General features: G+C 63.1%; 57 protein-coding genes, 2 tRNA genes and 2 pseudogenes (2 of these 61 cut by a window edge). 29 read left to right on the top strand and 32 right to left on the bottom strand.

All coding sequences use genetic code 11. The annotated features are described in order from the left end of the window. From EJ069_RS13905 to EJ069_RS13895, 3 genes are all read left to right on the top strand, one after another. Positions 1–87 carry the 3' portion of a DMT family transporter gene (locus EJ069_RS13905; RefSeq protein WP_245456656.1) on the top strand. 1023 nt of this gene lie to the left of the window's left edge, so only the last 87 of its 1110 coding nucleotides appear in the window; its start codon lies off the left edge, out of view; its stop codon occupies positions 85–87. Next, positions 68–289: a hypothetical protein gene (locus EJ069_RS13900; protein ID WP_245456554.1), complete on the top strand. Its 222-nt coding sequence runs from the start codon at positions 68–70 to the stop codon at positions 287–289. The genes EJ069_RS13905 and EJ069_RS13900 overlap by 20 nt, the downstream gene beginning before the upstream one ends. A gap of 353 nt (positions 290–642) precedes the next feature. After that, the gene (locus EJ069_RS13895; RefSeq protein ID WP_042638138.1) at positions 643–1086 is read left to right on the top strand and encodes a MucR family transcriptional regulator; all 444 of its coding nucleotides are present in this window, start codon (positions 643–645) and stop codon (positions 1084–1086) included. A gap of 185 nt (positions 1087–1271) precedes the next feature. On the opposite strand, the gene EJ069_RS13890 is transcribed toward EJ069_RS13895, so the two are convergent. The 3 genes from EJ069_RS13890 to EJ069_RS13880 all read right to left on the bottom strand — a co-directional run bounded on the left by EJ069_RS13890 (position 1272) and on the right by EJ069_RS13880 (position 2899). Then, on the bottom strand, positions 1272–1466 hold the full coding sequence (locus tag EJ069_RS13890) for a hypothetical protein (protein ID WP_126061772.1): 195 nt from the start codon (positions 1464–1466) through the stop codon (positions 1272–1274). 306 nt (positions 1467–1772) lie between these two features. Beyond that, positions 1773–2477, bottom strand: coding sequence for a lysozyme inhibitor LprI family protein (locus tag EJ069_RS13885; protein ID WP_189476373.1), 705 nt, complete (start codon positions 2475–2477; stop codon positions 1773–1775). A 191-nt stretch (positions 2478–2668) separates the two neighbouring features. Further along, positions 2669–2899 (bottom strand): hypothetical protein, encoded by a 231-nt coding sequence (locus EJ069_RS13880; protein WP_126061770.1) that lies wholly within the window; start codon positions 2897–2899, stop codon positions 2669–2671. A 138-nt stretch (positions 2900–3037) separates the two neighbouring features. Between EJ069_RS13880 and EJ069_RS13875 the strand changes: the two genes are divergently transcribed. The 3 genes and pseudogenes from EJ069_RS13875 (at position 3038) to EJ069_RS13865 (ending at position 7514) form a co-directional block, all read left to right on the top strand. Next, positions 3038–4915: an ABC-F family ATP-binding cassette domain-containing protein gene (locus EJ069_RS13875; protein ID WP_126061769.1), complete on the top strand. Its 1878-nt coding sequence runs from the start codon at positions 3038–3040 to the stop codon at positions 4913–4915. A 122-nt stretch (positions 4916–5037) separates the two neighbouring features. Continuing rightward, complete coding sequence (locus EJ069_RS13870) at positions 5038–5229, top strand: hypothetical protein (RefSeq protein WP_126061768.1); 192 nt, start codon at positions 5038–5040, stop codon at positions 5227–5229. Positions 5230–5409: 180 nt separating this feature from the next. Further along, positions 5410–7514: pseudogene (locus tag EJ069_RS13865) on the top strand (molybdopterin oxidoreductase family protein). A 31-nt stretch (positions 7515–7545) separates the two neighbouring features. Here the strand turns inward: EJ069_RS13865 and EJ069_RS13860 are convergent. Then, on the bottom strand, positions 7546–7761 hold the full coding sequence (locus EJ069_RS13860) for a hypothetical protein (protein ID WP_126061767.1): 216 nt from the start codon (positions 7759–7761) through the stop codon (positions 7546–7548). A gap of 176 nt (positions 7762–7937) precedes the next feature. Between EJ069_RS13860 and EJ069_RS13855 the strand changes: the two genes are divergently transcribed. Continuing rightward, positions 7938–9422: a winged helix-turn-helix domain-containing protein gene (locus tag EJ069_RS13855; protein ID WP_126061766.1), complete on the top strand. Its 1485-nt coding sequence runs from the start codon at positions 7938–7940 to the stop codon at positions 9420–9422. A gap of 23 nt (positions 9423–9445) precedes the next feature. Here the strand turns inward: EJ069_RS13855 and EJ069_RS13850 are convergent, their stop codons facing one another. After that, the gene (locus EJ069_RS13850; protein ID WP_126061765.1) at positions 9446–12229 is read right to left on the bottom strand and encodes a sel1 repeat family protein; all 2784 of its coding nucleotides are present in this window, start codon (positions 12227–12229) and stop codon (positions 9446–9448) included. A gap of 208 nt (positions 12230–12437) precedes the next feature. On the opposite strand from EJ069_RS13850, the gene dapB reads away from it, so the two are divergent. From dapB to EJ069_RS13830, 4 genes are all read left to right on the top strand, one after another. Continuing rightward, on the top strand, positions 12438–13214 hold the full coding sequence (gene dapB / locus EJ069_RS13845) for a 4-hydroxy-tetrahydrodipicolinate reductase (protein ID WP_126061764.1): 777 nt from the start codon (positions 12438–12440) through the stop codon (positions 13212–13214). 220 nt (positions 13215–13434) lie between these two features. Beyond that, positions 13435–14394, top strand: a complete 960-nt coding sequence (locus tag EJ069_RS13840) for an ABC transporter substrate-binding protein (protein WP_189343322.1) — start codon at positions 13435–13437, stop codon at positions 14392–14394. A gap of 154 nt (positions 14395–14548) precedes the next feature. Continuing rightward, positions 14549–15403, top strand: a complete 855-nt coding sequence (locus EJ069_RS13835) for an ABC transporter ATP-binding protein (RefSeq protein ID WP_126061762.1) — start codon at positions 14549–14551, stop codon at positions 15401–15403. A 14-nt stretch (positions 15404–15417) separates the two neighbouring features. Next, positions 15418–16293, top strand: coding sequence for an ABC transporter permease (locus tag EJ069_RS13830; RefSeq protein ID WP_042638053.1), 876 nt, complete (start codon positions 15418–15420; stop codon positions 16291–16293). On the opposite strand, the gene EJ069_RS13825 is transcribed toward EJ069_RS13830, so the two are convergent. Further along, positions 16294–17682, bottom strand: a complete 1389-nt coding sequence (locus tag EJ069_RS13825; RefSeq protein WP_126061761.1) for a sensor histidine kinase — start codon at positions 17680–17682, stop codon at positions 16294–16296. It lies immediately after the preceding gene. Further along, positions 17679–18356, bottom strand: a complete 678-nt coding sequence (locus tag EJ069_RS13820; protein ID WP_126061760.1) for a response regulator — start codon at positions 18354–18356, stop codon at positions 17679–17681. Before EJ069_RS13820 ends, EJ069_RS13825 begins: the two co-directional genes overlap by 4 nt. A 483-nt stretch (positions 18357–18839) precedes the next feature. Here EJ069_RS13820 and EJ069_RS13815 point away from each other — a divergent pair, with 483 nt between their 5' ends. The 4 genes from EJ069_RS13815 (at position 18840) to EJ069_RS13800 (ending at position 20126) form a co-directional block, all read left to right on the top strand. Then, positions 18840–19079, top strand: coding sequence for a DUF680 domain-containing protein (locus tag EJ069_RS13815; RefSeq protein WP_126061759.1), 240 nt, complete (start codon positions 18840–18842; stop codon positions 19077–19079). A gap of 56 nt (positions 19080–19135) precedes the next feature. Continuing rightward, the gene (locus EJ069_RS13810) at positions 19136–19342 is read left to right on the top strand and encodes a DUF680 domain-containing protein (protein ID WP_126061758.1); all 207 of its coding nucleotides are present in this window, start codon (positions 19136–19138) and stop codon (positions 19340–19342) included. Between the two features lie 241 nt (positions 19343–19583). Then, complete coding sequence (locus tag EJ069_RS13805) at positions 19584–19829, top strand: DUF680 domain-containing protein (RefSeq protein WP_126061757.1); 246 nt, start codon at positions 19584–19586, stop codon at positions 19827–19829. Positions 19830–19883: 54 nt separating this feature from the next. After that, entirely contained in the window at positions 19884–20126 is a 243-nt protein-coding gene (locus tag EJ069_RS13800) for a DUF680 domain-containing protein (RefSeq protein WP_126061756.1), read from the top strand. Positions 20127–20130: 4 nt separating this feature from the next. On the opposite strand, the gene EJ069_RS13795 is transcribed toward EJ069_RS13800, so the two are convergent. The 5 genes from EJ069_RS13795 to purM are packed head-to-tail and all read right to left on the bottom strand — an operon-like array spanning position 20131 to position 23272. Beyond that, positions 20131–20718: a histidine phosphatase family protein gene (locus EJ069_RS13795; RefSeq protein WP_348639367.1), complete on the bottom strand. Its 588-nt coding sequence runs from the start codon at positions 20716–20718 to the stop codon at positions 20131–20133. Further along, entirely contained in the window at positions 20715–20930 is a 216-nt protein-coding gene (locus EJ069_RS32995; protein ID WP_210211352.1) for a hypothetical protein, read from the bottom strand. The genes EJ069_RS13795 and EJ069_RS32995 overlap by 4 nt, the downstream gene beginning before the upstream one ends. A gap of 18 nt (positions 20931–20948) precedes the next feature. Further along, entirely contained in the window at positions 20949–21458 is a 510-nt protein-coding gene (locus tag EJ069_RS13785) for a hypothetical protein (RefSeq protein ID WP_126061754.1), read from the bottom strand. A 30-nt stretch (positions 21459–21488) separates the two neighbouring features. Further along, complete coding sequence (gene purN / locus EJ069_RS13780; RefSeq protein WP_126061753.1) at positions 21489–22196, bottom strand: phosphoribosylglycinamide formyltransferase; 708 nt, start codon at positions 22194–22196, stop codon at positions 21489–21491. Beyond that, on the bottom strand, positions 22193–23272 hold the full coding sequence (purM, locus tag EJ069_RS13775) for a phosphoribosylformylglycinamidine cyclo-ligase (protein WP_126064726.1): 1080 nt from the start codon (positions 23270–23272) through the stop codon (positions 22193–22195). The genes purN and purM overlap by 4 nt, the downstream gene beginning before the upstream one ends. Positions 23273–23581: 309 nt before the next feature. Between purM and EJ069_RS13770 the strand changes: the two genes are divergently transcribed. From EJ069_RS13770 to hdaA, 3 genes are read left to right on the top strand one after another with little or no spacing between them, the layout of a single operon-like run. After that, positions 23582–24214, top strand: coding sequence for a CDP-alcohol phosphatidyltransferase family protein (locus tag EJ069_RS13770; RefSeq protein WP_126061752.1), 633 nt, complete (start codon positions 23582–23584; stop codon positions 24212–24214). Positions 24215–24227: 13 nt separating this feature from the next. Beyond that, positions 24228–25373, top strand: coding sequence for an AI-2E family transporter (locus EJ069_RS13765; RefSeq protein WP_126061751.1), 1146 nt, complete (start codon positions 24228–24230; stop codon positions 25371–25373). 1 nt (position 25374) lies between these two features. Beyond that, complete coding sequence (gene hdaA / locus EJ069_RS13760; RefSeq protein ID WP_126061750.1) at positions 25375–26079, top strand: DnaA regulatory inactivator HdaA; 705 nt, start codon at positions 25375–25377, stop codon at positions 26077–26079. Between the two features lie 155 nt (positions 26080–26234). Here hdaA and EJ069_RS13755 read toward each other — a convergent pair whose 3' ends face one another. From EJ069_RS13755 to EJ069_RS33760, 5 genes are all read right to left on the bottom strand, one after another. Further along, positions 26235–26498, bottom strand: a complete 264-nt coding sequence (locus EJ069_RS13755) for a hypothetical protein (RefSeq protein ID WP_126061749.1) — start codon at positions 26496–26498, stop codon at positions 26235–26237. A 904-nt stretch (positions 26499–27402) separates the two neighbouring features. Then, positions 27403–27479, bottom strand: a tRNA-Pro gene (locus EJ069_RS13750). A 90-nt stretch (positions 27480–27569) separates the two neighbouring features. Further along, positions 27570–28052: a pyridoxamine 5'-phosphate oxidase family protein gene (locus tag EJ069_RS13745; RefSeq protein ID WP_126061748.1), complete on the bottom strand. Its 483-nt coding sequence runs from the start codon at positions 28050–28052 to the stop codon at positions 27570–27572. Between the two features lie 63 nt (positions 28053–28115). Then, positions 28116–29291, bottom strand: coding sequence for an NAD(P)/FAD-dependent oxidoreductase (locus EJ069_RS13740; RefSeq protein WP_126061747.1), 1176 nt, complete (start codon positions 29289–29291; stop codon positions 28116–28118). A gap of 239 nt (positions 29292–29530) precedes the next feature. Then, positions 29531–30499, bottom strand: a complete 969-nt coding sequence (locus EJ069_RS33760) for an NAD(P)H-dependent oxidoreductase (protein ID WP_189476370.1) — start codon at positions 30497–30499, stop codon at positions 29531–29533. Positions 30500–30741: 242 nt separating this feature from the next. On the opposite strand from EJ069_RS33760, the gene EJ069_RS13730 reads away from it, so the two are divergent. Next, positions 30742–31047, top strand: a complete 306-nt coding sequence (locus tag EJ069_RS13730; protein ID WP_126061746.1) for an ETC complex I subunit — start codon at positions 30742–30744, stop codon at positions 31045–31047. 55 nt (positions 31048–31102) lie between these two features. After that, a tRNA-Arg gene (locus EJ069_RS13725) sits at positions 31103–31179 on the top strand. A gap of 19 nt (positions 31180–31198) precedes the next feature. Here the strand turns inward: EJ069_RS13725 and EJ069_RS13720 are convergent. From EJ069_RS13720 to EJ069_RS13675, 10 genes are all read right to left on the bottom strand, one after another. Beyond that, on the bottom strand, positions 31199–32275 hold the full coding sequence (locus tag EJ069_RS13720; protein ID WP_245456552.1) for a tyrosine-type recombinase/integrase: 1077 nt from the start codon (positions 32273–32275) through the stop codon (positions 31199–31201). Between the two features lie 13 nt (positions 32276–32288). Then, positions 32289–32519 (bottom strand): hypothetical protein, encoded by a 231-nt coding sequence (locus EJ069_RS13715; protein WP_126061744.1) that lies wholly within the window; start codon positions 32517–32519, stop codon positions 32289–32291. Next, the gene (locus tag EJ069_RS13710; protein WP_126061743.1) at positions 32506–33042 is read right to left on the bottom strand and encodes a hypothetical protein; all 537 of its coding nucleotides are present in this window, start codon (positions 33040–33042) and stop codon (positions 32506–32508) included. Before EJ069_RS13710 ends, EJ069_RS13715 begins: the two co-directional genes overlap by 14 nt. 753 nt (positions 33043–33795) lie before the next feature. After that, positions 33796–34395 (bottom strand): TetR family transcriptional regulator, encoded by a 600-nt coding sequence (locus EJ069_RS13705; RefSeq protein ID WP_126061742.1) that lies wholly within the window; start codon positions 34393–34395, stop codon positions 33796–33798. Between the two features lie 58 nt (positions 34396–34453). Then, positions 34454–35626, bottom strand: coding sequence for an alpha/beta hydrolase (locus tag EJ069_RS13700; protein WP_245456550.1), 1173 nt, complete (start codon positions 35624–35626; stop codon positions 34454–34456). Between the two features lie 71 nt (positions 35627–35697). Then, complete coding sequence (locus EJ069_RS13695) at positions 35698–36234, bottom strand: hypothetical protein (protein WP_189476367.1); 537 nt, start codon at positions 36232–36234, stop codon at positions 35698–35700. 95 nt (positions 36235–36329) lie between these two features. After that, positions 36330–37157 (bottom strand): 3-hydroxybutyrate dehydrogenase, encoded by an 828-nt coding sequence (locus EJ069_RS13690; RefSeq protein ID WP_245456548.1) that lies wholly within the window; start codon positions 37155–37157, stop codon positions 36330–36332. Next, on the bottom strand, positions 37141–37932 hold the full coding sequence (locus EJ069_RS13685; protein WP_126061739.1) for an acetoacetate decarboxylase: 792 nt from the start codon (positions 37930–37932) through the stop codon (positions 37141–37143). Before EJ069_RS13685 ends, EJ069_RS13690 begins: the two co-directional genes overlap by 17 nt. Before the next feature lie 31 nt (positions 37933–37963). Next, positions 37964–39121, bottom strand: a complete 1158-nt coding sequence (locus tag EJ069_RS13680; RefSeq protein WP_126064724.1) for a DUF3734 domain-containing protein — start codon at positions 39119–39121, stop codon at positions 37964–37966. Positions 39122–39171: 50 nt separating this feature from the next. After that, the gene (locus tag EJ069_RS13675; RefSeq protein ID WP_126061738.1) at positions 39172–39849 is read right to left on the bottom strand and encodes a TetR family transcriptional regulator; all 678 of its coding nucleotides are present in this window, start codon (positions 39847–39849) and stop codon (positions 39172–39174) included. A 145-nt stretch (positions 39850–39994) separates the two neighbouring features. Here EJ069_RS13675 and EJ069_RS13670 point away from each other — a divergent pair, with 145 nt between their 5' ends. Both EJ069_RS13670 and EJ069_RS13665 read left to right on the top strand, forming a co-directional pair. Continuing rightward, the gene (locus EJ069_RS13670) at positions 39995–41065 is read left to right on the top strand and encodes an efflux RND transporter periplasmic adaptor subunit (protein WP_189476364.1); all 1071 of its coding nucleotides are present in this window, start codon (positions 39995–39997) and stop codon (positions 41063–41065) included. Next, complete coding sequence (locus EJ069_RS13665; RefSeq protein ID WP_126061736.1) at positions 41062–44154, top strand: efflux RND transporter permease subunit; 3093 nt, start codon at positions 41062–41064, stop codon at positions 44152–44154. The genes EJ069_RS13670 and EJ069_RS13665 overlap by 4 nt, the downstream gene beginning before the upstream one ends. A 645-nt stretch (positions 44155–44799) precedes the next feature. Here EJ069_RS13665 and EJ069_RS13660 read toward each other — a convergent pair. From EJ069_RS13660 to EJ069_RS13640, 5 genes are all read right to left on the bottom strand, one after another. Continuing rightward, positions 44800–45540 (bottom strand): DUF1614 domain-containing protein, encoded by a 741-nt coding sequence (locus EJ069_RS13660; RefSeq protein WP_126061735.1) that lies wholly within the window; start codon positions 45538–45540, stop codon positions 44800–44802. A gap of 146 nt (positions 45541–45686) precedes the next feature. Continuing rightward, the gene (locus EJ069_RS13655) at positions 45687–46187 is read right to left on the bottom strand and encodes a hypothetical protein (RefSeq protein WP_126061734.1); all 501 of its coding nucleotides are present in this window, start codon (positions 46185–46187) and stop codon (positions 45687–45689) included. A gap of 10 nt (positions 46188–46197) precedes the next feature. Then, complete coding sequence (locus EJ069_RS13650) at positions 46198–46491, bottom strand: hypothetical protein (RefSeq protein ID WP_126061733.1); 294 nt, start codon at positions 46489–46491, stop codon at positions 46198–46200. Positions 46492–46524: 33 nt separating this feature from the next. Further along, a complete protein-coding gene (locus EJ069_RS13645) occupies positions 46525–47148 on the bottom strand; it encodes a hypothetical protein (RefSeq protein WP_126061732.1) in 624 nt (207 codons plus the stop codon). Between the two features lie 109 nt (positions 47149–47257). Beyond that, positions 47258–48061 (bottom strand): DUF1269 domain-containing protein, encoded by an 804-nt coding sequence (locus tag EJ069_RS13640; RefSeq protein ID WP_126061731.1) that lies wholly within the window; start codon positions 48059–48061, stop codon positions 47258–47260. Between the two features lie 398 nt (positions 48062–48459). On the opposite strand from EJ069_RS13640, the pseudogene EJ069_RS13635 reads away from it, so the two are divergent. The 7 genes and pseudogenes from EJ069_RS13635 to EJ069_RS13605 form a co-directional block, all read left to right on the top strand. Further along, positions 48460–49091 (top strand): annotated as a pseudogene (locus EJ069_RS13635) (tyrosine-type recombinase/integrase). Between the two features lie 299 nt (positions 49092–49390). Next, complete coding sequence (gene ssuD, locus EJ069_RS13630) at positions 49391–50563, top strand: FMNH2-dependent alkanesulfonate monooxygenase (protein ID WP_126061730.1); 1173 nt, start codon at positions 49391–49393, stop codon at positions 50561–50563. Next, positions 50560–51978, top strand: coding sequence for an FAD/NAD(P)-binding protein (locus EJ069_RS13625; RefSeq protein WP_126061729.1), 1419 nt, complete (start codon positions 50560–50562; stop codon positions 51976–51978). The genes ssuD and EJ069_RS13625 overlap by 4 nt, the downstream gene beginning before the upstream one ends. A gap of 163 nt (positions 51979–52141) precedes the next feature. Continuing rightward, positions 52142–53245 (top strand): dimethylsulfone monooxygenase SfnG, encoded by a 1104-nt coding sequence (gene sfnG / locus EJ069_RS13620; protein WP_126061728.1) that lies wholly within the window; start codon positions 52142–52144, stop codon positions 53243–53245. Between the two features lie 114 nt (positions 53246–53359). Then, the gene (locus EJ069_RS13615; protein WP_126061727.1) at positions 53360–54283 is read left to right on the top strand and encodes an ABC transporter ATP-binding protein; all 924 of its coding nucleotides are present in this window, start codon (positions 53360–53362) and stop codon (positions 54281–54283) included. Then, on the top strand, positions 54283–55179 hold the full coding sequence (locus EJ069_RS13610; RefSeq protein WP_189341517.1) for a branched-chain amino acid ABC transporter permease: 897 nt from the start codon (positions 54283–54285) through the stop codon (positions 55177–55179). The genes EJ069_RS13615 and EJ069_RS13610 overlap by 1 nt, the downstream gene beginning before the upstream one ends. A gap of 2 nt (positions 55180–55181) precedes the next feature. Further along, a protein-coding gene (locus EJ069_RS13605) for a branched-chain amino acid ABC transporter permease (protein ID WP_126061726.1) crosses the window boundary here: on the top strand, positions 55182–55419 show its beginning. The gene runs 803 nt beyond the window's last position; only the first 238 of its 1041 coding nucleotides appear in the window; its start codon is at positions 55182–55184; the stop codon falls past the right edge of the window.

Below are 55419 nucleotides of genomic sequence, written 5' to 3'. Positions count from 1 at the left end.
GCCGGCGCCGTCCTCGTTATTGGCAGCTGTCTCGCGGTCGGCATCGAAGGTACGGAGACCAGGCACAATGTCCAGAATGCCCGATGACGAGGACGAACGCCGCGCCAGACAGGAGGCGCACTGGCTGGTCAGGGAATTTGGCGCGGAAGCGCCGCTCTATGCGGCCATGAAGGCGGAAAAGGCTATCGAGCAAAAGGACTTTGGCCGCTGCGCGCGCTGGAAACGCGTGCTGGAAATCCTGTCGGACAGCCCTTCGGCGAATGTCAGGCGCGGCGTCGCCGTCAAATGAGCGATTTGCCCTGGCGCCGGCGAATCGCGAAAGGCCCACATCGAGCCGGCGGATTGTCGTTGCCGTGGCCGGACTTGGCCTGAACTTCGATTTCTCAGCAACTTCCTTGGCCGACCCAGTGCAACCGGAGGTTCTACGTATCCTGCCGGACCGCCGATTCTATAAAGCATCTGTTATAGCTATTAGAAATCCTAACTTGCGCGTTTGCAGCCCGCGTAGAAACATAACCCGGTATTGAGTCGCGTAGCTTTACTGACTCTGGACGGTCCGTTGGGGGACAGGTCCAATTCGATACACCGACAAAAGTCTTAAAAACGAGCTGGCGATTTGAGGGCCGGCAGAAGGTGAAAAAATTGTCCAACATCGACGATAAAACAGCAATCGAACTGACCGCCGACATTGTCTCCGCCTATGTCGGCAACAATCCGCTCCCTGCTTCCGGCCTGCCTGATCTGATCGCCAGCGTCAGCGCGTCGGTGCGCAAGCTCGCCGGCGGCAGTGTCGTCAAGGAGGCGGTGGCGCTGACGCCCGCCGTCAACCCGAAGCGTTCCGTCTTCCCGGATCACATCGTTTGTCTGGAGGACGGAAAGAAGTTCAAGTCGTTGAAACGCCACCTTGCGACCGATCACAACCTGACGCCGGACGAATACCGCGCCAAATGGGGCCTGCCTGCCGATTATCCGATGGTGGCGCCCAGCTATTCGGCGACCCGCTCGGCGCTGGCCAAATCGTCTGGCCTCGGCCGCAAGCCGGCCGGCGGTGACGCGGGCAAAGGCAAGCGCAAGGGCAAGGCCTGAGGCCGGACCTAAAGCATGTCTCCCGAAAGTGGGAACCGGTTTCGGGATAAAGACATGCGACGCGCTTTAGCTGCTGCCTGAGGCAATGAATGACGCCGCGCCATCGTCATGGCGCGGCCGTCGGACCGCTCGGCATATCGCGTCGCCGCGTGGCTGGTTTCCGCAAACGCGCCGAACACCCCGCATCAGTTGCGGGGCGGCTTGTTCTCGTCCTGGCGGTCGCGATCCTGCTCGGCGGCGAGGCTGTCCGCCTCGACGGCGGTCATTTCAAGAAGATAGACGAGCATTTGGTAGCGCGTGCGCGAGAGCATCTTCGCCAGCCTGCGCGCGATCTCCGCCACATATTTCAGCGTTCGCAGATCGTTGACCGCTTCGCCCATCGTGAGCTCCTGACATAGCCGAGTTATTGTTGGGGCCGAGTTATTGTTGGGGCCAAGTTCTTCATGGGCGCTCACGCACGACTCACGGCGCGCTCACAGATTTGCAGTTCGCGACGAAAACTGAAATCGATTTTCGACAAGCACAATGGCCGGCCCTGCAGATTCTGGCCCTTTCTTCATGGTAACGGCCGCGCGGCGCATAAATATAAGCCGAAGCTGAACTTGTGTTTCATCTGCTTGGCCTGGCTGATTTCCCCGCCGGGGAAGCCGGTGCCGAGCGGCAGCCCGGCAGGGCGGGCGCTTCTCTCACCCCTTATACGCGGAACAGAAGGCCGGCGGATTGTCATTGCCGATCATGGCGCAGCCGCGCTTGATCTCGTCGATCATCATGCTGCATGCGTTCTGGCCATTGCAGGGCGGGTTGGTCGCCGGCGAAACCTGGACGCATTGCGAGACATATTGGTCCGACTTCGCCTTGCCGGCGGATTGCACGCATGGCCGCGTGTCGTTCTGGCTTGCCTGGGCAGGGGCGGGTTTCGCAGGCGCGGCTTTAGCCGTCGCAGGCGCGGCATTGCCGCTGCTTTGCGGCACGCAGGAGAGATCGCCCCCCGGGCATTGCAACTGGTGCTGCAACTGCGCCAGTCGCGCCTTGGTCAACTCCGCCTTGCAAACCCCGACCAGGCTCGAATAGATCGAGCCATCGGCATAGGGCTGGGTGCGGAAGGCGCATTCCTTGTCGCGGAATGGGATCCAGGCGCGCTGCGCGTTACGCAGGCGCTTCAGGTCGGCGGGAGCGAGACGTGCCGCCAGCGCCTTGTAGACAGCGTTGAGCCCAGCGTCGGCCGAAGCGGCATTCGCGGTCGTGCAGGTGGCAAGGTCGGCCTGCGTCTTCGCCGCCGCGCAGTCGACGGCTGCCGCGCGGGCGGCGGGCATGGTGAGAAACAGGCCGGCCGCGATCGCGAAAATCGCGACCGGCAGCGAGGCCGAAAGGAGCGAGGTCTTGCCCGACATATCGTCTGCCCTCTGTTTGAAACGGCCCCGGCGCCTGTGCCAGCATAGGTTGAGACAATGGCGGCGATCAACGCCAAATCTGTAACGTGGCAAGCAAAGCATGACCGGCAGGCGAAAGCCGGGAGTGAACGATCTCACTGCTTGTGTGGAGATGCCCGGCGGGGCGGTGGGAGCGCTGCCCAGCGCGCCTCTCAGTCGTTCATGGGGCGACGGCCGGAGTTCCCGCTGTCGATCTGGATCAGCAGGTGTTCCGTCGCGCGCCACTCGGGGAGGGAGATTGGCTGTGTCGCTGCCCTGCTCGTCGATTCAACCGGGACAGCAATTTGTGCGGCCTGGTCTTCGAAAAGAACCACCTGCGTCGCCAGCGCGGTTGTCGTGGCAACCTGGAAGAAGATGAAGGCGAGGGCGAGATAGCGGATCACGGGCCTCCAAACGCTGGAGCCGGCAACTGGTTCCAGCCCGGTCGCGTTTTTTTTGCTGAACGGCCACGGACGGCGTGCGCGGGCCTCGTCCGGGCGCTGGCTCTTGCGAAGCGCCGATCTCCCGTGCAAAAGCCCGCTATGCTTATCATCAACGACCTTACGCTGCGCATGGCGGGGCGGCTGCTTCTCGATCATGCCTCATTGACCCTGCCGGCCGGCACCAAGGCCGGCCTTGTCGGCCGCAACGGCACCGGCAAGACCACGCTGTTCAAGGCGATCACCGGCGATTTCCCGTCGGAGACCGGCTCGATCAGCCTGCCGAAGAACACCCGCATCGGCCAGGTGGCGCAGGAGGCGCCTGCCACTGAGGAACCGCTGATCGAGATCGTGCTGAAAGCCGATGTCGAGCGCCAGGCTTTGCTCGAGGAAGAGAAGACTGCGACAGATCCGCACCGCATCGCCGAGATCCACACCCGGCTGGCCGACATCGACGCGCATTCGGCCGAATCCCGCGCCGCCACGATCCTGGCCGGCCTCGGCTTCGACGATGCCGCCCAGCGGCGGCCGGCTTCGTCCTTCTCCGGCGGCTGGCGCATGCGCGTGGCTCTGGCCGCCGTGCTCTTCTCCGAGCCCGACCTTCTGCTGCTCGACGAGCCGACCAATTATCTCGACCTCGAAGGCACGCTGTGGCTGGAGAACTATGTCTCGAAGTATCCGCACACGGTGTTGCTGATCTCGCATGACCGCGACCTGCTCAACCGCGCCGTCAACTCGATCGTCCACCTCGACCAGAAGAAGCTCACCTTCTGGCGCGGCGGTTACGACCAGTTCGAGCGCCAACTGACCGAGCAGCGCGAGTTGCAGGAGAAGAGCCGCGTCAAGCAGGAAGCGCAGCGCAAGCATATGGAATCCTTCGTCGAGCGTTTTCGCGCCAAGGCTTCCAAGGCGAGGCAGGCGCAGTCTCGCCTGAAGGCGCTGGAGAAGCTGAAGCCGATCGCCGCGGTGGTGAACGACACGGTGCGGCCGTTCTCCTTCCCCGAGCCGGTGAAGACGGTGGCCTCGCCGATCGTGGCGCTCAACGGCGTCAATGTCGGCTATACCGAGGGCAATCCGATCCTGAAGAAGATGACGCTGCGCATCGATGCCGACGACCGCATCGCGCTGCTCGGCGCCAACGGCAACGGCAAGTCGACCTTCGCCAAACTGCTCGCCGGCCGGCTGAAGGCCGAGACGGGTTCAATGACCATCGCGCCGGGCCTGAAGGTGGCGATCTTCGCCCAGCACCAGCTCGACGATCTGCGCCCCGAGGAGAGCGCCTATGAGCATGTGCGCCGGCTGATGCCGGATGCGCCGGAAGCCAAGGTGCGCGCCCGAGTCGCCCAGTTCGGCCTGTCGACCGAGAAGATGAACACGGCCGCCAAGGATCTGTCCGGCGGCGAGAAGGCGCGGCTCTTGATGGGGCTATCGGCCTTCGAGGGACCCAACCTCTTCATCCTCGACGAGCCGACCAACCATCTCGATATCGACAGCCGTGAATCGCTGATCCATGCGCTGAATGATTTTCCGGGCGCGGTCATCCTGATCTCGCACGATCGGCATCTTCTAGAGGCGACAGCCGACCGGCTCTGGCTCGTCAAGGACGGCGCGGTCAATCCCTATGACGGCGACCTGGAGGATTACAAGACGCTGGTCACCGGCGTCTCGTCTAACCGCCGCGAGCAAAAGGAGGCCGACAAGGCCTCCAAGGCCGATCGCCGCCGCGAAGCCGCCCAGCGCCGCGCTGCATTGGAACCACTGGCCAAGGAGATCCGCGCCACCGAGGCGCTGATGGACCGCATCCGCAAGCGCATCGACCTCATCGAGGACGAGCTGGCCAATCCGGCGATCTACGAGAAGGATCCGTCCACCGCGACGCGGCTGGCCAAGGAACGTTCGCAACTGGCGCACACGCTGGCTGTGAACGAGGACAAGTGGCTGACGATGTCGGCGGAATATGAAGAGGGGATAGCGGAGTAGCGCGGGTTTCCCCTTCTCCCCTTGTGGGAGAAGGTGGATCGGCGCGCAGCGCCGAGACGGATGAGGGGTGTTGGACGGAGTGAGGCGCAAGTAAATTGTCAAACGCGGCGCAGGAAACGTCAATGTCCAGGGAATTGTGGATCAAAGCAGGCAACCTTCTGGCCGTTGACCCGAAGGCAGGTGTCAAATGTCCGGAATGCGGCGATGCGGACCTTGAAGTCTTCGACACCAAAGCAGGCGAAGATCATATCGAGCGACACATGCGCTGCCCGAAATGCGGCGCCTATAAAGCGCTCTATAAAAGCATCGCCTAATAGTCGACCCTAGGGGTGCTCCAGCTTGGCAATTGCCTCGCAAAGCAACCGTCTCACTCCGCTGGAACACCCCTCATCCGTCTCGGCGCTATCGCGCCGATCCACCTTCTCCCACAAGGGGAGAAGGGAAGAAGTCTCTGGCCCTACACCTCTCTCCGAAAACCCGCTAAACACCCCCGCATGAACCAGCACGCCAAGCTCCGGATCGGTCATTCGGCCTGTCCGCATGACTGCCCTCCACCTGCGCGCTCGAAGTCGAGCTGCTCGACAACAACCGCATCGGCCGCGTGCATGGCGCCAAGGCGAACAGCTATACGGCCGGCGTCGTCTGCGCCAAGGTCGCGCGCTATGCCGACCGGGTGCATCATCCCGACCGGCTGCTGAAGCCGCTGGTGCGCGCGGGCGCCAAGGGGGAGGGCGCCTGGAAGGAAGCGAGCTGGGAAGCAGCGCTCGACCTCGTCGCGGAAAAATTCATCGCGGCGGAAGCGAAATACGGCTCGGAGACCGTCTGGCCTTATTTCTACGCCGGCACGATGGGGCTGGTGCAGCGCGACGGCATCGAGCGGCTGCGCCACGCGAAAAAATACTCGGGCTTCTTCGGCTCGATCTGCACTAATCTCGCCTGGACCGGCTGGATGATGGGCGCCGGCGCCTTGCGCGGGCCCGATCCGCGCGAGATGGCGAAGTCCGACTGCGTGGTGATCTGGGGCACCAATGCCGTGGTCACGCAGGTTAACGTCATGACCCACGCGACGAGGGCGAGGAAAGAGCGCGGCGCGAAAATCGTCGTCATCGACATCTACGACAACGCCACGATGAAGCAGGCCGATCTCGGTCTGGTCTTGAAACCCGGCACCGACGGCGCGCTCGCTTGCGCGGTGATGCATGTGCTGTTCCGTGACGGCATGGCCGACCGCGCCTATCTGGAAAAATACACCGACGATCCGCGCGGGCTGGAAGAACACCTTCGCAGCCGCACGCCCGAATGGGCGGCGGCCATTACGGGCCTGAGCGTCGCCGAGATCGAGGCTTTCGCAAAGCTCGTTGGCACGACCAAGAAGACCTACTTCCGCCTTGGCTATGGTTTTGCGCGCCAGCGCAACGGCTCCATCAACATGCACGCCGCGTCCTCGATCGCCGCCGTCACCGGCGCCTGGCAATATGAGGGCGGCGGCGCCTTCCATTCCAATTCCGGCATCTTCAAGCTGAACCAGGACGTGCTCGAAGGCACCGCGATGCGCGATCCGAACATCCGCTATCTCGACCATTCGCGCATCGGCCCGGTGCTGACGGGAGCCGAGGACGCGCTCTATGGCGGCCCGCCGGTGACGGCGATGCTGATCCAGAACACCAATCCGGCCAATGTAGCGCCGGAGCAGCGGCTGGTGATAAAGGGTTTCCTGCGCGAGGACCTGTTCACCTGCGTGCACGAACAGTTCATGACCGATACGGCCAATCTCGCCGACGTCGTCCTGCCGGCGACGATGTTTTTGGAGCATGACGACATCTACAAGGGTGGCGGCAACCAGCACATCACGCTCGGTCCCAAGCTGATCGAGCCGCCGGAAGGGCCGCGCACCAATCACTATGTCAATGAAGAACTCGGCAAGCGGCTGGGCGTCGGCGATCGTCCAGGCTTCGGCCTGACCGAGCGCGAGCATATCGACATCATCCTCGGCAAGCGCGGGCTCGGCAGCTTCGACAGTTTGAAGGCTGAGAAGTGGGTCGACCTGCAGCCCGAATTCGACGACGCGCATTTCATCAACGGTTTTGGCCATGCCGACAGGAAATTCCACTTCCGGCCCAACTGGACCGGACAGTCGGCGCCCAACCGGCCGCCGAAAAGCATGGGCCTGTTCGGCCCGGTCGAACGGCTGCCGGAATTCCCCGACCACGTCGAGCTGATCGAGGTGGCGGACGAGGAGCATCCGTTCCGGCTGGCGACCTCGCCGGCGCGCAACTTCCTCAATTCGAGCTTTGCCGAGACGCCGGTGTCCAAGGCTAAGGAAGGCAGGCCCGAACTGCTCATCCACCGCGAAGATGCTGCCGCGCTCGGCATCGAGGATGGCGGCCGCGTCGAGGTCGGCAACCGGCGCGGCGACCTTGTGCTGCACGCAAGATTCTTCGACGGCGTGAAGCGCGGTGTGGTCATCGCCGAAGGCATCTGGCCGAACAGCGCGCATGAGCGCGGCGAGGGTATCAACGTGCTGACCGGCGCCGACGCGCCCGCACCCTATGGCGGCGCCGCCGTCCACGACAACAAGGTGTGGCTCAGGGCGCTTTGACCCACGTCACGGTCTGCCATGGCCTGGTGGTTTACCACGTGGGGTCTCGGCCTTCGAGGTTATCGTCCGGACCGACCTGCGATTGGCGGCCAAGAGTGGCGTAAGGGTCCACATAAGCCGTCTTGAGCGCATCGCCCACTAAACGGGATATGGCGCTGAGCGATGCGCCGATTGCGAGCCTCGGAAAGCTTAGCCGCGCCAGCTTGAAGCGTCGGTCAGAAGTGGGGGTGGTGATGATGTCAGCCATGATGTCCTCCTGTGACGGCGACAATGGCACCGCTTCCCGCCCAGGTCCTTGGCTCGAACCTGAAGAGTCCTGAACGGCTCTGAAATTGGTTGAAGCGAAGAATTCCGAACGACCCTGAAGTTCGCCTTCAGGATGATCTTGGATTATCTTGCCGGCGAGGGAAGAGTTCTTGGCCGATGAACCTGGAGTTTGGGAACTATCGTTTGAGGCGAGCCGAACGGCAGTTGCTGGGCCCGAAAGGACCGGTGGAGCTTTCGGCGCGTTCCTTCGACATCCTCGCGATGTTGCTCGACAGGCCCAATGAGGTGGTCGGCAAGGCCGAACTTTTAGATGCGGTCTGGGCCGGCGTGGTGGTGGAGGAGAACACGCTACAGGTGCACATTTCGGCGCTACGAAAGCTGCTGCCTGCCGAGATGATCGCAACCGTGCATGGTCGCGGCTACAAATATGCAGGCCCCAGGCCCTTCGCGCTTACGGCAGATGGTACGCCGTCCAGACCGTCCATCGCCATACTTCCCTTCGACAACATGAGCGGCGACCCGGAGCAAGACTATTTCAGCGACGGGATCACCGAAGACATCATCGCCGAGCTCGGCAAATACAAGGAGTTCCTGGTCATCGCGCGGAACTCTTCCTTCCAGTTCCGCGGCAAAGCGCATGACCCGGCGCAGGTGGCAAGCATGCTCGGCGTCCAATATGTCGTCGAAGGCAGCGTGCGCAAGATCGGCAACCGGGTGCGGGTCACCGTGCAACTGACCGATGCGTCGTCGATGGCCCATATCTGGGGCGAGCACTACGACCGGGAGCTCGACGACATTTTCGCGATCCAGGACGAAATCACCCGGATGATCGCGGCGCGTCTGGCGCGGCAGGCCAGGACCGCGATCGCGTCGCGCGCCAGGGTCCGGCCGACCAACAATATGTCGGCTTATGAGTCCTATCTGCGGGCGCTGCAACTGGCAGCCGTTTACGACACGGTGCTCGAAGCGGAGCCATTTCTGCGCCAGGCGGTAACGCTCGATCCGCAGTTTGCCGCCGCCCACGCCATGTTGAGCTTCGTGGAGTCCATCAAATACTATTGGGACTACAACAATCCCGGCCATCTGCATTCCGGACTGGAGATCGCGCGGACGGCATTGGGCCTTGACCCCGACGAAGCCTATGGGCATCTCGCCACTGGCTTCGCCCACTTGTACCTGCGCCAATTCAGGCAAGCTGAAATCAGCCTGGACCGGGCGGTTGCGCTCAATCCGAACGATCCGTTCATTCTCAGCATCCGCGCTATTTTCCTCAATCACACCGACAGGCCGGAGCAAGGGCTCGATGAAATAGCCGAAGCCCAGCGCCGCGACCCATATGCCGTGGGATGGTATGACGACTTTCGCGGCGTCCTGCTGACGACGGCCGGGCGATATCGCGAGGCGGCTGCCTGCTACGCGAAAATGGCGACCGTGACACCGTGGTCGCTCATTCGCCTTATCATCTGCCATTTCGAGCTCGGCGAAATCAGCCAAGCGCAAGACGTCCTGGCGAAGGTCAAGGCGCATTACCGCGGAATGAGCCTTGATCAGATCGTCGATACCGAAGTGGATTTCTACCAGGACGCCGGCATATGCGGCCGCTACCGCGCGATCCTCGATCGTGTTGACAAGGCGCAATAGGTCCGTCGCGGCTCATAGCCCGGCTACTTCGCCGCCTGCGCGTCCAGTGCCTTGATCTCTTCCGCGGCCGCCTTGCGCGCCGCCGCATCGACACCGGACGCGCCCTTGCCCTTGGCGAAGGCGATGAGGGCCGTGCGCGTGTCCTCGTCGCATCCCTCCGGGCCCACGCCGGCGATGTCGGCTTTCCTGGCCGCGGCGAGCACGGAGTCGCAGGCATCCGGCGCGAAGGCGAACTGGTTCATGATGGCGCCGAGCGTTAGCGGGTCCTGCAGGCGCGGATCGTCGCGGATCGCCTGCAGAGTGGCGCCGCCGACCGCCTTCGATTTCCGGTCCTGCGCGATCTGCGTCAGGTCGAAGATGAACTCGAATTCCGGCTTCTCGACGCCCTCGGGCTTCGACACCAGGATGTCCAGCGCGTAGCGGGTGATCTCGTCCGGCGTGACGACCGATCGAATGGCCCTTGCCTGATGGTAGTTGCGCACCAGCACCCAGCGTGAGGGCAGGTCGCCGTAGCGGGCGAGAATGCCGAGCTGCTTGATGGCGGCAAGTTTCTGCTTGTCGGTCTTGGCGACCTGCGCCTGGGCGAAGACCTTGTCGCGGATGCGGTTGACGACGTCCGGGTCGAGACCGCCCGGAGCCGGCGCGGCCTGTTGTGTCCCGGCTCCGGCTTGCGGGCTGGGAGCATCGTCAACCGGACCCTTCGCATCGACCCAGGCGGCGAGCGCCTTGCGCGCGTCGGGGCCGAAATAGCCCTTTGGCTCGCCGGTGTAGAAACCTTCGCTCTTCAGCGTCGTCTCGATGGCGACGCGGATCTCGTCGGGCAGCGCCTTGCCGATGCCGACCAGATTGTCGTCGTCGAGGCCGGCCGGTGCCTCGCGAAACGCATCCATCACGGCGGCCGCGATCGCCGCGTTTCCGGCGCTGGAGGCCGGTCCGGAAAAGAGGCCGCTCAGCTCAATGTCGGCGTCGTTGGCGCCGAACACACCGACGCCCATCCTGCCGATGCCGTCATTGTAAAGCGCGATGCGAACGGTGATGCCTTCACGCAGCGTCATCAGATGGTCGAAACTGTCGAAGGTGAAGGCGTTGGCGAGCTTCCTCTTGGCCTTGAGCGAGCCGAGCCGCGCCGCCTCGCGCCAGGCATGCAGCCGCTCGCGCGGGTTCTTGTCGACGCCGAGACCATCGTCATAGGCATCGCCCAGCAGCACCATCGCCTCGACGCTGCCGAGATTGGCGGCGTTGATCAGCATCGCGGTCGCCTTCTGGTCGTCCTGCGGATAGACCACGCCTTTGCGCAACAGCTTCGCCTGCAGCAGGTAGGCCTGCTGTTCCTTCTTGGCCTCGCCTTCGTCGATCAGGGCCTTCAGTTGATCGTCGCTCAGGCCGTCGTCGCGACGCGACGGGCGATAGCTGGTCGAATCGAGATTGGCATACTGCGTCGAGGCGTAGAGCCAGAGCGCGTCGCGGTCGCCCGCGTCCGCCAGCGGCTTCAGCATGGCGCGCGCCACATCCTCGTTCTTGAATCGCTGATCGTCCGACAGCTGCAGCCGCGCCAGCGCCAGCGCAGCACCTGGCTCCCCGGCCTCGGCGGCGTTGCTCAGGCGCTCGACCAGCTGGTCCGGATTGTCGATTTGAAAGCCGTCATAGTCGAGAAGCAGCTCCGCCAGCCTGATGCCGGCATCGAGGTTCCAGGAGGCGTTGAGCAACCGGATCGCCTCACGCGGCTGGCGGCCGACGAATTTGCCGTCGAGCAGCAGGCTGGCCAGCATCGGCCCGGCCTCGGCGACAGCCTTGGTGGCGGCACGCAGCATGGCGATGGCGCGCTTGCCGTCCGCCGGCCCGCCTTCGCCCTTGGCCAGCATGTCGGCCAGCATCGGTATGGCATACTGATCGTTGGCGACGCGCGCTTCCAGCAATTGCCTGGCCTTCGCCGCGTCCTGCTGTGTGCCTCGGCCGAGCCGCAGCGCTTTGATATAAGCGAGCACCGACTGTTCGGGCCCGCCAGTGCCGGCCTTGGTATCCGCATCCACGGCCTGAAAAGCCTTGTGCTGCTCCTCGGCGGCAAAGCCGTCGTTCTCCAGCGTCGTCCGCGCAATCAGCAGCGGCATGGCGGCACGGAACTGGCTGTCCCATTCGCCAGGCGATTGGCCCTGGGCCGGCGCGTCGATGACGCGTTGCGCGGTCTCGACCACCTTGTGCGCATCGCGACGCAGCAGCGGCCCATCGATATACTGACGCAGCAGTGTCTCGAGCGCCGTGAGGTGGCCGGCAGCGCCCGCCTTCTGCAAGGCATCGAGCGCCATGCCGCGCGAGACAGGCAGCGGACCGGCATCGGCGCCGTCGCGCCGATGCACCGAGTAGACCTCGTAGAGCAGATAATTCGCCTCGGGGCTGCCGCCGTCGGCGATGAGCTTGATCTGCGGCAGGAGAAAGGCAAGCCCCGGCTGGTTGAGCGCGACCTGGACCCGCAGCCATTCAAGCGTCAGCCGCTTTTCCTGTGGTGCGCCGAGCATCGCCGCCTGGCACTTGTCGGCAAGGGTTTTGAGCTTGGTGAGATCGAAGTCTTGCGGAAAGAGCGCGCCATATTGGACAGGCGGCGCCTTGGCTTCAGGATCGAGCGGCACGGAAGCGCCTCGGTCGCAGACGCTGATCGCCTCGGCAAGCGCGGCCTTCTTCGCCGCATCGTCCGCAGCCTTTTTGGCCGCATCGTCGGATTTTTCGGAAGACGCCTGCGCTCCCAGGGCCGCTCCGGCAAGGGGCGTCAAGGCGAGGCAGGAAAGAACCAGGGCATGCACTGGCCGCAGCATGAGCGTCCCCCTCGGACCTGGTCCGGGCGCAGCCGGACACAGGCGCCAAATTAGCATGTCGCGTCAGCGATGATGAGTGTGGCGCTTCACATTCGCGAATAGTTCGCCCTCGTATCGCCCGCATGTCGCGGCCTGCAGTCGTTTGAATCAATTTGCCAAGGCGGCGTGCTAGAGGATTGTCACGACTCGGATTTTCGACAGGATCGCCATGCCGCAACCGCTGAAAATCGCCGTCGCCGGCGCGCTCGGTCGCATGGGCAGGCAGATGGCGGAGACCATCGCCGCCGATCAGCGGCTGGAGCTCGTCGCGCGCTTCCATCGGCCGGGCAGCGTGGGCGAGGGATTGGTCGAGCGCGACGAAGCGCTGGCGCTTGCCGACGTGGTGATCGATTTCACCACGCCCGCGGCGTCCGCCGAACTGGCCAAAGCCTGCGCCGCGCGCGGCAGTCCGGCGCTGGTGATCGGCTCAACCGGTTTCGCCCCACCGGAGCTGGCCGCAATCGCCGAAGCGGCAAAGACAATCGCCATCGTGCGCTCCGGCAGCTATTCGCTCGGCCTCAACACGCTGACCGGCCTGGTCGAGCAGGCCGCGAGGGCGCTTCGGCATGATGACTGCGACATCGAAATCCTCGAAGCGCACCACCGCTTCAAGGTTGACGCGCCGTCGGGCACGGCGCTGATGCTGGGCGAAGCGGCTGCGCGCGGACGTGGCATTGAACTGGACGATGTGGCCAGGCGCGCCCGCGACGGCCTCGTTGGTCCGCGCCGTGCCGGCGAGATCGGCTTTGCCGTGCTGCGGGGCGGCGGCATCGTCGGCGAGCACAGCGTGAGCTTCCTTGCCGAAGGCGAGACGCTCACGCTTTCGCATACCGCGGGCGACCGCTCGATGTTCGCCCGCGGCGCCATCGCGGCGGCGCTCTGGGTCGCCCGGCGGCCGCCCGGCGAATACGATATGCGCGATGTGCTCGGCTTTGCCGCCGTCTGACCCGCTCGTATTGCAGGATTTCGTTTCAGCAGCCGTCAAAACGGCTGAAAGCCAGCTGAAAGCTTGGCCATGCCATGACAGTTTTGTGGCGTTCGCCACATGAGCGGCTGGGAGTGGCCGCGAGGAGGAAATGCGGCGCGCTGCGTCGCCCAGTGGAGGAAGTTACGTGACCCGTCTCATCTCTAAACGCGTCCTGCGGTCGGCGCTGCTGACGCTTGCTATGGTTGGCGCTGGCGCATCGGCGGCCTCGGCTGCCGACAAGATCACCATCATCGTCGGCGGCATGGAAAAGCAGATCTATCTGCCGGCCGTGCTTACCCAGCAACTCGGCTACTTCAAGGATGAGGGGCTGGACGTGGAGTTGGTGAACTCCCGTGCCGGCGTCGAGGCCGAGAACGAATTGCTGGCCGGCGCGGTGCAGGGCGTCGTCGGCTTCTACGATCACACCGTCGACCTGCAGTCGAAGGGCAAATACATCCAGTCGATCGTGCAGTTCAGCCAGGCGCCGGGCGAGGTCGAGCTGGTCTCGGCCAAGCACCCCGAGATCAAGTCGCCGGCCGACTTCAAGGGCGCGACGCTCGGCGTCACCGGCCTCGGCTCCTCGACCGATTTCCTCACCCAGTATCTCGCAGTTCGCAACGGCCTGAAGCCGGGCGACTACACGCTACTTCCGGTCGGCGCCGGCAACACCTTCATCGCCGCGGTCAAGCAGGACCAGATCCAGGCCGGCATGACCACCGAGCCGACGATCGCCAAGCTGCTCCAGACCGGTGAGGCCAAGGTGTTGGTCGACATGCGCACGCCCGAGAAGACCAAGGAAGCGCTGGGCGGCGACTATCCGGCGGCCTCCTTCTATGTGCAGTCGAGCTGGCTTGAGGGGCACAAGGACGAGGCGCAGAAGCTTGCCAACGCCTTCGTCAAGACGATGAAGTTCATCGCCGGCCATTCGGCCGAGGAGATCGCCGACAAGATGCCGAAGGACTATTACGCCGGCAACAAGGACCTTTATGTGCAGGGCCTCGCCGGCGGCAAGGCGCAGTTCACGCCGGACGGCCGCATGCCGGCCGATGGTCCTCAGACGGTGCTCAAGGTTCTGTCGACCTTCTCCAAGAGCCTGCAGGGCAAGCAGATCGACCTTTCCAAGACCTACACGACCGAGTTCGTGGACGCGGCCAAGTAGGCGCTGGCAGGCGAGGGCGGACGGACCCGTCCGCCCTGAAAACAAGGACTTGCGCCGGCTGCCTGAATCAATCCGGCAGCTGCGCCTTGAGATGCCGGCGAGCAGGCCACCGGCCCGAGCCGCCATTCTCGCATCACCACCACAGGAGTGTGCCATGCAATCGCAGACCATGGCGGCGGAGAAATTGTCTCCCGCCGCGGCGCCGGCCGATGCCGCTATAGCCATCGACGATGTGACGCTGCGCTTCGTCACGCCGGACGGCCACATGATGACGGCGATCCGCGATTTCACCATGACGGTCGCGCGCGGCGAGTTCGCCTGCGTCGTCGGCCCGACCGGCTGCGGCAAGTCGACCACGCTCAACCTCGTCACCGGGCTCTTGCGTCCCACGACCGGCAGCGTCCGCGTCATGGGCAATCCGGTCACCGACATCAGCCGCGACATCGGCTTCGTCTTCCAGGCCGATGCGCTGTTTCCCTGGCGCAGCGTCATCGACAATGTCGCGGCCGGTCCGCTCTTCCGTGGCACGCCGAAGGCGCAAGCCTATGAGAAGGCGCGCGACTGGATCGGCCGCGTCGGCCTCTCGCGATTTGAGAAGCATTACCCGCACCAGCTCTCGGGCGGCATGCGCAAGCGCGTGGCGCTGGCCCAGACCTTCATCAACCAGCCCAAGATCCTGCTGATGGACGAGCCGTTCAGCGCGCTCGACATGCAGACCCGCACCGCCATGCAGGACGAGTTGCTGGGCCTGTGGTCGGGGCTGAAATCCTCCGTCGTCTTCGTCACGCACGATCTGGAGGAAGCGGTGGCGCTGGCCGACAAGGTCTATGTGCTGACCGCCGGTCCGGGCACGGTGAAGAGCGTCTACCGCATCGACCTGCCGCGCCCGCGCGTCATGGCCGACATCCGCTACGACCCGAAATTCATCGAGATCGCCAAGGTGATCTGGAACGATTTGCGCGAGGAAGTGCAGCTCGGCCAGAGCCGCGGCCTTCAGACCGGCCATTGAAAGGGGGAAACAGCATGACCGCCATCTCTCCGACCGAACAGGCTGCCACCCGCGCGACCTCGATCGTCGCCGCCGAAGCGCAGGCGAGGGCGCGGCTGCGCAAGCGCCATGCCTTGGTTATCGGCCTGCGGCTTGCGATCCTCGTCGTCTTCCTCGGCCTTTGGGAACTTTGCGCCGATTACAACATCATCGACCCGTTCTTCTTCTCCAGCCCGTCAGGGATATGGGAACAGATCTGGTCCTGGGTCACCGAGGGCACTTCGCAGGGGCCGCTCTGGCTGCAGATCTATGTGACGCTGGAGGAGACCTTCCTCGGCTTTGCCATCGGCGCGGTCGGTGGCATCGTGGCGGGCATCATCCTCGGCCGCAACAAGCTGCTGGCGGATGTCTTCTCGATCTATATCAAGATCGCCAACTCGGTGCCGCGCGTGGTGCTGGGCTCGGTCTTCATCATCGCGCTTGGCCTCGGCATGGCCTCCAAGGTGGCGCTGGCTGTCGTCATGGTGTTCTTCGTCGTCTTTGCCAACGCTTTCCAGGGTGTGCGTGAGGCCGACAGGGCGATGATCGCCAATGCCCAGATCCTCGGCGCCTCGCCGATGCAGATCACGAGATCGGTCATCATTCCTTCGGCGATGAGCTGGATCCTCGCCAGCCTGCATGTCTCGTTCGGCTTCGCCCTTGTCGGCGCGGTCGTCGGTGAATTCCTCGGCGCCAAGCAGGGCATGGGCCTCCTGATCTCCACCGCGCAGGGCGCCTTCAACGCCAATGGCGTCTTCGCGGCCATGATCATCCTGGCGGTGATGGCGCTGGTGGTGGAGTTCCTGATCACCCGCTTCGAGAACTATGTGGTGAAGTGGCGCCCGGCGCCGTTCAACGAGCAGGGGACCTGATCAGGCTGATCGCTGTTCGGGTGCGGCGAGCGGCAGCCGCACCTCGACCTTGAGCCCGCCACCGGCGGCGTCGCCAAGCGTGACGCTGCCGCCGGCATTCTCGACCACCTCGCGCACAATGGCGAGCCCGAGGCCGCTGCCTTCCTCGGCCGAGCCGGGGAGGCGGTAGAAGCGCTCGAAGACATGCTCCCGCTCTTCCGGTGGGATTCCCGGACCGGCATCGCTGACTGTGAGTTCCGCCTCGCCATCCGAGGCGGCGAGCCTCACAGTGACGCTGCCGCCTGGCCTGGAATAGCGCAGCGCATTGTCGACCAGGTTGACGATCATCTCGCGCAGCATCGTGCCGTCGCCAATCACCGGCACCGGTCCGTTCTCATCGAGGCCAAGGTCGATATCGCGCTTGATCGCCACCGGCGCCTGCGCTTCCAGCACCTGGCGGGCGGCTTCGGTGAGGTCGATGCGGTCGGCGCGCGGCCGCCGGCTGCCGGGTTCCGCTCTCGACAGCGTAAGCAGCTGTTCGGCCAATCGCGCCAATTTGCCGGAACTCGTCTGCAGCGCCACCAGCGCCTCCTGGCGCCGGTCGGCCTTGGTCTCCCGCAACGCATAGCTTGCCTGTGTCGACAAGAGCGCCAGCGGCGTGCGCAGCTGGTGCGCGGCATTGGCGATGAAGCGCCGCTGCGCCGCCATCTGCGCCCGCACGCGCTGCATATAGGCGTTGAGCGCTTCGATCAGCGGCCGGATCTCGCTCTGCGCGCCTGGAACCTCGATCGGCTCGAGATCGCTGCGGCTGCGCGAGCGCACGGCGTCGCGCAGCCGGATCAGCGGCGCCAGTCCGCGGCGCAGCCCAAGCAGCACGAACACGCCGGCAATCGCCACCAGGGCAAGCTGCTGTGCGAAGGCGCTGAGCCACAGCCGCTTCACCATCGCGTCATGGCCGGCGAGTGTGACGCCGACCGTGACCTTGATCGGCGAATCTTCCCCGGCGCCGATCACCGCATGGCTGAGCGTCGCCAGGCGCAGCGGGTGATCGCGATAGGAGGCTTCGATGCTGCCCCGCTCCGACGCCACGGGCAGGTCGGGATAGCCGGTCAGCAACCGTCCGCCGGCGGTCTCGACGCGATAATAGACGCTGTCGCGGTCGCCTGTGTCGAACATCTCGATCGCCGCCGGCGGGACGGTGGCGTCGAGCACGCCGTCGGCCATCGCCACCTGCTCTGCGATGGCGCGCGCCGAGCCGACCAGCATGCGGTCGGTGACGAGGTCCGCCGTCGCCAGGGCGTTGCGCTGGCTGGTCCACAGATTGATGGCGGCCAAACCGGCCAGCGGCAGCACCACCCAAGCCAGCAATTGGATCCGAAGGCTGCCGATCCGAAGACTGCCGATTCTCATGGCGCCGGATCGTCGTGACGCAAGAGGTAGCCGAGGCCGCGCAAGGTGGCGATCTGGACGCGCGATCCCTCGAGCTTCTTGCGCAGCCGGTGCACGTAGATCTCGATGGCGCTTGGGTCGGCGTCGGTGTCGAAGTCGTAGATCGCCGCCGAGAGCGCCGCCTTGCTCACCGTACGTCCGGCCTTGACGACGAGCTGTTCCAGCACCGCGTGCTCGCGCGGCGTCAGCGACAGTGTCGCGCCGGCAAGCGAGAACAGGCGGGTGTTGGTATCGAAGACGAGGTCGCCGCAGGAAATGACCGGCGCGGTGCGGTCGTTGGCGCGGCGCAGCTGCACGCGGATGCGCGCCTCCAGCTCCTCGATCTGGAAGGGTTTCGCCAGATAGTCGTCCGCGCCTTCGTTGAGGCCCTTGACCCGGCCGTCGAGGCTGGCGTTGGCTGTGAGCACGATCACCGGCACCGGGTTGCCGCGCGCCCGCAGCCTTTTCAGCACTTCCATGCCGCCCATGCGGGGCAGGGCAAGGTCGAGGATGATCAGAGCGTGATCGCCGGCGGCCAAGGCATGCTCGACATCCTCGCCGTCATGCACGACGTCGACGACATAGCTCGCCTGGCGCAGCGTCTTGCTCAGCCAATCGGCCAGTTCGCGATTGTCCTCGACAAGCAGCAGCCGCATCGTTCGTTCGCTGTTTCCTCCCAACGGCGCCGACCTTCGCTGAGGGTGGCGGGCGGCGTCCGAATTGGTTTCCTGAGGCAACCGATAGTATCGATCCGCCCGCAAGGCAAACGCGGTTTCCCGGCGGCCGCCATCCCGGCCATGATGCCTGCGGGGCCGCTTGCCTGGTCGTGCAAGTGATGAAACCGAACCGTTCGGTTCAAATAGTGTTGACGGTTCGTGTAGCCACCGTGAACGCCGGCAGGACTGGCCAGGGGGCACCTCAACAATCGCTCGCCGTAACCAATTGATATCGAACGATAAGAGTCCGGCCGCTTAGCCTTTCACGCAATTTCAAGATCGAACCGAACGGTTCGGTTCACAACTTTTCGTGATTGGAACTGGCAGCAGGGCAGACCCATTTCGGGGTGGTCCGAGCGACGCGAATTTCCATCACGGCACGCCACTAGACGGACACGACTTTTGAGATCTGGAGTACCTGAAATGAACAAGATTGCTTTTGCCGCTGCTGCCCTCCTCATCGCCACGAGCGGCGCTTTTGCCGGCAGCGACCATTACGGTTCCGACAACGTCAATCAGCCGGCCGTGACCGCTCCCGCGGGCAAGGTCGACAACAGCATCACGGGTTCGATCCGCAAGCTCGACAAGTTCGAACAGCGCGACTTCCACATCACGCCTGATCAGAACCAGCCGCAGTCGGGCCAGGGCATCTGGGGCCGCTAAGCGGCTCGCACCCCAATCAACCGCAACCCTCGATTCCTAAATCTGGAGCAACTCAAATGACCAAGATCGCTCTTACCGCCGCCGCCCTTCTCGTTGCCACTGGCGCCGCTTTCGCCGGCTCGGACAATTACGGTTCGGCCAATGCCAACCAGCCGGCCGCTTCGGTCGACACCTCGTCCACCGCTTCGGTCAAGAAGTCTGATGCGAATGTCCAGAAGCCCCTGACCCAGGGCGCGGACCGCAACCTCTTCGGCAGCCATTGATCGGTTCCGATCTTCGATAGACCTCAAAGCGGCGGGCTTGTCCCGCCGCTCTGTTTTTGTGGGGCCGGCTATTCGTCGGCCCGGGCTTTTCCGTGCGTTCGACCAAGCAATTTTGCGAGATCCCGGTCGCGGAAGCCGAAATCTTGGTCGGGAATAAATCCGGACTGTTCCGGGTCTTGTCGGCAGCGGGGCCATCCTCCCAAGGCGCCGCCGATGAAACGACAGGACAAGGAACATTGAGATGAACAGGACCGCATTCGTCGCGGCTGCCATGCTCGCCGCTGCCATGGGCAGCGCCTCTGCCGGCAGCGACCATTACGGCGCCGACGGCGCCAAGCAGCCGGCCGCCGGCGCCGATCACATGACGACCAGCTCGATCCGCGAGCGCGGCACGTCGCAGCACCAGGCTCCGGCGACGGCCGCAACCAGCCGGACCGTCGTCGATATCATTGCCCGGCACAACGACGACGGCCTGTGGGGCCGCTGACGCCGCTTCGATCGCCCAAAGACCTCCACACCTTTAACGAAAGGAACTTTTGCAATGACCAGGATCGTCCTTACCACCGCAGCCATACTTCTCGCCATGGGTTCTGCCTTCGCCGGTAGCGATCACTATGGCGCGGACAACGTCAACCAGCCGACCGCCGGCGTCGATCGCGGGCTCACCGCCTCGGTACGCAAGCACGAGCCCGCCAAGCCAGCCAATGTCGACACCTCGATGACCACCGGATCGGCGCCGTCGCAGGCCTGGCCTGATCCGGGCCAGGGCATCTGGGGCAATTGAGGTTTCACGTCTCAGGATCGCCAAAGGCGGCGGGCTTGCTCCGCCGCCTTCGTTTGCGGCGGGAGATTGGCAGCTTCGGGGTCTGCTCCAAATCCCTCGGCCTGACGAAATGCGTCAGCCGCGCGCCGCCGAAATCCAGATTCGCCCAGTCGCCCTTTACTGTGAACCGCGCAAGCGCCGCCGTCGGAAACTTCGTTTCGATCTTCTTGACAACGCTCTCATCCGACCCGGCGCCGGCCAGCCGCAACACAAGCTGCTGCAGGCCGGGATTGTGGCCGATCACCAGCAGGTTCGTCGCCTTGACTTGCCGCACGCGCGCCAGGATGGTGGCAGGCGCCGCCTCGTAGAGCTCTTCCGCGAATTCCGCCTGCACATGCTTCGGCAGCTCCTGGGCGACAAGCCGCCAGGTGTCGCGGGCGCGCAGCGCCGGCGAGACCAAAGCGAGGTCGGGCAACCAGCCGCGCCGGGCAAGCTCGCGCCCTATCAACGGCGCCGTCTTCAGCCCGCGCGGGGCGAGAGGACGGTCGAAATCGGCAAGGGCAGGGTCGTCCCAGCTCGACTTGGCGTGGCGCAGGATGAGGAGCTGTTTCACGGGCATTGTTCAGGATCAGTATTGCCGCCAAGTCTGATGCGGGCTTTCTTCTTGATCGCCTCGATGTCGAATGCGGCGAATGGTGCGCTTTCGAGCCCCTCCATCCAGGCTTTGCGCAGCCGCGCAGTTGCGGCATCGCTCGCAATCGGATGCGATGCCTCATCAATCGCTGCGCTGCTTGATTGCCATGAACTGCCGCTGACGGGTCTCAATGGTCAATCCTCCATCTGCTAGGGCTTGGACAGAGTCGGCCGGATATATTCGCTATCAGGCATCGGAAGCCGACCGTCCGTTTCAACGGTGGCCGCCCAAATTTGGAAGCTGACGGTGGCCGTGCATCCGACGATTCCCACCCCACGATAGGGTGCACCGAGCGAACACTGCGCCCCTCCGACCTTTGTTGTGAATTCGGGATCCTCGCCGACTTTGCCGAATGAAACGCCATCGACGTCGAGAACAGTCTTGTATCCTTGTCGCAGCTTAGTCGTTGCCTGCTTGCCGCGAAAAATGAGCCAGTTCCGACCATCCGAAAAACGGAAGGTGACAATGCCGTCGGCATTCCTTGTCTGAGCCACTTCGCCGGTGCAGGCGTCGGTCAGTTTCTCGTTTCGGACGATCAACCTTTTGCATTTGCCGGTGACTGTCCAACTGCCGGTTTGGTTGGTCGCCGCAACGCATGGCGCCCCCACGACGAGAACGGATGCGATGAGCAAGCCAGCTATGACGGATTTGTCGAACATGCTGCCTATCCGGTTTTCGAGAAGCAGCCTCTAAGGCGTGATCCGCGCCAGCTGTTCGAGGTCCGTCTCCTCGCGCAGCGGATCCGGCGCCATCACCACGGAACTGGCGTTCTCGGCGTCATCGGCGAAATGGGCAAGCACGGTGTGGCCCTTTTCCATGCGCGCCTTGCCCTCGGCGACGAGGCCGAGCGCCAGCGGATAGAGCCGATGCTCGGCCTTCAGCACGCGCGCGGCAAGCGTATCCTCATTGTCGCCGACCATCACCGGCACGGCGGCCTGCGCGATGATCGGGCCGTCATCCATCTCCGGCGTGACGAAATGCACCGAGCAGCCATGGATGCGCACGCCGGCGCGGATCGCCCGCGCATGCGTGTCCAGCCCCTTGAAGGCCGGCAGCAGGGCAGGGTGGATGTTGACCATGCGCCCCTGCCATTTCTCGACAAGGCCGCGGCCGAGGATGCGCATGTAGCCGGCAAGCGCCACGATGTCGGCGCCGAAGCCGGTGAGCGCGGCGTCGATCGCAGCGTCATAGGCATCCTTGCTCGCATGGTCGGCGCGCTGGATCACCTTGGTGGCGATGCCGCGCGACTGGGCGATGCCGAGGCCGGCGGCGTTCGCGCGGTCGGAGATCACGCCGACGATCTCGGCCGGATAGCTTGGATCGGCGGCGGCCGCGATCAGCGCCGTCATGTTGGAGCCGCGCCCCGAGATCAAGACGACCGTGCGTTTCCTGCTCATAGGCCGATCGAGCCCCTGTAGATGACGCCGGCGTCGCGACGCGGCACGATCCGGCCGATCGGCGTCACCGTCTCGCCGGCTTCCTGCAGCACCGCCGCGACCTGCGCCGCCTGGCCGGAGGCGACGGCGAGGATCATGCCGATGCCGCAATTGAAGGTGCGCATCATTTCTTCCGGCGCGACGCCGCCGGTCTTTGCCAGCCACGAGAACACCGGCGGCACGTCGATCGCCTCGAGGTCGAGCTCGGCCGAAAAATCCTTGGGCAGCACGCGCGGGATGTTTTCCGGGAAACCGCCGCCGGTGATGTGGGCCAGCGCCTTGATGCCATGCGTGTTGCGGATCGCCTTCAGGATCGACTTCACATAGATGCGCGTCGGCTCGAGCAGCGCCTCGGCGAGGCTGAGCTCTTCGTTGAACGGCGCCGGCTCGCTCCAGCCAAGTCCACTCGCCACCACGATCCGGCGCACCAGCGAAAAACCGTTGGAGTGCAGGCCCGAGGAGGAAAGGCCAAGCAGCACGTCGCCTTCGACGATGTCGTCTGTGGGAAGCAACTGGCCACGCTCGGCCGCGCCGACCGCGAAACCGGCAAGGTCGTAGTCCTTGTCGTGATACATGCCGGGCATTTCGGCCGTCTCTCCGCCGATCAGCGCGCAGCCGGCTTGCCGGCAGCCCTCGGCGATGCCGCCGACGATCGCGGCGCCCTGGTCCGGATCGAGCTTGCCGGTGGCGAAATAGTCGAGGAAGAACAGCGGCTCGGCGCCCTGCACGACGATGTCGTTGACGCACATGGCGACGAGGTCGATGCCGATCGTGTCATGCTTGCCGGAATCGATGGCGATCTTGAGCTTGGTGCCGACGCCGTCATTGGCAGCGACCAGCACCGGATCGGTGAAGCCTGCGGCCTTGAGGTCGAACAGGCCGCCGAAGCCGCCGATCTCGCCATCCGCGCCCGGCCGGCGCGTCGCGCGCACCAGCGGCTTGATCTTCTCGACCATCAGATTGCCGGCGTCGATATCGACGCCCGCCTCGGCATAGGTGAGCCCGTTCTTGCGCTTGGCCGGATCGCCCTTGCTCATCGTCGGCTCGTCCCTGTTTGTCATTGCGGGCTCTTCGCATGAATGGTTTCGGGGAGCAAGGCGCGAGAGCTAATCTCCCCCTTGTGGGGGAGATGTCGCCAAAGGCGACAGAGGGGGTCGCCGCGCGTAGAGCTCGGCCGCCGTCCCTTGCTACAAAGCGCGTCGGCACTTCATGCGCGGCGACCCCCTCTGGCCTGCCGGCCATCTCCCCCTCGCGGGGGGAGATTACTCGCTTCGCCGCCCCGCTACTTGCGCCAATCTCCCATCTCCCTCATCTTTTTCCCAACAAAAGACACGACGGGACATCACGTGACCCTTCCCAACATGATCACGATCATGCGGCTGCTGCTCGTGCCCGCCGTGGTGCTGGCCATGCTGCTGTCGCTTTGGGGTTGGGCTTTCGCCGGCTTCCTAGTCGCCGGCATCTCCGATGGCGTCGACGGCTTCATCGCGCGCCGCTGGAACCAGTCGTCCCGCCTCGGCGCCTATCTCGATCCGATCGCCGACAAGCTCCTGCTTGTCTCGGTCTTCGTCGTCATGGGCTTTGCCGGCGAATTGCCGCTCTGGCTGGTGGTGACAATGGTCTCGCGTGACGGGCTGATCGTCTGCGCCGTGCTCCTGTCCAGCGTGATGAGCAATCCGGTCGAGGTGAAGCCGCTCTTCGTTTCGAAGGCCAACACAGCCGCGCAGATCGTGCTGGCGGCGCTGGTGCTGGGCGAGCTGGCCTTTGCCGTGCATCTTGGCCCACTGCGGACCGCGCTCATATTGCTGACCGGGGTCTTGACCGTGGCTTCGGCCGCGGCCTATCTCGTGGCTTGGCTAAGGCATATGAGCGGCTATGGCGAAGGCTCCCGAACGAGCAACTCCCAGGACGACGTCACCAGGTCGGGCAACACCAAGTCGGGCATCGGCAGATCGGGCGGCTCCGGCACGGACGCCTGACCACGATGGCGCCGTGATCGCCGCTGACGACAGCTCCGGCGCGCTTCGTCGCCAGGTCTTCTTCTGGCTGGCGACGGCGGTTCTGCTGGCGTTGTTCCTCTATGTCTTCTCGGGCATCCTCCTGCCTTTCGTCGCCGGCATGGTGCTCGCCTATTTCCTCGATCCGGTCGCCGACTGGCTGCAGCGGCTCGGCCTCTCGCGCCTGATGGCGACGGTGGTCATCCTGATTGCCTTCATCGTCGTCGTGGTGCTGGCCTTCGTCATCCTGGTGCCGGTGCTGGCGACCCAGATGGCCGATTTCGCCCGCAAACTGCCGGAATACCTCACACGCCTGCAGTCGCTCATCACCAGCTTCGACCCGAAATGGCTGGAGCAGCGTTTTGGCGTCAACGCCGCCGGCCTGCGCGACGGACTGAACTCGCTGTTGACCTCCGGCTTCAGCCTGCTCACCACCGTCTTCACCTCGATCTGGAGCTCCGGCGTGGCGCTGGTCTCGGTGGTCAGCCTGTTCGTCGTCACCCCGGTCGTCGCCTTCTACATGCTGCTCGACTGGGACCGCATGGTGGCCGAGGTCGACGGCTGGGTGCCGCGCGACCATGTCGAGACGGTGCGCGCGCTTGCCCGCGACATCAACACCGCCACGGCCGGTTTCGTGCGCGGGCAGGGCACGCTATGCCTTGTGCTCGGCGCCATGTACGCCACCGGGCTGACGCTGACCGGATTGAACTTCGCCATCCTCATCGGCTTCTTCGCCGGGGTGATCTCCTTCATCCCCTATGTCGGCTCGCTGACCGGGCTGGTGCTGGCCGTCGGCGTCGCCTTCGTCCAGTTCTGGCCGGACTGGACGATGATCGTGCTGGTTGCCTGCGTGTTCTTCGTCGGCCAGTTCATCGAGGGCAACATCCTGCAGCCCCGGCTGGTCGGAAAGAGCGTCGGCCTGCATCCGGTGTGGCTGATGTTCGCGCTGTTCGCCTTCGGCGCGCTGTTCGGCTTCGTCGGCCTGTTGATTGCCGTGCCGGCCTCGGCGGCGATTGCCGTGCTGGTGCGTTTCGCCATCGCCCGCTATCTCGAATCGCCGCTCTACAAGGGTCACGCCACAGGGCCCGTGCCGCCATTGCCGGCCGATCGCGGCGGCGGCCACCGTTCGAAGCGGGGCTGAAATGGCTGCTCAGCCAGCAGATACGCCGCGTCAGCTGCCGCTCGATCTCGGCCACGGCACCGGCTATTCGCGCGACGAACTCGTCGTGTCGGGCACCAACGTGCAAGCCGCATCGCTGATCGACCGCTGGCCGGACTGGCCGTCGCCGGTGGTCGTGCTGGCCGGGCCGCCCGGCTCGGGCAAGACGCATCTCGCACGGATATGGCAGGAGCGGGCGCATGCGCTCGCCATCCAGCCAGGCCGGATCGGCGAGCACATTGCCGGCCTGGGCATGAGGCCGGCGCTCATCGACGACGTCGACAAGGCGGCGATCGATGAGCAAGGCCTGTTCCACCTGATCAATGAAGTGCGCGGCGCGGGCTCGACGCTGCTGCTTACGGCGCGGCGTTTCCCCTCGGCCTGGCGCGTCGCGCTGCCGGATCTCGTCTCGCGGCTGAAAGCGGCGGCGACGATCGAAATCCACGAGCCCGACGATCTGCTCCTTGCCGGCGTCATCACAAAGCTGTTCGCCGACCGCCAGGTCGAGGTCGAGCCGCATGTGGTGCAATATCTGGTGCGCCGCATCGAGCGTTCGCTCGGCACCGCCATGCGTGTCGTCGAGCGCCTCGACCGCGCCGCCCTGGAGCGCAAGACGCCGATCACCCGCGCGCTCGCGGCCGAGACGGTCAGCGCCATGGACGAAGGGCAGGGCGAGTTCGATATCTAGCCTTTCCCTTCTCCCCTTGTGGGAGAAGGTGTCGCCGAAGGCGACGGATGAGGGGTGCTCCAGGGAAAGCTAGCGTCTCACTCCGCTGGAACACCCCTCATCCGTCTCGGCGCTGCGCGCCGATCCACCTTCTCCCACAAGGGGAGAAGGAAAAATTACGCCCAGAGCCCGGCCAGATGCCGAGCCAAAAGATACACGCCCGTATGCGCCGCGATGTAACAGGCGGCGACAAGGACGAAGACCATCAGGCCGGCGGATCGCGACCGGGCGACGCCGTTCTGGCGTTTGCTCGGCCGGTTGTTCCAGACCCATAGGCCAGCGCACAGGATTGCCCAGACCACCATGACCGGCACCGCGAAGCCGTAATAGGCCAGGTAGGCCGGACCGATCAGCGACAGCAGCGCCTCGAGAACGGGCATCGACAATCCCCCTTTGTCCGAAGTCTAGACCGGCGACAAAGTTGGGAGCGAGGGGGATTGTTCGAGCCGCGTCCCGGCCTGTGCGGCATCCGTGGGAGCGTGCGGCGTAGCCGTCCCATTCCGGAACAGTCTTTCCGGCATCGATCTTGCAACGCCGATGGTGCCGGTTAAATCCCGGCCCCGGTCGCGTTCCAGATCGGGTTGTAGGCTCGCCGGGCTCGAGGTTGTTGGGGTTCTCGCCCGGCGGGTTTACCGTCCCAGCGGCCAATGGGCTCCGCTTACCCGATGATCCTGTCCCGCAACCGGCGCAACCAAGCGGCGAAGGCCTGACCATGGCTGCACGCGTTGGGATTTGATCACGGGCATCTACGCCACGAATGCCGTGCCGCCAGCCGCGACGATCGGAATTTGCAGTTCACCAATCGTGCGGTGACGCGGAGCAGCGGAACGGCTGGACGCTTTGCCCATAAAGCGGCCCGACAGTTTCGCGCTCTGTTGGGGTGCGTTGGGTTAAACCGCCGGGCCTAGCCGACTCGGGGTGGGGAGTCGGCCGACCCAGAGATTACATTAGCAAGGCTGCATGAATATCACGGTTGGTTACATTCCACCGGTTTCGCTGAACTCGCCGGGCGAGGCCCCCAACAACTGCCTCAAGCCCGACGAGCTGCCGGAGATCAACCCGGCAATCGCTGCCTTGCAAGGCCGATGCCAGCGTTTCCGTCCTTGAATGATACGCCTTAGCCTCTGAACGCCTTAGCGGAACATGTCGTTTATCGAGATGCTGGGTCGCCTATGGAACCCTGCCGCACCGATTCGCCAATGGCAGCGACACTTGCCAAATTTCGCTGGCAGGAACGACTCAACTCGGCGAGCAGGCGGGTTTGGCCGTAAGTCTTGATTTTAATGGTCGGAGTGGCGTGATTCGAACACGCGACCCCCTGATCCCAAATCAGGTGCGCTACCAGGCTGCGCTACACTCCGACGTCCCGCGGCGTATAGGGGGCGCACGCCCGGAAGGCAACACAAAAACGGAGCGCGGTTCGATCCGGCCGATGATGCTGTCAAGGTAGCCTAGAGATCGACCTTGGCGACGTTGTCCTTGTACTCCTCCTTCGGATCGTAGCCGAGCAGCATCTTGATGCCGGAGACGACGCTGGAGGCGTCGAGCCAAATCTCGGCCTGTTCAGGCTCGAAGCGAAGCAGCGTCAGCTTCGGATCGTCCCTGCCGCCTTCGAACCACGCTTCCACGTAGCGGTTCCACAGCCGGTCGATCACGACCGGGTCGTTATCGATCTGCAACCGGCCTTGCACCGTTGCAAAAAGGTCATGACCCTTGGATACAAACGTCGCCGTTGCCTGGCTGCCGGAGGAAAGTCCAAGCACAAGCTCGGTTTCCCTGGCGGTGAAGAACCAGATCGGGCCCCTGGCCTCGGCTTCCAGTTGCGCCGTCATGGGGCGCGGGACGATGTTCGAGCCGTCAAGCCCGATCATCATTGTCATATCCGATTTCAGGGCTTTCCAGAATTTTGCTTCGAGCTCATCGGGCGTCGGCATCTCGCTTCCTTTCATCAGAGAAAGGCAAACGACCGACCGTCCTGTCTGTTCCTTGTGGCGCGCTCAGCTCTTCAGGCCAGCGATCTTCCTGGCGATTGCCGCGGCCTGGATTGTTGAGTTGGCGAAGCAGCCGCGAATGCTGGGCCGCATGCCGGTGAACCAGAGCCCGGGCAGCTTCGGGTCGTTCGCGGCGCCGTTGAACAGCGGCACGCCCTTGGCGTCCAGCACGCCGAGCTTGCCCAGCATCGGTTCCAGTCCGGTGCGGTAGCCGGTGGCGGCAATGACGATGTCCGGGGCGATCGACTGGCCATTGTCGAGCACGACGCCGTCGCGCCTGAATTCGCGCAGCTGCGGCACGACGATAATGCGCCCGGCCTTGATGGCCTCGACCGCGCCGTCGTCGGCCGCGATCGCGGTATAGTCGGAGCCGAGCCGGCTGGCGCCGCCCGACGGGGCAGGGGGCAGGCCGTATTTCGTCAGATCTCCGAACACCAGGCGTTGCGTCGCCGCCATGACCGCGTCGGCGAGCCATGTGGGCAGGTTGGCAATGAGCGGCGATATGCGGTGCACCGCGATCTTGCCGATGCGCTTGGGCAGCAGCGAAGGTCCGTTGCGCGCCGAAAGCCAGATCTGGCCGGTCTCGACACGGGAAAGATGGTTGAGCGCGTCGAAGCCGGAATTGCCGGCGCCGACCACCAGCACCTTCTTGCCGGCATAGTCGCTTGCCTTTCCGAAATCGGCCGAATGGATGATCCTGCCGGAAAAATCCTCCATGCCTGTCCAGGCCGGGATGAAGGGTTGCCGGTCCCGTCCGGTGGCGATCACCACATATCGCGCCGCCTTCAAGCCCTCGCTTGTCCGCAGCAGCCAATGGTCGCCTCGGAATTCGATCTCGTCGACCTCGACGCCGAAGGCGACGGGCAGCCGGTGCGTCTCGGCGAACTCATTGAGATGGCGCGCGACGGCGCTGCGGTGCGGGAAGGCCGGTGTCCCCGCGGGATAGGACACGCCGGGCAATGAGGAGAGGTCGCGATGCGTGTTGAGGTGCAGATTGTCGTGACGGCGGTGCCAGGGTTCGGCCAGCCTCTGCTCGCGCTCCAGGATCTGCGTCGTCACGCCGGCCATGGTCAACGCATGCGCGGCGGCAAGCCCGGCGGCGCCCCCGCCGACGACAATCGCGCCGTCCAGTATTGCTGGCTCGCCGGCCCCCGACGGCGAGACTTTCGTATCCGCGCTCATTCGTATCTTTGTCGTCGCCATCATGCCATCAAATGGCATGACCATGTATCCGATGTATGCCGCTCGCAGGCCAAAAGGAATAGGTGCGTGTTGCAGAGCCCCCCGGCATTGTGTCGCGGATTTTGCAAGCGCCGGCTAAAGCATGTCTCCCGAAAGTGGGAACCGGTTTCGGGATAAAGACATGCGTAAACTAAAAGGCTTAAAGCGCATGGAGCGAATCCGAAGGATCGCGACGCGCTTTAATGAACCGGGTCGGCATGGCGATGGACCAGCTTGAACGCGCCATCCTCCAGCCGAAACACTTCCGTCACCCGCAAGGTCATCTCGGTCGCCTCGCCGTTCTTGCCGATGCGCGCCTTGGCATGCTGCAACCCGCTCCAGAACGCCAGATCCCCGCTGGAAGATGCTTGCAGCACCTCGAGGTCGGTGTTGCCGCCTTTGTGGAAGTTTGCGGCGTCGCGTTCGTAACGGCCGGCAACCGCTTCGGCGCCTTCGAGATGGTCGCCGCGCGGTGAGAAGAATGTCGCCGGCCCGGCACGGGTGACGATCGCCTTCAGCGAGGAGGCATCGCCATTGACATAGTCTTCGGCGATCTTCTCGCGCTGCTTCATGAAGGCATCGAAGGCCGAGCCGCCAGGATGCACCGTCCTGATCCAGCTTTCCAGGCTGGCCATGAAATTTTCGAGGAAGGTGGCGGTGTCGGCATTGGTCACCGCGCCTTTGCCGTCCAGGAGTTCCGCGACATTGCCAATATAGGCCTCCGGCTGCTGCATCACCGGCATGTCGAGGAAGGCGAAGGTTTGTCTCAGCGCATGATTGGCGCCGAAAGCGCCAAGCTTATACGGTGTGACACTGACGACCCCTGCGGGCAGGCCCTTGAACACGCTCTTGCCAGATGGGCGCGAGCCGACATCGAGCGCGTTCTTCAGGCAGCCGGGGATCGAGCGGTTGTATTCCGGGGTGACGAACAGCACCGCGTCGCATTCGCGCATCGCCGCACGGAAGGCCGACCACGCCTCTGGCGGGTCGTCACCGTCCAGATCCTCGTTGTAGAGCGGCAGGTCGCCGATCTCGATGAAGCGGCAGCGCACCGAATCCGGCGCGCGGGCCGCAAGCGCCTTGGCGATCTTGCGGCTGAAGGACTGGGCGCGCAGGCTGCCGACAAGCACGGCGAGCTGCAGGACGGCATGTTCGGTTGCATTGGTCATGGCGAAATGTCCGCTTCTGATTGAGGCTCACAGGATTGCCCGGCCCGGCCGCCCGACCTTTCGATAATGTCGCCGGCGCGGCGAGGTTCCCTGCGCCGTGGGGGCGCAGGAGCGCCTGCGGCCTTGCCGCCGCGGCCATTGCACAGTAATGACGGGTTGGCGCGAGATTTCAGGCTCCCGATGGGACCCTGGGAATGGCGTCGAACAACGGTGCCCGGTCTCCGGGCGGCAAAGAGGTGGTCATGTCCGCGCGCATTTTCAGTCCAGCCAAAACCGCGATGCAGTCCGGCAAGGCCAAGACCGGACATTGGGTGCTGGAGTTCGATCCCGCCCAGCGCAAGAAGATCGACCCGCTGATGGGCTACACCACCTCCGGCGACATGCTGAGCCAGGTGAAGCTCACCTTCGAGACGAAGGAAGAAGCGGTGGCTTATGCCGAGAAGGAAAAGATCGCCTATCGCGTCGAAGAGCCGAAGGAAGCCAAGCGCCGGCAGATTTCCTATTCGGACAATTTCCGCTATGACCGCAGGACGCCCTGGACGCACTGACTTCCCGAGTCTTGCATCGCTTGGCGTAACGCAACAGCCGGCCCGGCCGGCCGACGGTCCCGTAGCTCAGCTGGATAGAGCACCGGCCTTCTAAGCCGATGGTCGCAGGTTCGAATCCTGCCGGGATCGCCACCCACTCCATTGCTGTCAATCATTTCAACACCTTACGAGCCGTTTTGTCCAACCTTCGCTTGCGGTTGGGAAAATTCTGTTCACGATCTGACCTGTCAGGCATGGCATCGATAGCCTCGTCGGCGAGCCGTGCCTGATCGGCCGCGCGAGTGTAGCGGTCGACCTCTTGCAATGTGGAATGGCCGGTGACTGCCTGTATTTGCTTGGTGCTTCTGCCTGCCTCGGCAACGCGCCGAGCTGCAGCCTTGCGGAGGCCGTGCGCCGATCGTCCGGTAAGGCCAGCCTTGTCGCACCATTCGCGGAATAGATTGCCGAAACCGGCGGCCGTAAAGGGCGCACCGTGCTCGGTTACCAAGAACGTCATGTTGGTACGTTCGGTGTGGGCGAGAGCGTCGGCCAAGGCCTTATGGATTTTGATGTCCAGCTTTGCCCCAGTCTTGGATTGCTGGACCGTTATGCGGTTGCCGTGCACGTGCTGCCAGCCCATGCGCACGACGTCGCCGCGTCGCTGGCCGGTGTAAAGTAGCAGAGCCATAGCTAGGCGCGCACGGGTTCCTATAGGGTGCGCCTTCTCATAAGCCGCTATGTCGGCCTCGCTCCAATCTGTGAAGCCCTTCGTAGCTGCCTTGAAGCCCTTCACGCCATGCGCCGGGTTGCGGTCGATAAGCTCGATGTCGACAGCGAAGTCCAACAGCAGCCGCAATGCCTTGAGCAAATTATTCGCGGCGTGCGGCCGGTCCGCCATCCCGCCGATGATGGCCTTGACGTGCTTGCGTTCGAGCATGCGGACAGGATCCTGTCCCGTTGTCTGAACGAACCGGTCGACGATGCCACGGCGTACGGTTTTCGTGGAATCGCGCAAGCCGATGAACTCCGGCGACTGGTAATATGCGAGGGCGAGGGCGGCGATGCTGCCAGGCTTGTGCCGTGTCGAGCCGACGGAACGCGCCGCCGCCTTCACGCCAGCCAGCGCTGCCTGGTATTCCTGCCAGAATTCCTCGGTGTCCAACGGTGCATGCAGGTACGTCGAATAAAGGCCTTTGCGGAAGCGCAGGCGCGTCTTACCGTGCCGGTCGGGCGCCGGGCTGACATGCAAGGGCAGGCCGTGTCTATTCCGCCTTGCCATCGCTCAAAAATCGATCCCAAGGATTTGCCGCCGTATCTGTTTCGTTCGGCGTCTCTATAGGAGACGTAATGACGCGAACGCCCGTTTTCGTGATGACGTACGAGAACACCTTCAGGTCCGCCGCTTGCGCCGCTTTCAACGCCCTAGTGATCTCCGCTTGGGTGATAACGGGCGCACGGCCGCTTCCAGCTTGCAATGCCTCACGTCTCCGCATGGGCAGCCTCCCGGTCAAAACGTTCGTTCAGCAGCGAGACAAAGCTGCGACCGTGAAGCAACTCGGCAATCGGCAACAACGAGGCGATCTCGACAGTCCTCTCGGATCTGATCGCGCTGCGATAGTGGCTGGTTACAGTATTTGCTTCAGCGATGCTCTCGTGGGCTCGGCCGGAATCGTCTTGCAGATTTTCCGAAAGAAGCGACAGTGCGGTGACTAGCGAGGGGTGAAAAAAATGGAAATGGCTGTCGTTGAAAGACAGTTCAGCCTGCAAAAATGTATCGATGATCGTAACGTCGATGACGGGAGCAATTTCCGGATCATCACCCGGGCGTTCGTCTCCAACATGTTCTTTCAAGCCAAATTCCGCAGCAAAGTCCGGTGAGGCGAGAAGGTCCAGAGTTGCGGCAATGGCATCTCTGAACGTCAAACCAGGGACGAACGTCGCCTTAGTTGTCGGCCCCGCTTTCTCGCTAAAGTGCATCATCGATGGAACGATAAGCAGCGAGCCGAAATCACGCATATATTCTGGGGCTCGCGCCGGAGTGGGGCAAACCATTAAGGCAATCAGCAAACTGGCAGCGTCCGCCGAGGTAGCTTTTGGGACACTTCGGCCTCGGCCGCCATGCGTTAGTATTTCCTGCTCGCGACCCAAGCGGGAAATGAGCCGTGCGGTCGGGAGAGGATAGTCAAGCGCCGATGCGATACAGGCTGTCAGTTCGGTCAAGTTGGCTGGCATCTGTGCGGAACATGTCATTTTCCCCACTGTGTATCGCTCATTAATCGCCCGCTGTCAATTCCGACTGCATGATGCTCAGTAGAAGACCCGACGGAACGGGTCTGCAAATTTGCTGACCCTTTGATGATCGGGGATTTCTCAAAGGGGAGGGTGGAGCACGAGTCCCGATCAGCCTCCCAAATGGCGAGCGAAGGATCGCTTCTGCCGAGCAAGGCAGAATAGACAGCGCCCGCAGCGGCATTCTACAGAGCCGATGGCTGCTTTGCGCCGCATAGCTGCCGTTGAGGTGAACTCCGTATTTCTCCAATAGCAGACTGAGCTTCACCGTCCTTCTTTATCAAGAGCTGGTTTGCCGAGTGGTCGTTCCATCGCTGGCAGCCGCTCCCGAATTTACACCATTCCTGCATGCGGATGAGCGCCACCTAACCGCAAGCATGACCTAGCCGTCGGAACGCGGAACTCCAGCAAGGCAGAGGTCATTGTATTGCACGCGCTGCCGGTAAGCCTATTTCGCATGATCGACAGGCGCCTACGCAGTCACCGCAACGCATCAATCACGAAGGAAACGAGTTTCTGAGCTGAAATCTCGCAATGGTTCGGAGGCGTTGCACTGAATCTGGGGTCCCATAAGACGGCGAGCGAGGCGCATAAGCAGGACGCGGCAGCGCGCGTATCTGTCCGTCGGTACTCCTTTGCGCCAATGCCGGCGCGAATAAGCTCTCCCACGAGGCCCTGGAGCCGATTTCGATATTGTCTGTAGGACGGCCAGTTGCTGCTCGCGGCAAGGACAATCAGGCGGTACATTTGCGGATCGCCCTGCTGGGCCTGGAGCAGCAAGCGATGGAGGCCAAGCATCGTTTCTTTCAGTTGGTCCGTTGCACGCGACAGGTCGCCTGCACTGGATGGCTCGAAGCAGAGGTGACTTTCGTAGAAATCAGCTGCGATGGCGTCCCATATCTCAGCCCTTGAGGGGAACATTCGGTACAGGCTTGCGGGAGATTTTCCGAGCAGTCGAGCGATGTCGGCAACTGTCGTCTTTGACGGTCCATACCGGCGACAAGCCGCCGTGCCAGCTCGAATGATCGGCATTCTCTCATCGGCTGAATGATCATTGCTGGCAATGCTGGAAAGGACCATCGTTTCACTCTCAACGGTAAGCTCGGATCACCAATTCGCCCGTAGCCACGCGCGACGATCAGTAGGAAATCTGCCCGTCCCGTATCTGACCAGCGTCCGAAGACAGCTCCCGTTTCAAGATCTCGCGAGCCTTAGGGCTGATGACTGCAGCTGGAGCAGCAACGGCCACCCGCGCTGCCGAACCGGCAATACCGGCGGCCGTCACCCCGATCTTATCGGCGTACGACGCCTCTTCTCCGGCCAGACTTTGCCCTGCAAGCCGCTGCCCAAGAAGGCGCACAATGCCGGGGGTATCGGCAAACGCGCTGTGGCCGAGCGGATCGCCGGGTGTGATGTCGCTGGTGTCGATAACCGAGACGCCAAGCTCTTCGAGCACGGAAGCGTAAGGCCTGAGATCGGTACCACCGACGCGGCTAACTCCTCCCGAAAGCAGTCGGGAGATTTGCAGGGCCTTGTCGTTGGTCGATGTAAAGATCGTGAAATGCGGTCGGGCTGCGCCCATCTCGATGAACTGGCGGCGAAACACGTCGATGTCGATATCCGGCGACGCGAAAACCACGTTCCTGACTTTCGTTGGGATGGTCTGGTCGCGCATGGCGATATCGCGTAGCGCCTCGGCCGTCAGCCATGCGCCCATTGAGTGAGCCAGGATCGTCACGTCGGCGACGTCAGGACTGCTTGTGGCCTGGAGGATCAGGTCTTCCAGGGCGCGGCGTGAGTAGTTGGTGCTTTCCTTGTCATAGAGATAGTCGAATGGATCCCCGCGCGAGGGCCATGTGAAGAGAATCGGCGCTGCATCGGTTCCGGTATCGTGAACGATCTGGGCGAAGCGGAAGACGGCATCGGCGTATGTGTTGTTGAAGCCGTGCACGAAAATAAGCGCCTGCCGCTTGCCGCTGCGATTCCTGCGAACCCACTCAAGAACTGCGCGTTGCGAGGCGATTTTGTCCACGCTGAGTACCGCAAACTCCTTTTCGGGATCGGGTTTCGCCAGCAGGGGCCACTGGATCTTTCCGACCGTGCGGTTCCGATCCGGAGGAATGGAGACGACTATATTGTTGAGCGAGATCGCCGTTCCGCGATCGCCACTATAGAGCTGGCCGCGATCGTCAGATGGCTTGCGCGTCGTCGCGACCAGCATGTCTACGTGGCCAGCATCACTGGCGGCAAAGGGAAGAGGTTGAAAGACGTTTTCGGGTCGAGCGGCGCAGCTGATCAGCAGGCACAGCATCGCGGGAGCAAGCAGGCCTTGCCACCAACGGACAGGAAACCTCAGCCTCGGCCAAGCGTGACATTCTCTTCTCATCGGACGACGGTCAGGCTTCGCAGAAACTGATCGGCTGCGAGGACGATGAACGCGACAACGGTCATCATCAGAGCGCGCCGGAAGCGCGTCTGCTTGATGATCCTGACGCGTGACACCTTGAGCAGTTCGGCGGAAAGAACAGAGGTCCAATCGGAGCTTAGCGCCTCCCGGACGAAGTCCCCGAGATTGGCGAATGTGCTGGGGTCGACATAGTAAACGCGCTGCTCGGAGCCACAGAACTTCTTCGCGACAAGATCCTTTTCCGCGCGGATCCGGCTTGGGTGAATAACCTGCCCGAACTGCAGAATCGGCATGATGAGAACGCCCCAGACGCCTGCGAAGAACAGTGGCCCGAGTGGTGCGTGCGTTGGCAGAAGATCGCCGAAATGGAGCACAAGATTTAGCGCCAGGATGTAGCCCACGCCGACGATTTGCGCCTTTGTGTCATAGGCGCGTACCGTCGTCTGCGCTTCCTGCAGAGCAGCGAGCAGCATCTTGTCGGTGTAATCGCGAGTGTTGCCTCGTCCGGGCATCGTGGAATCCATTTGAGGAATGTGTTTGGAGGACCCTACGGTCCTCCCAGCTTCGTTCACTTTCAGCCATCCCGCCGGGATGGCCTCTTCGCCAGCTACTGCATGAACCAGCCGTGGCTGACGACTATCGACTGACCGGTGAGGGCGTTCGTGGGGAACGCGGCGATGAATGTTGCGGTCTCGGCCACGTCGGAGACCGTGGTGAACTCACCGTCGACAGTCTCCCTCAACATCATCGTGCGGACGACCTCCGCCTCAGTAATGCCGAGCTCGCGCGCCTGCTCGGGAATCTGCTTCTCAACGAGCGGCGTGCGCACGAAGCCTGGGCAGATCACATTGGCGCGAACACCATGCGCGGCTCCTTCCCTGGCAACGACCTTGGCCAGACCGATGAGGCCGTGCTTAGCGGTGACATAAGGAGCCTTTAGGGGCGAAGCCTCCTTGGAATGCACGGAGCCCATGTAAATGATTGAACCGCCCTTTTGACGGTACATCTGGCGGAGCGCGGCGCGCGTCGTCAGGAAGGCGCCGTCCAAATGGATACCCATCATGGTCTTCCATTTGGCGAATTCGAACTCGACGAGCGGCGCCACGATCTGGATTCCTGCGTTGCTGACGAGAATGTCTAGGCTCCCGAAAGCCTCGAGGACACGGGACATACCCGCCTCCACCTGTTCTTCGTTGGTGACATCCATAGTGAGGCCGAGGGCGCGCTCTCCGCTTGGATCAATGTCTCGAGCAGCTGCTGCGGTTCGGTCCCGGTCGAGATCGGCGACGACGACCGTTGCGCCCTCGCGAATGAAAGTGAGCGCGATCTCCTTGCCTATGCCGCCCGCGGCACCGGTGACGACGGCCACCTTGCCGAGCAGCCGGCGGCCTGCATTCATGGCCTCCCGGTCAGCAATCTCAAAATGCGAGGTCATAGGTCCTTCCTTTCGCTGCTTTATGGGGAGGAGTTGCCAGGTAGTCATGCACGACCCTGCCAAGCCCAAGCGTCAGGTCGGCGATTAGGTGAACGGCCGAGACGACCTCATGCACCGGCAGCTCCGACAGCGGCGCGAGTGCGTGCGAGCTGAGATCGAGGGCGGCCGGCCCAGTCCAAGCACCTTTGAGGTGCACATCCTGTAAGTGGTATTCGACGAGTTCGCAGATACGGGGCGTGCCGTCCACGTGAGGGATGATCTTCAGGAGGAAGTTCGGCTCCTGGAGCGAAGCAAGTACTGCCGTTCGATCCGCCGGTCGGTGCTTGAAGCCCATGGTGCCGGTAGCTACACGCACTCGGCCGTAGTCGAGCGTGCCGACCAACGTGTCGGTCTCGATACCCAGTGATGGGTTCGCAAGCTTCTTTGGAAAACCCCAAAGCTCACGCCCGCCCGCGATCGGGGGCTCATCATTCAGGAACATGCAATGCGAGTAGCTGCCGGGGTTCCCTCGGTACCTCACCGGGATCACTTGACCGGATTCGGTGTAGTCGCCAAAACCGGTTGAGTCCGGCATGCGGATGAACTCGTATTTCACCAGCGGCCGATGTTCGTCAACCTCGAGCGGCTCAGGCACAAGCGCCCTCAGCCGCACCGGGTCGGTCCGGTAGGTGATGATCAGATATTCGCGGTTTGCGAAGCGGTAGGGACCCGGCGGAAAAGCTGGGCTTGTCAGCGGCATTGAGAAGGCGCGCTGGCGCACTTCGTTCTCGTTCATTGTAGATTTCCTTTTTCCGGCATAAGACGGGTTACTCGCGCCCGTGCTGGGAGAGATCGAAAGTGGAAACGCCATCGATTGTGGCGGGCCGCTCTAGAACTTCGGGATGGCGAAGCGTTTTGACCGCGTCGTGGTAGCCGGCGCGCCAATGCTCCGTCATGGCGAGGCGAGAGAACTCATAATCCTTGGAGTGCCCCTCATAGGCCCGACCGCGATAAATGAGGTGCACAAGGCTGTAGACCTTTTGATCAGCCTCTGCGCTCAGAAGCCTGGCCTCGGCCGTGTCATGCAGTTCGTCAGGTAGCTTCGACAGAAGGCTGCCTAGCGCCGAGCGCAGGCGCTGTACCCGCTTAAACTGATCGGTGTTGGCGCGGGTTCGACTTGAATACTGGATCTCTTTCTGACGTGTGGTGACCTCGGCAATGTTGCGGGGAATTTCCCCTTGCGCGCTCCACAGATCCACCTGGAAGGCAAGGGTGTCCTGGCGGGGAGTGGACTCCGCCACCCATTGCAGGGGCGTATTCGAGATGAGGCCGCCGTCCCAATAGAACTCGCCATCGATCTCGACGGGAGGAAAACCGGGCGGCAGCGCGCCGCTCGCCATCACGTGTTCGGGCCGGATGACATGGGTCGTGTTGTCGAAATAGACGAAGTTGCCGGTGCGCACATTGACCGCGCCAATGCTGAACCGCATCTCGCCGGAATTGATGCGCTCGAAGTCGACAAACCGCTCAAGGGTCGCCTTCAGCTGTTTGGTTTCGTAGTAGCTTGTGGCCTCGATCGTACCGTCTGGATAGAGCCAAGGCACGAGCAACCGAGGTGAAAAGAAGCCGGCGGCGCCGCCAAGGAGGGCGGAGGTCGAACCGATCTGACTGAGGAGTCCACGGGCTACATCACCCGTCGGAAGCGGCGCGCCACAGCCAACAAACCACTCAAGGAGAGGATTGGCGCTGACGGCCTCCCAGAACGCCTTAAGTCGTGTGACCCTCTGGTCAGGCGCATTGCCGGCGATGATCGCGGCATTGATAGCGCCGATCGAAATCCCAGCAACCCAGTCGCAATGCAGATCTGCTTCGGCCAGCGCCTCATAGACGCCGGCTTGGTAGGATCCGAGCGCCCCACCACCTTGCAGCAGAAGAGCGATGCAATCGAAGCTCGGGCGCGCAGAACGCTGGTGTGATCTCCGCATCGGCAGACGTTGCGCCCCCGCGGCTCGCACTGCTGATCCATTCGTCATGGTTATACTCCGAGGAACAACGCAAGCCGCGCCTGATCGGCCGCTGGTTGCGCTTTTGGCGCACTGATTGCTTCGAGAAACCCGGCCACCAACGGCATTGTGGTTGCTGTGAGCTCAAACTCTCCGGGCGCGCGGAGCCAATCGAGAACCGATCCATTGACCAAAAGCAGAAGCGAGCGCGCGGCCAATTCCGGCGAGAAGGTAGGCGCGAGCCGGCCGCGGGTTGCGGCGAGTGCTATCACGGACTCGAACAATTTCTGGAGCGCCAGGTCCGCTTCCCGCTGACGCGTAACCGCCGGCAGCATGTCCTCGGAATATTCGCAACGCAGCCAGAGAATTGTAAGAATGCGGGAACGTTCCGGATGGGTTTCGAACGCCTGCAGCCCCTCCCGGATTGCGTCGGCCAGCTCTCGCAATGGATCAAGGTCAGGCTGACCGGCGAGACGGGCCGTAAGGCGATCGCCAAACTCCTCGTTCGGCATGTTGGCGCGCCGCTCCAGCGCCGTGAAGATCTCCTGCTTGTCGCGGAAATGCCAATAGACCGCCCCGCGCGTTACGCCCGCGGTACTTGCGATCTGTTCCAGGGTGGCACGGGTTACGCCGCGCTCGAGGAAGACGTCGACGGCTGCAGCCAAGACGGCCTCGCGTGTCTGTTCGGCCTCGGCCTTGGTGCGTCTCATCAGTGAAGTCCTTCCTCTGCGTCAATTTTTACATACATTCACGACTTTCCCTATTTACATACATACACGAATGTATATAAGCAAGCCCCAAATTGTCGAGGCCGGCGGCGAATTTCGTCGGACTGGCCACAACAGAGGGTCTGTCATGAAGTCCGCATCCACACTTGCCTGCCTGGGATTAACCGTCTTTACGTGCGTTGGTGCGTCCGCGCCGCCACCGCCGGAGGTCCGCCCTGTGCGAACCGTGGTCGCCTCCGCCAGCACCGAAGGGGAGCCCGTTTCGCTCACGGGCCATGTCCGCGCACGCACCGAGGAGAACCTCGCCTTCCGCATTGACGGCCGGATGATTAGCCGCAAGGCGAGCGTGGGGCAGGTGGTCCAGCCGGGCGACATCGTCGCCGAAATCGATCCGCAGCCCCAGCAGGATGGACTGCATGCCGCGCAGGCGCAGAACGAAGCAGCGCAAGCGGCCGTCCACGAAGCCGCCAACACCCTGGAACGTCAAAAGACTCTGCTCGGGCAAGGCTGGACCACCCGGGCCCAGTTCGACGCCGCCGAGAGGGCATTTCTTAACGCCAAAGCCCAGGTGGATTCCACGGCGGCCGTATTGCACACGGCCCAGGATCAGTTCGGCTACACCAAGCTGGTCGCCGACTCGTCCGGCGCCGTGATCGCCACCGGGGCCGAGGCCGGGGAGGTTGTCAGGGCTGGTCAGACGATTGTCACGGTTGCGCACGGTGACGGTGCCGACGCGGTATTCGACGTGCCCGCGAGCCTCATGCGCCAGGTCGCCCCTGACGCGCCGATCGACGTCGCGCTCACCGATGATCCGTCGGTACGCGCCGTTGGCCAGGTCCGTGAAGTTGCGCCGCAGGCGGATCCCGTCACCCGGAGTTATCGGGTTAAAGTTGGGCTCAGCGCCTGGCCGAAGGCGATGCGCCTTGGGACAACAGTGACCGGTCAGACACATATGCAGGTGGCGAGCGGCATAGAGCTCCCAGCAACCGCCCTGACGACGGCAGGGGACCGGCCGGCGGTTTGGATCGTCGACGGCAGAACGCAGCAAGTCTCGCTTCGAACCGTCGACCTGCTACGACAGGATTCCTCCCGCATCGTGATATCGCGAGGGGTCGAGAGCGGCGAAATCGTTGTGACCGCCGGCGTGCATGCGCTGAGGCCCGGCCAGAACGTCCGGCTGCTGGGAGCTTCCCAATGAACCGCTTTAATCTCTCCGCTTGGGCGCTCGCGCATCGCTCGGTCGTCTACTATCTGATGCTGGCTGTCCTCGTCCTTGGCATTGGGGCCTACCTGCAACTGGGGCGCAACGAGGATCCCACCTTCACCATCAAGACCATGGTGGTGCAGGCAAGATGGCCTGGCGCCACGCTCGACGACACGCTGCACCAGGTAACCGAACGCTTGGAGCGCAAGCTTCAGGAAACGCCTCATCTCGACTACCTGAAGAGCTACACCAAGGCCGGCGAGTCCACGGTCTTTGTGTACCTGAAGGGATCGACCGCACCGAAGACGGTGGCAGATACCTGGTATCAGGTGCGCAAGAAAATCGAAGACATCAGGCTGACCTTGCCGCAGGGCGTGATCGGCCCAGTAGCTGATGATGAGTTCGGCGACACCTACGGCATCATCTATGGGTTCACCGCCGACGGGTATACCAACCGCGAGCTACGAGACTACGTGGAAAACGTCCGTTCGCGGCTCTTGCAGGTGCCCGATGTCGCCAAGGTAAATTTGATCGGCGCGCAGCCTGAGCGCATCTATATCGAGTTCTCGCCTCAAAAGCTCGCGGGCTACGGCCTTACCGCGGAGGCTCTGACAACAGCGCTGCAGGCTCAAAACGTCGTGGTTCCCTCGGGTGAGATCGTCACCGATCAGGAAGGCATCAAACTGCAGGTAAGCGGCGCGCTGAAATCCGAGAAGGATATCCTCGCAGTCAACTTCGCGGTGGGCGACCGCATCATTCGCCTTGCCGACATCGCTCAAGTGCGCCGCGAGGATGCCAACCCGCCCGATCCGATCTTCCGCATCAACGGCAAGCCTGGCCTGGGCCTCGGGATCTCCATGCGCGACGGCGGCGACGTCCTGGCGCTCGGTCGCAACGTCGAAGAAACGATAAAGGAACTTAGGAAGGACCTGCCGGTCGGCATCGAGCCCACAATGATCGCCAACCAGCCGGAGACAGTCAGTCATGCGATCGGCGACTTCATGGAAGCGCTGTGGGAAGCGATCGCCATCGTCCTCGTCGTGAGCATTTTGAGCCTGGGCTTCCGCGCCGGCTCCGTTGTCGCGATCTCGATTCCTTTGGTCCTTGCGATCGTGTTCGCGGCAATGCTGGCCTTGGGCATCGACCTTCAGCGTATCTCGCTTGGTGCCCTCATCATCGCTCTGGGCCTGTTGGTCGACGATGCCATGATCACCATCGAGACCATGGTGAGCCGTCTCGAACGTGGCGACGACAAGCCGAGCGCGGCCGTCTTCGCCTACGCTTCGACCGCCATGCCGCGGCTTGCCGGCACGCTCGTCACTGTCGCCGGCTTTGTGCCGGTTGGCTTTGCGCGCAGCGACGCGGGCGAATACACTTTCTCGCTCTTCGCCGTGGTGGCGCTGTCTCTAATCGCTTCCTGGGTGGTGTCGGGCCTCTTTGCCCCCGTCGTGGGCGTCGCGCTCCTGGGAAAGCCAAAGCATTCGCATAGTGAAATGCTGAGCGCGCCCATGCGCTTGTTCAAGCGTGCTCTGTTGGCTGCAATGCGCGCCAAATGGATCACCATCCTTGTGACGGCGGGTCTCTTCGCTGCAGCCCTGGCCGGAGCCCGTCTCATCCCGCAGCAGTTCTTTCCGTCCTCCGATCGGCCTGAGTTGTTGGTGGATCTGAAGCTGCAAGACAACGCCTCGATTCTCGCGACAAACGAGGTCGTGCAACAGTTCGACGAGATTGTGGCCGCCGATCCTGACGTTGAGCATTTCTCGACCTATGTCGGTCAGGGCGCCATTCGATTTTACTTGCCGCTCGACGTAGCCCTACCGAATCCGTTCTTCGCGCAGTCAGTCATTGTCACCAAAGGGCTTAAGGAACGTGAGCAGGTTCGCGCGCGTCTCGAGAAGGCATTGGCGACGCGGTTCCCGCAGGTTGTCGCGCGTGTCAATCCGCTGGAACTCGGTCCCCCTGTCGGCTGGCCGGTGAAATACCGAGTGGACGGACCGGATCCGGCCCAAGTTCGCTCCATTGCTCTGCAGGTTGCCGATGCCCTGGGCAAGACGGCTGGGCTCCGCAACGTCAACTTCGACTGGGTCGAGCCATCACGGGTTATGCGTGTCCGCGTCGACCAGGACCAGGCGAGACAGCTGGGCCTTAGCTCCGCCGTGGTGGCGACCGCGCTCAATGCCATTGTCTCCGGCACGACGATGACGCAGGTTCGCGACGATATTTACCTGGTCGACGTGGTCGCGCGCGCCGAGCAGACCGAGCGGACCTCTCTTGAATCGCTTCGCTCATTGCAGATCCCGCTGCCGGGCGGGCGGGTGGTTCCACTACGGCAGATCGCAACCTTTGACTATTCCCAGGAATACCCAATCGTCTGGCGGCGCGATCGCGTTCCAACCCTGACCGTGCAGGCCGACGTGGTGCCTGGTGTGCTGCCAGCAACGGCCGTCAAGGCATTTGAGCCTCAACTCGGCAAACTCGTTGCGGCGCTGCCGAGCGGCTATCACATTTCAACTGGCGGCTCGGTGGAGGAGAGCGGCAAAGCCCAAGCTTCGGTTATGGCGGTGCTGCCGGCGATGGGTCTGCTTGTGCTGACCATACTGATGTTCCAGCTACAGAGCTTCCAGCGCATGTTCCTGGTCTTGAGTGTTGCTCCGCTCGGCATCATCGGCGTGGTGGCGGCCCTGCTGCTTGCACAAGCTCCGCTGGGCTTCGTCGCGATCCTGGGTGTGCTGGCGCTGACCGGCATGATCGCGCGCAATTCGGTCATCCTGATCGATCAGATCGAGACCGAAAGAAGGACCGGCGCCCACCCGTGGGATTCTGTCGTCACAGCCGCGCTTCACCGGACACGTCCGATCTTGCTCACGGCGGCCGCCGCGACACTCGGCATGGTGCCGATCGCGCCGACCGTCTTCTGGGGGCCAATGGCCTTCGCCATCATCGGCGGCCTCGCCGTCGCGACGGTTCTTACCCTGATCTTCCTGCCGGCCCTCTATGTCGCGTGGTTCCGGATCAGTGAACCGCTTCAGGCTGAATCCTGCACGGAGCCCGCGCACACAGGAATCCTTGCGTTGCAGGCATGATCGATAGGCGAGCCACGGATCGGCCGTGGCTCGCCTCACGCAGGTTCAGGAATAGCTTGCCCGGAGCTACAGACCGACCGAACGCCGTTATATGAGGCCCCGGCCCCGCTCCAGTGAATCAGCGGGACCGTTCGGTTTGCGCTCAAAAGCGTGCGGCTGGTCCATCTTCGCTGAATAATGAGGTTCTACAATGATATGCATAGCATGCAGCCGCCTATTTAATAGTCGCCCGATGCGGTACTACTTCTGCTCGCCGGTGTGCTGGGAGGATGCCAAGGCAAACACCGCTTGGAGGATCCTCGCACATGGTTGGGGCCCGTCCTGGCCGCCTGTAAAGCTCACCACTACTGCCTACTTTCCCAAGCCATTCGAGACGCGCCAGCGTGCTCTACGCGATGTGAGTGCCCGTCGCACTGACGCGGTCAGCCGGTTCTTAATTTAGCCGTTTCCATTCCTTGGCCGTGCTGCTCGTGCGCAACAGCTTCAAATGCTGCGCTTGTCTCTGAGCAGCGCTCTCAGAAGATTTGAAGTCGGGGGCCCAAGCCGCCCCTGTGATTGCCAATAAGGCGAACGCTCGCCTAGCCAGTGCCAGCGGTCAGAGTTGATCGATTTATCGAGGCCCAGGTGGAGTATCTGGAGTCGATCTCATGTTGATCCGCCGAATCGGGATCGGCTGCCGACTTCGTGCCATCGTGACGGAATGCTGGTGATCAGGACGGCGACGATACCGGTAACGAAAATGCCATCGAATGTCCCAGCTCCGCCAATCGACACAATCGGAGCTTGAAGATGGGCCAGCTTGTCAAAATTGAGAAGATCGGCGCCAATCAGCGTGCCGAGAGATCCGGCAATATAAGCAAGCGGGGCCGGGCGTTCGCGTAGGAGAATTAGCGCTGCAAATATGGCCGCAGTTGCGGGAACGAATGCCGGAACGGCTATGCCAACCCCGGGAATCAGAGACGAAAACCAGTAGCAAATCGCCGCTACAACGACCGTTGCCAGCAGCCCTTTCAGCCAGAGCTGCCATCGGGTGAGAAGATACGCCGACAAGATCACTGGAATGACCGCTCCTCCCACATTGATCGCAAGGACAGTACCACCCCAATCAGTCGCGGAGGCACCTTGATAATGCATACCAAAGAAACCTGCTGCCTGATTGGTCATTGCGGTGCCTTGTGAAATCACAGCCAAGGGGATGTTGATGTAGCTTCCGATTAGGGAAGCAAACAGTAAGAGCACCGCCCCGGCCGGGCTTACTCCCAACTGCTCGTACGCATATTTTATCAGCCGCAGAGGCAGCAGCACGAAAACGACGAAAAACAGAACGACCAGAATGAAGAAGGAATGGACCGATAGAGGAAGATACCAAAACTGAGTGAAGTTCATCGGAATTCCTCCGTCGGGACACGCGGTTATGGGAGTGGCGGTCGGTTCTTATCGCCCGCAGCCGCGCTGCATTTCGGTCACGGTGGTCGGCGAAGCGTTCACGACAGTTCTCCTTTCCACCACGTGATTGAGCAGGCGTTTGTCGGTCAGGCCTGCTCCTTCCTGGATCGCATTCCCTTCAGCATTGACAGGACCGCAGGGACGAGCAGTTTTCGCGCGGCGACATCCAGCGGATTGTGCGCGAGTTCGGTTATGTTCGCCCTGACGTTCTTGAGTTCCTGACCGACCGCCTCGACGGTAAGTTTCAGGTCACGCGCGTCTGCCTCGATGGAGTCGACAGCCATTTTTCGGACTTCGAAGGCGAGTTCGAGTTCCGGTCCGGGCCTGGACTTGTTGGCGAGAAGCAGCACGATCGCGGCGATCACGATGTCGATCAGGGCAACGGCGGCGGCTGCCCATGCTTCGCCGATGGACACCTGCAGGGCGTAGAAGCCGGCGATGTTGACCATCCCTAGCCCGAACACTGCAATGAGGCCAGAGAAGGCAATCAAACCGACCCGACGCAGCAGAGTGTCCAGCCAAATCTTCCCGATCAGAAGATCGGCTTTTTTCAACACCTGCAGGTCGCGAACAAGATGATCAATCACGCTTCGTCCCTCAGTGCCTTCCGAGCAGGCGCCCGATCAGTATTCCGACAAGCAGCGCGCCGACGACGCTCGACGTCGGATGTTGCGAAATGTTCTTCTCTGCTTCCTCAAAGAACCCGGTGACCTCGTCCGCGAGCGCGCGCAAGTCGGCGTGCCATTCTTCGTCTTCGGCTGTGTGGACCGGTTCGGCACCGGTGGCAGCATTGTCTGTCCGGGCGGCTGCGGCCGCTCGCTGCTGCTGCAAGAGCGCCACCGCCTCTTGCAGCGATTTCAACTCGCGGGAGATTACGGCATCTGTGCTCACGTCGTTACCTTCCCGAAGTAACCTTGCCCGAATTCAGGTCGATGACTCGGATTTGGTCCGCGCACCGCCCTTCAGGGCATCGCCGGCCTTTTGATTGGCTCGATCGAATGCTTGGCGCGATTCGGCCAGCGCCGCGCTCAGCGCCGCCCAGGATTCTCCTCCTGCCTGCGTCAGCTTATGCAGCCGCGCCTCGGCCTCCGCGGCGTCGGCCTTCATCTTGATTACCGCCGCGTCGATGTCGGCGCGCCTCGCGGTCACGGCTTTCCCAGCTTCGTTGTGGAATGCCTCGGCCGTCGCGCGCCAAGCCTTAGCCTGCGCTGCGGCAGCCTGGAGGAATGTCGCCTTTTGCTGCTCCGCCTGTTTGCCGACCATCTCGAAATACGTGTTGACCTCGGTCTCGAAACGACGCCACTGCGATTCCAACTTGGCTGTGTTCTCCCGGACAGCAGCTTGCCCTGCTTTTGCTTGGGCCTTCGCGCCGGCCTCAAATTCGTCGCGCCGCTTCCTGAGGTCGGCGACAATTCGATCGGCATCGGCCTTCGAGTCGACCTTCACTTGGCCCACCTTGGCTTCCAGCGATGCCAAGATGGCGTCCATCTCGTCGATCCGTTGCTTGGTCCAATTCAGATAGGCATGCATGCTGCTCTGATCCGACATCATTGCCTCCATTTTTGCCGGAGAGATGCGCTCGTTCGCCGGCGATGAAACTGGTATGTCCTCAGGCGGCCGGTCCTTTGGGTCCGGCCGCCTGAGGTTCCGGTTGATCTCACGCTGCCAGTGCTTCCTTGGTGAGTGCCCACGCCTGCTTCAGCTTGCCAGAGCGGGTCTCAAAATCCGCCCGCAGCGCGGCGATGCGTTGGTTGATCTTTTGTTTGGCCTCAGCTTGCGCGGCGGCGCGCTGCTTCTCGAGCTCAGCGATCTTGGCGTTCAGTTCCGTCTCAATCGTTTCGAGCCGGGTCTGGAGCCGCTTCTCCGCTTGGTTGATGTCCGATCTCGCCTGGTCCAGCTTCGCCTTGAGTCGTGCCTTGGCATCGGCATTTGCCTGGGCATACTCGGCATGCAGCTCCTGTAGCTCAGCCCTGCGCGCGGCAAGCTCCTTGGCGATCTGCTCATCCTCGAAATCGGCGCGCCAGGTCCGCATCACCGTGCCGCCCAAGGCTTCCATGCGCGCGTCCAACGGCGTGGTCCAGTTCTCGGTCACTTCGGCAACGACCGCCGTTTTGCCTGCTTCCAGCATCGTCTTCGAGATCTTCCAGATAAAGTCTTCGCCGACGCCATAATTGAACAGGTCAGTCATGCTTCCGACGAGTGTGCCGCCCGTCATACCGACGAGCACGCCGGCCGGACCGCCGACCAAGCCGATAAGGCCGCCGACCAAGGCGCCCACCGCAGTGCCAAGGGGGCCCTCGTCAGCAGTCTGCTTGACCCCGAAATGGCCTTCGGCATCTTTCGCGATTACGGCCATCCCGTAGAGCGTCAGACTTCCTTCGGCATGAAGCTCCTGTAGCGCGCGAGTGGCCTCGTAGGCTTTCGCCTCGGTTGGAAACACGATGACAACGAACTTGCTCATGACTTCGCCTCCGTATGGGAAAATATTCTTGAGTTGCTCTCCAATATGCCTGACGGTCGATGCACTTCAGGACAGCGGTGCCCATGGCCGTCAACGGCAAGGTTCCGGTGAGGGGAGGAATATACGTCTCCGGGGAGGGCGTTGCTTTGACCTGCGTCAACTCCGAGCAATCACGCATCTCAAGGGGTTGCAGGACGGAATGGCGGCACCAAAATGAGTTTGGAAACGTGCGAGCAGGCATCGTGGTCGCACCTGGGACGCGCTAAGACTCGAGCGCGGTCCTTTGCCGGATGTCCACTTCAGCCAGATTTGTTTGCTAAGCGGACTGGCAGATGTCGGCCCCGCAACAGTCCCGGGGCGTTTCTCTGGTGGCCAATCATGGCCGAAGGAGAAACGAAATGGGACACTCTTGCTACGACCTGACCACCTCCGATCGCCGGGCATGGAATGCAGGCAAGAACGTCGGAACGAAACGCCCGCTGAAACCTCGACAAATATGGGCGATACGCTTCTTTCTCGATCGAGAGCGGCGTCTGCGAGACAGAGCGCTCTTCGATCTAGCCATCGACAGCAAGTTGCGCGGCTGCGATCTCGTCAAGATCAAAATCGGCAACCTCGTGATAGGACCGGAAATCCGAACTCGCGCGGTGGTCGTCCAACAGAAGACCGGCCGACCTGTTCAGTTCGAGTTGATGAGCGATGCGCGCTCCAGCCTTCTCGCATGGCTGGAGCGACGCGGCGGTACAGTCGATGACTACGCGTTCCCGAGCAGGATCGATCCAAGGGCTCACATGAGCACAAGGCAGTATGCCCGTCTCGTCGACGAATGGGTCATGCGGTCGGACTTCGACCAGAGGAATACGGAACCCATTCCCTGCGGCGCACGAAGGCCTCGATTATCTACAAAGCGACGGGAAATCTGCGGGCCATCCAGATTTTGCTCGGCCATACCAAGATCGAGAATACGGTCCGCTATCTGGGTGTCGATGTCGAGGATGCTCTCGAACTTTCCGAGGCAACTGAGGTTTGATCAGGCACGGCTCCACTTCAGGAGTGGAGCCGTGACCAACTTGCGCCCTCAGCTCAGACGCACGGGCTGGCATCATTCTCGCGCGGAAGCAGACCTTGACGGACGACGCTCAACCCCGATACGCGGCTGCGGCCGCCCCGCATTAAACCGGGTGTCCTTCGATAAGGAAATTCCACCCTCCGGTCACGAAATAGAAAATACAATCTCTACAGATGAACTAAACTTATGCTTGATGGGCGGCCTGTGGCGCAGCTGGCGCCACCGGTAGGAAAATCATTTGCCTCATTGAGCAGGACGACATGGCTGCCGAAATCCCCGATCGCATCAAGGTGCTGTGGTTCTTGCCGACACATGGCGACAGCCGCTATCTTGGCACCTCGGAAGGCGGTCGGGCTGTCGACCTGCCTTATCTGACGCAAGTGGCGCAGGCGGCCGACACGCTTGGCTATTACGGCGTGCTGCTGCCGACGGGCAGGTCCTGCGAGGATTCCTGGGTTATCGCATCGGCCCTGGCGCCGCTGACAGAGCGGTTGCGTTTCCTGGTGGCGGTGCGACCCGGCCTGCAGTCGCCAACACTCGCGGCGCGCATGACGGCAACGCTCGATCGTATCTCGAACGGACGGCTGCTCATCAACGTCGTCACCGGCGGCGACCCGCTGGAGAACAAGGGCGACGGCATCTTCCTGTCGCATGCCGAACGCTATGAGGTGACGCAGGAATTCCTGCAGGTCTACAAACGCGTGCTGAGCGGCGAGACGGTCGAGCATCAGGGCAAGCATTTCCGCATCGAGGACGGCAGGCTGCTGTTCCCGCCGGTGCAGACACCCTATCCGCCGCTCTATTTCGGCGGCTCGTCCGACGCCGGATCGACCGTGGCGGCGCAGGAGATCGACAAATACCTGACCTGGGGCGAACCGCCCGCCGATGTCGCGCGCAAGCTCGACGGTGTGCGTGAGCTCGCCGAAAAGGCGGGCCGCAAGCTCTCCTTCGGTATCCGCCTGCATGTCATCGCCCGCGAAACCACCGAGGAAGCCTGGGCGGCGGCCGACCGGCTGATCAGCCGGCTCGACGACGCGACCATCGCCTCGGCGCAGAAGGTTTTCGCGCGCATGGACTCGGTCGGCCAGGCGCGCATGAGCGCGCTGCATGGCGGCGACCGGTCCAAGCTGGAGATCGCGCCGAATCTGTGGGCCGGCGTCGGCCTGGTGCGCGGCGGCGCCGGCACCGCGCTGGTCGGTGATCCGGCCACGATCGCCGAGCGCATCGACGAATATAGGCGGCTCGGCATCGATACCTTCATCCTGTCCGGCTACCCGCATCTTGAAGAAGCCTATCGCTTCGGCGAGCTGGTGCTGCCGCATTTGCCGACCGAGCATCCGGTCAAGGCCGCCGGATCTTCCGTCAACACGGGTCCCTTCGGCGAGACCATCGCCGGCGACCATCGTCCGAAATCGCTCGCCAGCGCCTCGTGAACGCGCTGCCGCCTCGGCTGCGCAGCCATGTCGTCATTCTCGGCGGCGGCTTTACCGGCGGAGCTGTGGCTTGGCATCTGGCGCGCCAATCCGCGCGGCCATTGATCACTGTCATAGAGTCGCGTCCGTTCCTCGGCGGCGGGCTGGCCTATTCCAGCGAAGAGCCTTCGCATCGCGTCAACGTGCCAGCGTCCAGGATGAGCCTGTCGCCGGACGAGCCGGAGCATTTTTCGCGCTGGCTGGCGCATGGCGGCGAGGTCGAGCGCGACCCGGACGCCGTCTGGCGTAATGACGACATCTATCCGAGGCGACATGTGTTCGGCCGCTATGTCGCCGAGCAACTGGCGCCGCATATCGCCAGCGGAGCGATCCGCCATGTTCGAGATCATGCCAGCGACGTGAAGCGCAACGGCGACGGCTGGATCGTGACTGCTTCCGGTCAGCCGATCGCCGCCGACATGGTGGTTCTCGCCATGACGCACCCGTCGCCTGATGTTCCGGTCGCGCTGGAGCCGATCGCCGAGGCGGATGGTTTCGTTGCCGACGTCTACTCTGGCGATGCGCTCGGTTCGATCGCTCCCGACGCGTCGGTGCTGATCGTCGGCTCCGGCCTGACCTCGGCCGACACCGTCGCCGAGCTCGATCGCCGCGGCCATCGCGGGGGCATCCTGGCGGTGTCGCGCCATGGATTGCGTTCGCGCGGGCACCCGCAGGTACGCGGCGAACCTTTTGGCGATTTCACTGCCACGCCGGCCACGACCGCGCTCGGATTGCTCGAGAATATCCGCTCGACGCTGGCAGCGGCCGATGCCGGCGGCGTCAACTGGCAGTCAGTCTTCGATCAGTTGCGGCTGCAGGGACCGGTGATCTGGTCCGCTCTCCAGGAAGATCAGCGCACCCGGCTGGTGCGGCGGCTGCGCGCCTTCTGGGACGTGCATCGCTTCCGCATCGCGCCACAGGTCCAGGCGGTGCTCGATCGTCGCCATGCCGAGGGCACGTTCGATAATATCGCCGCGAGCCTTGTGGCCTCGAACGACGACGGAGACGGCCTAGCGGTCACTTTGCGCCTTCGCGGCCAAAGACAATTCGAGACGATGCATTTCGACGCGGTGATCAACACCACGGGACCGGCGCATGGCAAGGCGCTGAGCGCCAATCCGGCGCTGCGCTCGCTTGCCGATGCCGGCCTGATCCGGATCGACCGCCATGGACTCGGGATCGAGACCGCGCCGGACAGCCGTGCCATCGGTCCGGACGGCGAGCCCGTGCCAGGCCTTTTCATTGCTGGGCCATTGGCACGCGGTACCTTCGGCGAGTTGATGGGCCTGCCGGAAGTGGCGCATCACGCGCAAGCGGTCGCCTCGGAGATCGAAAGCCGGCTCGGTGCCCTGTCGTCGTTCGTGAGCGGGCGCTGAAAATCCACGACGGTGCAGGCAGGCGAATTGGTATTTCCGTCCGGGCAGGGCCATCAAAACGGAAAATCCTACTTTGTATATATACTCAGTAGACTAATAATTGGCGACGAAATCCGGCCACGTCCGGATCAATCGTTGGGACAGGCCAAACCGGGAGATCTCCATGCCGCAGAACGATCGCGACGCAGTCAAATTCGCTTATTGGGTGCCGAACGTCTCGGGCGGCCTTGTCATCTCGAACATCGAGCAGAGGACCAACCATTCGGCTGAGTACAACCGCAAGCTGGCGCAGATCGCCGAGCAGGCGGGCTTCGATTATGCGCTCAGCCAGATCCGCTTCACGGCGGGCTACGGCGCCGACGAGCAGCATGAGTCTGTATCGTTCAGCCATGACCTGCTCGCCGCCACCAAGACGCTTAAAGTGATCGCCGCGATCCTGCCCGGGCCGTGGAACCCGGCGCTGGCGGCAAAGCAGCTCGCCACCATCAGCTATCTGACCAACGGCCGCGTCGCCATCAACCTCGTCTCCGGCTGGTTCCGCGGCGAATTCCACGCCATCGGCGAGCATTGGCTCGACCATGACGAGCGCTATCGTCGGTCGGAAGAGTTCATCCGCGCGCTGCGCGGCATCTGGACCGAGGACAGCTTCACCTTCCGCGGCGACTTCTACCGCTTCAACCAATATTCGCTGAAGCCGAAGCCGCCGAAGCCGTTGCCCGAGATATTCCAGGGCGGTTCGTCGCGCGCCGCGCGCGACATGGCCTCGCGTGTCTCGGACTGGTATTTCACCAACGGCAACACGCCCGCCGAGATCGCCAAGCAGGTCGACGACATCCAGGCAAAGGCTAAGGCCAACAACCATTCGGTCAAGGTCGGCGTCAACGCTTTCGCCATCGTGCGCGAGACCGAGGAAGAGGCAAAGGCGGTCCTGGCCGAGATCATCGCCAAGGCCAATCCGGAGGCCGTGAATGCCTTCGGCCATGAGGTCAAGAATGCCGGCAAGGCCTCGCCGGAAGGCGAAGGCAACTGGGCGAAGTCGTCCTTCGACGATCTGGTGCAATACAATGACGGTTTCCGCTCGAACCTGATCGGCACGCCGAAACAGGTGGCGGAGCGTATCGTCGACCTCAAGCGCGCCGGCGCCGATCTTATCCTGCTCGGCTTCCTGCACTTCCAGGAAGAGGTCGAGTATTTCGGCAAGCACGTCATTCCGCTCGTGCGCGAGCTGGAAAACGCGGAAGCCGCAGCGGCGCTCGCCGCCGAATAGCAACGGCAGCCACTGGCCGGAGATCGCCCGGCCAGCAGGCAACAACGAACCGCACGCCCCATCGAGCGTGCGGCCGGGACGCTGCGTGCCTTCGCTACAGTTGGGGACGGTGGAATGCCGATATCAAACCATGCTTTCGGGGCAGTCGAGGCTTCGGTCTATGCGCCGGAGATCTTCGCGCAAGGGCTGCCGGCTGCTCAGCGGCAGGCTCACGGAGACAAGCCTCGACAGCCTGCAGCGGAAGATGCCGCGCCGCTTCTTGCTCTCGAGGGCATAGGGCTGTCTTTCGGTGGCGTGGTGGCGCTGGCCGATGTGGATCTATCGGTTCGACCCGGCGAGATACGCGCCATCATCGGCCCGAACGGCGCCGGCAAGAGCTCGCTTATCAATGTCATCAGCGGCGTCTACCGGGCTGATCGCGGCCATGTCAGTCTCGATGGCGCGCGCTATGCCCAGGTCCCGACGCAACGCCTGGCGCATCTCGGCGTCGCCCGCACCTTTCAGAACCTCGCTCTGTTCAAGGGGCTCAGCGTACTCGACAATGTCGCGTCCGGCCTTGCCTACAGGACAAGATCCAACTTCGCCGGACAGATCCTCGGCATCGGCCGCACCCGCCGTGAGCAGCAGGAGCAACGCGGGCGCGCCGACCAGGTTCTCGAATTCCTGCACCTGACCGACGTCCGCGACCGGCTCGCCGGCACGCTGCCCTATGGCCTGCAGAAGCGCGCCGAGCTTGCCCGGGCGCTGGTCGCCGAACCGCGACTGCTTTTGCTCGACGAGCCCATGGCCGGCATGACGGCGGGCGAGAAGAGCGAGATGGCAGCCTATGTGCGCGCCGCGCGCGACCGCTTCGCCACCACCGTCGTGCTGATCGAGCACGATGTCGGCGTCGTCATGGGCCTGTCGGACCGCATCGCCGTGCTCGACTACGGCCGCAAGATCGCCGACGGCACGCCGGACGAGGTCAGGAACGATCAGCGCGTCATCGACGCCTATCTCGGCGTCGCCTCCGACAATGAGGACGGGGCGGGCATATGATCGGCGACTTCGACTATCAATTCTTCCTCGAAGTGCTGACCGGCGGCCTGCTCTCGGGCGTCATGTACTCGCTGGTCGCGATCGGCTTCGTGCTGATCTACAAGACATCAGGCGTGCTCAACTTCGCGCAAGGGGCGCTGCTGCTGTTCGCGGCGCTGACCTTCGTCAGCCTCGTCGAGCGCGGCGTCCCGTTCGCGCTGGCCTTGGCCGTCACTTTCGCCATCATGGTGGCGCTTGGCATCGGCATCGAGCGCGCGGTGCTGAGGCCGCTCACCAACAAGCCACCGATCACCCTGTTCATGGCGACGCTCGGCCTCTCCTATATCATCGAGGGCGCCGCGCAGCTCATCTGGGGCACGCAGGTGCACGGTCTCGAGCTCGGCATCGAGGATGTGCCGCTGGAAGTCGGCGGCGTGCTGATCAGCCAGTTCGACATCTTCGCCGCCGCGGTAGCGGCGGCCATGGTGCTGCTCTTGTCGCTGTTCTTCCGCTACACCCGCATCGGCTTGAGCTTCCGCGCCGTTGCCGACGACCAGTTCGCCGCACTCGCCGTCGGGCTCAGGCTGCCGCTGATCTGGGCCAGCGTGTGGGCCGCGGCCGGTCTCGTCGCGCTGGTGGCCGGACTGCTCTGGGGCGCTCGCCTCGGTGTCCAGTTCTCGCTGTCGCTGGTGGTGCTCAAGGCGCTTCCGGTGCTGGTGCTCGGCGGCTTCGATTCCATCCTCGGCGCGATTGTCGGCGGACTCTTGATCGGCGCCAGCGAGAAGCTCGCCGAGGTCTATATCGGCGACTATTTCGGCGGTGGCATCGAGAGCTGGTTCGCCTATGTCGTGGCGCTCGTCTTCCTGCTCATCCGCCCATCGGGCCTGTTCGGCCAGAAGCTTGTCGAAAGGGTTTGACGATGAGCGCCGTCGCCACGCAATTGTCTCCGGCCGCCGGCCTGCCGAAATGGCCGGCGCCGCTGCTCCTCATTGCCTTCGCCTATGTCGGCATCCCGCTGATCGGCAGTTCCTATCTGTTCGAGGCGATCCTGCTGCCTTTCCTGGCGCTCAGCCTCGCGGGCGTCGGCCTGAACATCCTCACCGGTTATGCCGGCCAGGTGTCGCTGGGCAGCGCCGCCTTCATGGCGGCCGGCGCTT

The organism is Mesorhizobium sp. M2A.F.Ca.ET.043.05.1.1, from assembly GCF_003952445.1.
Taxonomy (GTDB): Bacteria; Pseudomonadota; Alphaproteobacteria; order Rhizobiales; family Rhizobiaceae; genus Mesorhizobium.
The sequence above is the reverse complement of the archived record's forward strand: the minus strand, read 5'-3'. Positions and strand labels throughout refer to the sequence as shown.

Excerpts from the sequence above, each read along its gene's own strand:
- EJ069_RS13900 (WP_245456554.1), top strand. The coding sequence starts at position 68 with ATGTCCAGAATGCCCGATGACGAGGACGAACGCCGCGCCAGACAGGAG.
- EJ069_RS13890 (WP_126061772.1), bottom strand. The coding sequence starts at position 1,466 with ATGGGCGAAGCGGTCAACGATCTGCGAACGCTGAAATATGTGGCGGAG.
- EJ069_RS13885 (WP_189476373.1), bottom strand. The coding sequence starts at position 2,477 with ATGTCGGGCAAGACCTCGCTCCTTTCGGCCTCGCTGCCGGTCGCGATT.
- EJ069_RS13875 (WP_126061769.1), top strand. The coding sequence starts at position 3,038 with ATGCTTATCATCAACGACCTTACGCTGCGCATGGCGGGGCGGCTGCTT.
- EJ069_RS13870 (WP_126061768.1), top strand. The coding sequence starts at position 5,038 with ATGTCCAGGGAATTGTGGATCAAAGCAGGCAACCTTCTGGCCGTTGAC.
- EJ069_RS13860 (WP_126061767.1), bottom strand. The coding sequence starts at position 7,761 with ATGGCTGACATCATCACCACCCCCACTTCTGACCGACGCTTCAAGCTG.
- EJ069_RS13855 (WP_126061766.1), top strand. The coding sequence starts at position 7,938 with ATGAACCTGGAGTTTGGGAACTATCGTTTGAGGCGAGCCGAACGGCAG.
- EJ069_RS13850 (WP_126061765.1), bottom strand. The coding sequence starts at position 12,229 with ATGCTGCGGCCAGTGCATGCCCTGGTTCTTTCCTGCCTCGCCTTGACG.
- dapB (WP_126061764.1), top strand. The coding sequence starts at position 12,438 with ATGCCGCAACCGCTGAAAATCGCCGTCGCCGGCGCGCTCGGTCGCATG.
- EJ069_RS13840 (WP_189343322.1), top strand. The coding sequence starts at position 13,435 with ATGGTTGGCGCTGGCGCATCGGCGGCCTCGGCTGCCGACAAGATCACC.
- EJ069_RS13835 (WP_126061762.1), top strand. The coding sequence starts at position 14,549 with ATGCAATCGCAGACCATGGCGGCGGAGAAATTGTCTCCCGCCGCGGCG.
- EJ069_RS13830 (WP_042638053.1), top strand. The coding sequence starts at position 15,418 with ATGACCGCCATCTCTCCGACCGAACAGGCTGCCACCCGCGCGACCTCG.
- EJ069_RS13825 (WP_126061761.1), bottom strand. The coding sequence starts at position 17,682 with ATGAGAATCGGCAGTCTTCGGATCGGCAGCCTTCGGATCCAATTGCTG.
- EJ069_RS13820 (WP_126061760.1), bottom strand. The coding sequence starts at position 18,356 with ATGCGGCTGCTGCTTGTCGAGGACAATCGCGAACTGGCCGATTGGCTG.
- EJ069_RS13815 (WP_126061759.1), top strand. The coding sequence starts at position 18,840 with ATGAACAAGATTGCTTTTGCCGCTGCTGCCCTCCTCATCGCCACGAGC.
- EJ069_RS13810 (WP_126061758.1), top strand. The coding sequence starts at position 19,136 with ATGACCAAGATCGCTCTTACCGCCGCCGCCCTTCTCGTTGCCACTGGC.
- EJ069_RS13805 (WP_126061757.1), top strand. The coding sequence starts at position 19,584 with ATGAACAGGACCGCATTCGTCGCGGCTGCCATGCTCGCCGCTGCCATG.
- EJ069_RS13800 (WP_126061756.1), top strand. The coding sequence starts at position 19,884 with ATGACCAGGATCGTCCTTACCACCGCAGCCATACTTCTCGCCATGGGT.
- EJ069_RS13785 (WP_126061754.1), bottom strand. The coding sequence starts at position 21,458 with ATGTTCGACAAATCCGTCATAGCTGGCTTGCTCATCGCATCCGTTCTC.
- purN (WP_126061753.1), bottom strand. The coding sequence starts at position 22,196 with ATGAGCAGGAAACGCACGGTCGTCTTGATCTCGGGGCGCGGCTCCAAC.
- purM (WP_126064726.1), bottom strand. The coding sequence starts at position 23,272 with ATGAGCAAGGGCGATCCGGCCAAGCGCAAGAACGGGCTCACCTATGCC.
- hdaA (WP_126061750.1), top strand. The coding sequence starts at position 25,375 with ATGGCTGCTCAGCCAGCAGATACGCCGCGTCAGCTGCCGCTCGATCTC.
- EJ069_RS13755 (WP_126061749.1), bottom strand. The coding sequence starts at position 26,498 with ATGCCCGTTCTCGAGGCGCTGCTGTCGCTGATCGGTCCGGCCTACCTG.
- EJ069_RS13745 (WP_126061748.1), bottom strand. The coding sequence starts at position 28,052 with ATGCCGACGCCCGATGAGCTCGAAGCAAAATTCTGGAAAGCCCTGAAA.
- EJ069_RS13740 (WP_126061747.1), bottom strand. The coding sequence starts at position 29,291 with ATGAGCGCGGATACGAAAGTCTCGCCGTCGGGGGCCGGCGAGCCAGCA.
- EJ069_RS33760 (WP_189476370.1), bottom strand. The coding sequence starts at position 30,499 with ATGACCAATGCAACCGAACATGCCGTCCTGCAGCTCGCCGTGCTTGTC.
- EJ069_RS13730 (WP_126061746.1), top strand. The coding sequence starts at position 30,742 with ATGTCCGCGCGCATTTTCAGTCCAGCCAAAACCGCGATGCAGTCCGGC.
- EJ069_RS13715 (WP_126061744.1), bottom strand. The coding sequence starts at position 32,519 with ATGCGGAGACGTGAGGCATTGCAAGCTGGAAGCGGCCGTGCGCCCGTT.
- EJ069_RS13710 (WP_126061743.1), bottom strand. The coding sequence starts at position 33,042 with ATGCGTGATTTCGGCTCGCTGCTTATCGTTCCATCGATGATGCACTTT.
- EJ069_RS13705 (WP_126061742.1), bottom strand. The coding sequence starts at position 34,395 with ATGGTCCTTTCCAGCATTGCCAGCAATGATCATTCAGCCGATGAGAGA.
- EJ069_RS13700 (WP_245456550.1), bottom strand. The coding sequence starts at position 35,626 with ATGCTGTGCCTGCTGATCAGCTGCGCCGCTCGACCCGAAAACGTCTTT.
- EJ069_RS13695 (WP_189476367.1), bottom strand. The coding sequence starts at position 36,234 with ATGCCCGGACGAGGCAACACTCGCGATTACACCGACAAGATGCTGCTC.
- EJ069_RS13690 (WP_245456548.1), bottom strand. The coding sequence starts at position 37,157 with ATGACCTCGCATTTTGAGATTGCTGACCGGGAGGCCATGAATGCAGGC.
- EJ069_RS13685 (WP_126061739.1), bottom strand. The coding sequence starts at position 37,932 with ATGAACGAGAACGAAGTGCGCCAGCGCGCCTTCTCAATGCCGCTGACA.
- EJ069_RS13680 (WP_126064724.1), bottom strand. The coding sequence starts at position 39,121 with ATGCGGAGATCACACCAGCGTTCTGCGCGCCCGAGCTTCGATTGCATC.
- EJ069_RS13675 (WP_126061738.1), bottom strand. The coding sequence starts at position 39,849 with ATGAGACGCACCAAGGCCGAGGCCGAACAGACACGCGAGGCCGTCTTG.
- EJ069_RS13670 (WP_189476364.1), top strand. The coding sequence starts at position 39,995 with ATGAAGTCCGCATCCACACTTGCCTGCCTGGGATTAACCGTCTTTACG.
- EJ069_RS13665 (WP_126061736.1), top strand. The coding sequence starts at position 41,062 with ATGAACCGCTTTAATCTCTCCGCTTGGGCGCTCGCGCATCGCTCGGTC.
- EJ069_RS13660 (WP_126061735.1), bottom strand. The coding sequence starts at position 45,540 with ATGAACTTCACTCAGTTTTGGTATCTTCCTCTATCGGTCCATTCCTTC.
- EJ069_RS13645 (WP_126061732.1), bottom strand. The coding sequence starts at position 47,148 with ATGTCGGATCAGAGCAGCATGCATGCCTATCTGAATTGGACCAAGCAA.
- EJ069_RS13640 (WP_126061731.1), bottom strand. The coding sequence starts at position 48,061 with ATGAGCAAGTTCGTTGTCATCGTGTTTCCAACCGAGGCGAAAGCCTAC.
- ssuD (WP_126061730.1), top strand. The coding sequence starts at position 49,391 with ATGGCTGCCGAAATCCCCGATCGCATCAAGGTGCTGTGGTTCTTGCCG.
- sfnG (WP_126061728.1), top strand. The coding sequence starts at position 52,142 with ATGCCGCAGAACGATCGCGACGCAGTCAAATTCGCTTATTGGGTGCCG.
- EJ069_RS13615 (WP_126061727.1), top strand. The coding sequence starts at position 53,360 with ATGCCGATATCAAACCATGCTTTCGGGGCAGTCGAGGCTTCGGTCTAT.